The organism is Nocardia sp. NPDC051570 (genome assembly GCF_044454005.1).
GTDB lineage: Bacteria > Actinomycetota > Actinomycetes > Mycobacteriales > Mycobacteriaceae > Nocardia.
The window spans coordinates 730,151-787,821 of record NZ_JBITDI010000001.1 but is presented as its reverse complement, the minus strand read 5'-3'; the positions used below and the strand labels follow the sequence as shown (position 1 = coordinate 787,821).

At 67.3% G+C, this 57,671-nt stretch carries 18 protein-coding genes (2 of these 18 running past the window's edge); 15 read left to right on the top strand and 3 right to left on the bottom strand.

The features are described from left to right. From ACIA76_RS03370 to ACIA76_RS03320, 11 genes are all read left to right on the top strand, one after another. A protein-coding gene (locus tag ACIA76_RS03370; RefSeq protein ID WP_397147861.1) for a hypothetical protein crosses the window boundary here: on the top strand, positions 1-317 show its 3' portion. Its footprint begins 1,051 nt before the window's first position; 317 of the gene's 1,368 nt are visible here — the last part of the coding sequence; its start codon lies beyond the left edge, outside the window; the stop codon is at positions 315-317. A gap of 33 nt (positions 318-350) precedes the next feature. Then, positions 351-1,625, top strand: a complete 1,275-nt coding sequence (gene lysA / locus ACIA76_RS03365) for a diaminopimelate decarboxylase (RefSeq protein ID WP_397147859.1) — start codon at positions 351-353, stop codon at positions 1,623-1,625. A gap of 55 nt (positions 1,626-1,680) precedes the next feature. Next, positions 1,681-1,953, top strand: a complete 273-nt coding sequence (locus ACIA76_RS03360; protein ID WP_397147857.1) for an acyl carrier protein — start codon at positions 1,681-1,683, stop codon at positions 1,951-1,953. Next, positions 1,950-2,783, top strand: a complete 834-nt coding sequence (locus tag ACIA76_RS03355; RefSeq protein ID WP_397147855.1) for a hypothetical protein — start codon at positions 1,950-1,952, stop codon at positions 2,781-2,783. The genes ACIA76_RS03360 and ACIA76_RS03355 overlap by 4 nt, the downstream gene beginning before the upstream one ends. After that, positions 2,780-3,376, top strand: a complete 597-nt coding sequence (locus ACIA76_RS03350; protein ID WP_397147853.1) for a hypothetical protein — start codon at positions 2,780-2,782, stop codon at positions 3,374-3,376. Before ACIA76_RS03355 ends, ACIA76_RS03350 begins: the two co-directional genes overlap by 4 nt. Continuing rightward, a complete protein-coding gene (locus tag ACIA76_RS03345; protein ID WP_397147851.1) occupies positions 3,373-4,509 on the top strand; it encodes an acyl-CoA dehydrogenase family protein in 1,137 nt (378 codons plus the stop codon). The genes ACIA76_RS03350 and ACIA76_RS03345 overlap by 4 nt, the downstream gene beginning before the upstream one ends. A 51-nt stretch (positions 4,510-4,560) precedes the next feature. Further along, on the top strand, positions 4,561-5,547 hold the full coding sequence (sbnA, locus tag ACIA76_RS03340; RefSeq protein ID WP_397147849.1) for a 2,3-diaminopropionate biosynthesis protein SbnA: 987 nt from the start codon (positions 4,561-4,563) through the stop codon (positions 5,545-5,547). 53 nt (positions 5,548-5,600) lie between these two features. Continuing rightward, complete coding sequence (locus ACIA76_RS03335) at positions 5,601-11,969, top strand: amino acid adenylation domain-containing protein (protein ID WP_397147847.1); 6,369 nt, start codon at positions 5,601-5,603, stop codon at positions 11,967-11,969. Beyond that, positions 11,969-19,186 carry an amino acid adenylation domain-containing protein gene (locus ACIA76_RS03330; protein WP_397147845.1) on the top strand — a complete coding sequence of 2,406 codons (7,218 nt, stop codon included), beginning with the start codon at positions 11,969-11,971 and terminating at the stop codon, positions 19,184-19,186. The genes ACIA76_RS03335 and ACIA76_RS03330 overlap by 1 nt, the downstream gene beginning before the upstream one ends. Continuing rightward, positions 19,183-20,007 (top strand): ABC transporter permease, encoded by an 825-nt coding sequence (locus ACIA76_RS03325; protein WP_397147843.1) that lies wholly within the window; start codon positions 19,183-19,185, stop codon positions 20,005-20,007. The genes ACIA76_RS03330 and ACIA76_RS03325 overlap by 4 nt, the downstream gene beginning before the upstream one ends. Before the next feature lie 89 nt (positions 20,008-20,096). Continuing rightward, positions 20,097-21,404, top strand: a complete 1,308-nt coding sequence (locus ACIA76_RS03320; RefSeq protein WP_397147841.1) for a sensor histidine kinase — start codon at positions 20,097-20,099, stop codon at positions 21,402-21,404. Between the two features lie 8 nt (positions 21,405-21,412). Here the strand turns inward: ACIA76_RS03320 and ACIA76_RS03315 are convergent, their stop codons facing one another. Beyond that, positions 21,413-22,114 (bottom strand): BTAD domain-containing putative transcriptional regulator, encoded by a 702-nt coding sequence (locus tag ACIA76_RS03315; protein ID WP_397147839.1) that lies wholly within the window; start codon positions 22,112-22,114, stop codon positions 21,413-21,415. 307 nt (positions 22,115-22,421) lie between these two features. On the opposite strand from ACIA76_RS03315, the gene ACIA76_RS03310 reads away from it, so the two are divergent. Both ACIA76_RS03310 and ACIA76_RS03305 read left to right on the top strand, forming a co-directional pair. Further along, positions 22,422-23,378: an ATP-binding cassette domain-containing protein gene (locus ACIA76_RS03310; protein WP_397147837.1), complete on the top strand. Its 957-nt coding sequence runs from the start codon at positions 22,422-22,424 to the stop codon at positions 23,376-23,378. Continuing rightward, entirely contained in the window at positions 23,375-24,124 is a 750-nt protein-coding gene (locus ACIA76_RS03305; RefSeq protein WP_397147835.1) for a 4'-phosphopantetheinyl transferase family protein, read from the top strand. Before ACIA76_RS03310 ends, ACIA76_RS03305 begins: the two co-directional genes overlap by 4 nt. A gap of 7 nt (positions 24,125-24,131) precedes the next feature. Here the strand turns inward: ACIA76_RS03305 and ACIA76_RS03300 are convergent, their stop codons facing one another. Together ACIA76_RS03300 and ACIA76_RS03295 are read right to left on the bottom strand one after the other, a co-directional pair. After that, a complete protein-coding gene (locus ACIA76_RS03300) occupies positions 24,132-24,761 on the bottom strand; it encodes a hypothetical protein (RefSeq protein ID WP_397147833.1) in 630 nt (209 codons plus the stop codon). 335 nt (positions 24,762-25,096) lie between these two features. Further along, a complete protein-coding gene (locus ACIA76_RS03295; protein WP_397147831.1) occupies positions 25,097-27,088 on the bottom strand; it encodes an AfsR/SARP family transcriptional regulator in 1,992 nt (663 codons plus the stop codon). A gap of 534 nt (positions 27,089-27,622) precedes the next feature. Here ACIA76_RS03295 and ACIA76_RS03290 point away from each other — a divergent pair. Both ACIA76_RS03290 and ACIA76_RS03285 read left to right on the top strand, forming a co-directional pair. After that, on the top strand, positions 27,623-42,754 hold the full coding sequence (locus ACIA76_RS03290) for an amino acid adenylation domain-containing protein (RefSeq protein WP_397147829.1): 15,132 nt from the start codon (positions 27,623-27,625) through the stop codon (positions 42,752-42,754). Continuing rightward, on the top strand, positions 42,751-57,671 hold the 5' portion of the coding sequence (locus ACIA76_RS03285; RefSeq protein WP_397147827.1) for a non-ribosomal peptide synthase/polyketide synthase. It continues 5,611 nt past the right edge of the window; the window shows 14,921 of its 20,532 coding nt (coding positions 1-14,921); it begins with the start codon at positions 42,751-42,753; its stop codon lies beyond the right edge, outside the window. The genes ACIA76_RS03290 and ACIA76_RS03285 overlap by 4 nt, the downstream gene beginning before the upstream one ends.

The window sequence follows — 57,671 nt, the reverse complement described above, 5'->3', positions numbered from 1 at the left end:
CGACCTATCAGATTCCGTTGCAGGAGAGGCTGATCGGCGACGGCCGGCTCGCGCTGGCCCGGCACTACCCGCTGACCCTGGACCGGCCGCTGTCGTTCGATACGGTGCGGCGGCTGCTGGACGGTCTGCTGATGCGCCGCCCCGGCGACACCGGATTCGTCGTCAACAACTTCGCCACGGTCAATGCCGCCGCCAGGGCGGATCGGCAACCGTTCAACGGCAGGCTGTACGGCCTGATCGTCGGCGATACGCAGGATCGGCTCGTCGCGGTGGACACGGCGATCACCGAGCGGCTCGGTTCCTCGGCGCACAACTGAACCGGCGTCGCTGGTCGGAGGAAAGGATTCATCATGACCGGAGGGTTTCGTGTCCAGGGACTCGACGTCTCGGATCTCGCCGCCGAGTTCGGCACACCGCTCTACCTCTACGACGGCCGGATGCTCGCGGGCCGGATCACCGAGTTGCGGGAGGCGCTGCACCCGCGACTGGAGGTGTTCTACTCGCTCAAGGCCAATCCGAATGTCTCCGTGTGCGCGCTACTGCACGCGCACGGCGCACGGGCGGAGGTGTCTTCGATGGCGGAGCTGCTGACCGCCCGGGAGGCCGGAGTGAGCCCGGGGGACATCATCTTTCTGGGCCCCGGCAAGAGCCGCGCCGAACTGGCGGAATGCCTGCGGCAGGGTATCTACGCGATCATCTGCGAGTCGCTGCACGAGCTGGAGCTGATCGATGAGCTGGCGGGCGAGCTCGGCGTGGTCGCCCCCGTCGCGCTGCGGGTCAATCCGAGCTTCGCGGTCAAGGGTTCCGGTCTGACCATGGGCGGTAAGCCGCGTCAGTTCGGCATCGATGACGATCAGCTCCTGGCCGGCGATCCGCTCGGCGCCCGGTATCCCCGGGTCCGGCTGATGGGGGTGCATGTGTACATGGGCACCCGAATCCTCGCGGCGGAGGCCGTTATCGAGAACACCTCCCGCATTCTCGAACTCGCCGAGCGGATTTCGGCGCGGCACGGGTTCGATCTCGAGATGGTCGATATCGGCGGCGGCCTCGGCGTGGCCTACTTCGAGGGCGAACAGGATCTGGACCTGCGCCGACTGGCCGACGGGATGAATCCGGTGCTCGACGCGTTCGCGCGCACACACCCGCACACCCGGATGATCATGGAGCTGGGCCGATATCTGGTCGCGGACAGCGGCACCTACGTGACCCGGGTGCGCTATACGAAGACCTCGCACGGGGAGAACTTCGCGGTGACCGACGGCGGCACCAACCATCATATGGCGGCCGTCGGCATCGGGTCGTTCGTCAAGCGGAACTTCCCGATCCGGCTGTTGAACCGATATGCGGAACCGGCCACCGAACGATGGAACGTCACCGGTCCGCTGTGCACGCCGAACGATACGGTGGGCAAGAACGTCGATCTGCCGCCGGTGCGGGTCGGCGATCTGCTCGGCGTCTTGCGTTCGGGCGCATACGGACCCAGCGCCTCGCCCGTGCTGTTTCTGAGCCACGGCCACCCCGCGGAGGTGCTCGTCCACGAGGGGCGCGCACATCTGGTGCGCGAGGCCGACAGCGCCCGGGACCTGCTGCACAAGCAGCGCCTCTTCGAGCCCGCGGCACCGTGATCCCCGATTGCCGCACCGCACACCACTTTTCGACCGTTGAAAGGCCGCACCTGTCATGACAGATTCGATCGTCACCGCCGAACAGACCCGGGTCGTCGAGGCCATCACCGAGGCGCTCGGGGTCGTCCTCAATCGCGACCTGGGCGAATTGGATATGGACACCAGGCTTTTCGACACCCTGGGGCTGGACTCCACGGGTGTTCTCGATCTGCTCCTGCGGCTCGAGGAGACCATCGGTCTCGAATTCGACTCCGAGCGGCTGGAAATGCGTCACTTCCTCACGGTCGAATCGCTGGCGGATTTCGTGGTCTCCGAGCTGCGGGCATGACGATGCCAGCCTCGATCCCCGCGGGGCTCACCGTGACCACGGTGGCGCATCGGACCTTCGGCGCCGGGCCGACACGGTTCGATCCGTCGATCGACCGGGTGTTCTTCTCCGACCAAACCCGTTCCGGGGGTATCGCTCTGCGCCACGATGTGCTCGATACCGCGCGGGGCAACCGGTTCGAGGATATGGGCGCCGAACTGCTCGCCGAACTCGGTGAACTGCCCGAGATCGACCTGCTGCTGCTGGCCTATTCGACACCGGACCTGCTGGGGATGACGGCGGCAGGTCCGATGCTGGGCGCCCGCCTGTCCGGACACACGCGGATCCTGGCCGTGACCGACCAGGGCCGGTCGGCGCCGTTCAGTGTGCTGGCGCTCGCGCAGAGTTATCAACGGCGCCACGGCTTTCGGCATGTGCTGGTGATGGCCTTCGATCAGTCCGTGCTGCCGTATGAGAGCCCGCGGTCGGGTTCGTGGTCGGCGGCCGGTGACGCGGCGACAGCGCTACTGCTGGAACAGGATTCGTCGGGTGACGGCTACCGGGTCCGGCAGCGCTGCGGACTCGAACCGGGCGAGGTCGCGGACCGGCTCGCGGAGCTGATCGCCGAACTGGATCCCGCCGGGACCGCACTGCTCGCGATCGGATCCGAGGTCGATCCGGCGTGGGTACCGGCCGCCAGCCGGCGCGCGCCCGCCGGCTATCCCTGCACGGCACTGCTCGGCTGCCTCGCCGAGGGCACACCGATGCGCGATCGGCCCGTCCTGCTCGTCGAATACGAACCCGCCCAGGGTGATGTGTCGGCCTGCCGTATCGAGCCGGTGGCCGCATGACCGCGCCGACCACACCCTCGATCGACCGCATCGCCCGGACGGAGGGCCTGGCACCCGCCCTGCGGCTGCTGCTGGCCCCCGAGGGCGGCCGCGTGCGGACGCCGAGCGGCTATGCGGTGCTGCCCGAGGACGGCGTCGGGGACGGGGCAACGGTCCGGCGGCGCTACGAATTGCCCGGTGGCGCGGTGCTACTCGTGCACGACAGCCACGTCGCGGGCGATGACGCGGGTATCGATCAGCTCGCCCTGGTGCGGCTGCGCCTGGGGCTCGCCGAAGGGCTGCGTGACGCCTGCCTTACCTACCTGTCCACCCGGCCGAGCGGCGACGGCACCGTTCTGGCGCATCAGATGGTCAAAGGCCAACTGGCCGAGCTCTTCTCGCATCAGCTGGAAGTCGGTGCGCTGCTCGACTCCGGCCCCGCCTGCCCGGGCCCCGCGGTGCTGTCCCATCTGCATGCCGAGGTGACCGCGACGAGCCGGGCGCTGCTGCGGCTCTTCGGCGCCTACAGCTTTCTCGACTCGGGCCCGGGCGCCACCGCGCATGTCTCGGAACTCGTGGCGGACGTCTATCTCTGTGCTGGGGGACCACGGTGAACGAACTGGATGCCCTGCGCGGCGTTGCGCGGGAATGGGCCGACGACTTCCGTGCGTCCGCCCTGGAGCTCGACCGCAGTCCGGCGCGGATCGGGGAACTGCTCGACCTTCCGGGCGTCCGCTACCTGAGCACCTACGGTGTGCCGCGTGAATTCGGCGGTGCGCCACTGGAAATCGGGGCGCACCGATTCGACGGCACGACCGCGGTGGAACGCGTGGTGGTCTTCGAGGAGCTGGCTCGCGGTGACACCGGAATGCTGCTGGCCGCACCGGGACCGTCGATGTCGGGTGTGCTGGTCGACCGGCTCGGGGATCCGGCGCAGCGGGAGTGGTTCTTCGGCCGGATGATGTCGGCGCCGACGTGGACCTGCTTCGCGCTGACCGAGCCGGAGCGCGGATCCGACGCATCCCTGCTGGCCACCTCGCTCCGGGAAGAGGGCGGAGCGTTGGTGCTGCGGGGTGCGAAACGGTTCGTGGGCAATGCCGCCCGGGCGCAGTGCGCGGCGGTCTTCGCCCGGACCGGGCCGGGTCTGGGCGGGGTGACCGCCGTGCTGCTGGATACGGATTCGGCGGGCTATCACGCGACACCGCTGGACACCTTGGGGTTGCGCGGGGCACAGCTTGCCGCCATCACCCTGGCGGATGTCGAGGTCGCCCCGGAACAGGTGCTCGGCCGCCATCTGCCCCGATCCCGGCGCGGCATCTGGGCCGCCATCGGGGTGTTCAACCGGCTGCGGCCGGCGGTGGCGGCGCTGGGGCTCGGGATCGCCGCCGCGGCACACCGGTATGTGCTCGACAATCGCCCTGCGGCACAGGGCAACGATCGCGATCGCATCGAGACACTCGGCTGGAAGATCGATGCCACCAGGGCATTGGTGCTCCAGGCGGCGGCAGCGGTGGACGCCACCGGCGAGGGGTATCTGGCCTCGGCGGCCAAGGCCCGGGCGTGCGCGCTGGCCGAGGAGGTCACCCTGGCGGCCTGTGAGCTGCTGGCGCCCGCGGCCCGCGCGGCACATCCATTGCTGGACAAGCTGATTCGGGATGCGCGCGGTGTCGAATTCATGGAGGGAACCCGGAATATCCAGCAGCTCAACCTGTTTCAGGGTCTGCGATCGGGCAGAGCCGTCGGGTGAGCAGAACCGCTCCACGTACAGCAGATATCCAACCCAGGCTCGAGGTGCACCTTGTCGATACAAATCATTTCCGCCCCCGATGAGTTCAATACCGAGAGCCTGTTCGTCGATCTGGCGCCGATCATCGGAAACCGCCTGCTGCTCAAATGCGAGGGATTCAACTTCGCCGGATCGATCAAACTCAAGGCCGCCCGGGCCATGGTCGACGATGCCGAGCGAGCCGGTGCGCTGCGGCCGGGCTCGACCCTGGTGGAGAGCTCCTCGGGCAATCTGGGTGTGGCACTGAGCCTGGTCGCCGCCAGCCGGGGTTATCGCTTCATCTGCGTCACCGATGCGCGCTGCACCCTGGGCGCGCGGCAGACCATCCAGGCATTGGGCGGTGAGGTGCATGTCATCACCGAACCGCATCCGGTGACGGGACTGCTCGGCGCGCGGATCGACTACGTCCGCGAACTGTGCGAGGGGCGCGATGATTACCTCTGGCTCAATCAGTATGCCAATCCCAACAATTGGCGGGCGCACTACCGGCTGACCGGGCCGGAGATCCTGTCGGCGTTTCCCGATCTGACGGTGCTGTTCGTCGGGGCCGGTACGACCGGAACGCTGATGGGCTGCGCCCGCTACGTGCGCGATCACAAACCCTCCGTGCGCATCATCGCGGTGGATGCCGTCGGCTCGGTCACCTTCGGCGGCGCGTCGACCCAGCGCCTGATTCCCGGCCTCGGCACGAGCGTCCGTCCCGCGCTGCTGGACGAATCCTTCGTGGATGAGGTCGTCATGGTGCCCGAGGTGGATACCGTCCGCACCTGCCGGCAGCTGGCCCGGGCCGGATACCTGTTCGGCGGCTCGACCGGCACGGTCGTCAGCGGCGCGATCGGATGGCTGGCCGACCATCCCCTTCCACCGGCCGCCTCCGCCGTCGCCGTCGCCCCCGACCTCGGCGAACGGTATCTGGACACCGTCTATCAGGACCAGTGGGTCTCGGGTGTCTACGGACTCGATGCCCTGGAGCAGGCGGCGGGGATGGAAGCCGGATAACCCGGTTCGACATCGAGTGCCCCGCCCGTTCGTCTCTCGACTTGGAGAACTTCATGCTTTCGCCCGCACGTGCGGACCTGCCCCTGACCGGTGCGCAGACCAAGATCTGGTTCGACGAGCAGATCGCGAGTGACCGGCTCGGGTACAACATGGCCGACTATCTGGACATCTCCGGACAGCTCGACGAGCAGGTGCTCGGTACGGCCCTGCGCCTGATCTTCGATGAGGCCGAATGCACCCGGGCGCGGTTCTTCGAGGTGGACGGTCTGCCCCGGCAGCGCATCGAGTCGCTGTCCGAACTGCCGTTGACGGTGCTCGACATGTCCGGAGAATCCGACTCGCTCGCGGCGGCGCTGGCGGCGATGCATCGGGATCTGGACCGGCCGTTCGAGGTGGACGGCGGCCTGCTGTTCCGTCTCGTCCTGATCCGCATCGGCGAGCAGCGGTCGCTGCTCTACGTCGCCATGCATCACCTGCTGATGGACGGGTACAGCCGAAATGCCTTCTACCACAGGCTGAGTCATATCTACGGAGCGCTGGCCGCGGGCGCGCCGACCGCCGAGGGCGCGCTGCCTGGGCTGAGTCTGCTCTTGCGTGAGGAGGCGGACTATCTGACCTCGCCCGCGTTCGAGCGGGATCGGCAGTTCTGGGATCGGCATCTGGCGGGGGACCGGCAGCCGGTCAGCCTGGCCGCGGGGGATCCGGTGCCCGGCACGGCCTTTCTGCGCCGCAGCACCCGGATCGGCCCCGACACCGCCCGCGCGCTGCGCACGGTCGCGACCACGGCCGGTACCACCTGGCCCGCGCTCGCCATCGCGGCCTCGGCGGCCTACCTCGCGAAGGCGAGCGGCAATCCCGATGTGCTGCTGACCCTTCCGACCACCGCGCGCCTGACCGCGGTGGCTCGCAAGACGCCCGGCATGGTGGCGACCTATCTGCCGTTTCCGGTCACGGCCCGGCCGGAGGTGACGGTATCCGAGCTGCTCGCGGCGACCTCGAAGACGCTCGCGGGTTCGCTGCGCCATCAGCGCTACCCCTCGACCCGCCGGTCGCTCGGCCTGCGCAGCGATGATCGTCGCCCGTTCGGGCCGTTCGTGAACGTCCTGCCGCAGACCCCGGTGCTGGCACTCGGGTCCTGTGAGGCGCGGCTGCACAATCTGTCCACCGGGATCGTCGACGATATGATGATCACCGTTCTGGATGCCGCCGACGGCGGTGTGGAGCTGCACCTGAACGGCAATCCCGAGCTCTACCGTGAGGCAGAGGTCCTCGATCATCTGCACCGCCTCGCCGAGTTCCTGCCCCGCCTGGCTTTCGCCGCGCCCGAAACCCCGCTGGGCCGACTGGATTTCGTGACCGTGCGAGAGCGCGAGCTGCTGCTGGCGGCCGGTGCCGGGGTGACCGGTGCGACGGAGGGCACGGTAGTGGGGCGGGTGCGGGCGCTCGCCGCGGCGACGCCTGCCGCGCTCGCTGTGACCGATGGGAGGGACGTGGCCTCCTATTCCTCGCTCGTCGGCTGGGCGGATGCCTTGGCCCTGCGGTTGATCATGTCCGGGGTGGGCCCTGGTTCGCTGGTCGGCATCCTCGTCGAGCCGAGTACCGCATTCGTCGGCGCCGCACTGGCCGTCCTCACCGCGGGCGCGGCCTGGGTGCCGCTGGATGTGCACGCGCCCGAGGCGCGGACCACCGCGCTCATCGCGGAGGCGGGCATCGGCCATCTCGTCGTCGGCCCGGCGGACAGCGGCGTGCACGACGGGGTCCAATCACATTCTCTCAGTGGCGATTTCACCGATCGGGCCGTCCCGCTCGACAACCTGATCCCCGCCTCGGATGCCTCGGCGGATCTGGCGTATGTGATCTTCACTTCGGGTTCCACCGGTAAACCCAAGGGCGCCATGGTGCATCGCGGCGGCATGCTCAATCATCTGCTCGCCAAGATCGAGGATCTCGGCCTCACCGCCGCCGACCGGCTCGTCCAGAACGCCCCCGTCACCTTCGATGTCTCGGTGTGGCAGATGCTGGCGCCGCTGCTGGTGGGCGGCACGGTCCGCGTCGTCTCCCGCGAGCTCGCCGCGGACCCCGAAGCGCTGTTCGAAGTGGTTGCCGCCGAACACCTTACGGTCCTCGAGGTCGTGCCGACCCTGCTGCGCGCCGCGCTCGACAGCTGGGAGGTCGAGCGGTTCACCCCGAGCGTCCCCACCCTGCGGGAGCTCGTGGTGACCGGCGAGGCGCTGCCCGCGGAACTGTGCCATCGCTGGTGGTCGCTGTACCCCGGGATTCCGCTCGTCAACGCCTATGGCCCCACCGAATGCTCCGACGATGTCACCCATGCCGTCCTGCGCGCCGGCGAGCCGATCGGCGCACGGGTCCCGATCGGCGGCCCGGTGCGCAACACCCGGCTGTACGTGCTCGACAACGCGTTGCTCCCGGTGGCCTTCGGTATGGTCGGCGAACTCTACGTCGCCGGAGACGGAGTCGGCCGCGGGTATCTGAACGATCCGGTCAAGACCGCGAGCACCTTCATGGCCGATCCCTACGGTGCGGTCCCGGGCGCCCGGATGTATCGGACCGGAGATCATGTGGTGCGACGGCCGGACGGGCAGCTCGAATTCCTCGAGCGTCGGGATCATCAGGTGAAGATCCGGGGTCACCGCATCGAGCTCGGCGAGGTCGAAGCCGCCCTCCGACGGCTCTCGGGCGTCACCGATGCCGCCGTCACCGCGGTCGAGGATCGGAGTGGAACGACTCGGCTGGTGGCCTATGTGGTCGCACCCGGCACCGAGACCGAAGCCCTCCGCATCGCCGTGGCGGAGACGTTGCCGCACTATATGATTCCCGCCACCTGGATACCGCTGGCCGCACTGCCGCTGACCGCGCACGGCAAGGTCGACCGGAAGGCGCTGCCGGATCCGGCCGCCGCGGGCATGATCCGGGCCGACGGCGTCACCACCGGCCGCGGGCCCGCGCGCGACGGCGTCGAGGTCGTGCTGTGCGAGATCTTCGCCGAGGTCCTCAATCGGGACACCGTCGGCCCCGGCGACAGCTTCTTCGCCCTCGGGGGCGACTCGATCAGCGCCATCCAGGTAGTCAGCCGGGCCCGGACCCGGAATATCGTGCTCACCTCGCGAGATATCTTCCGGCACAAGACATCTGCCGCCCTCGCGGGCTGTGCCAGGACCCTCGCGGACGGCTCGCCGCGGCTCGCTTCGGCGCCCGAGGCCGGTGACTTCCCGCCGCCGCCGATCACCGCCCAGGTCATCGAGGACTTCGGCACCTTCGACGGCCCGGGGCGGGAGTACAGCCAGTACGTGCTGATCCGCGTACCGGCAGAGCTGACCGCCGACACGCTCGCACCGGTGGTGCAGGCGCTGCTCGATCGCCACGATGCCCTGCGGATGGAGATGACCGAGCCCGCCCCCGGGGTCTGGGCGCCGCGGATCAGGCCGGTCGGCGCCGTCCGCGCGGAGACGCTGATCACCGAGGCGGACGCCGCCTCCGTCATCGACGATCCCGCGGAGCTGAGCGCCCTGGTCGCCGCTCGAATCGAGGTCGCGCGTAGGGGATTGGCGCCCCATCGGGGCGTCGTGCTGCGGGCGGTCCTGTTGCACGGCGGATCCGAGCGTGCCGGGCGCCTGCTCGTGCTCGCCCATCACACGGTGATCGATGGGGTCTCGTGGCGCATTCTGGTCTCGGATATGCGGGCGGCCTGGTCCGCGGTGGCGGCGGGCGAAACCCCTGTGCTGGAACCGGTTCCGACCTCCTATCGACGCTGGGCCGCGACGATGACCGAGCATGCGCACACCGGTGCGCGCATGGCCGAACTGCCCTATTGGCGGGCACAGACCGCGGCGGAATCGCCCACGCCGGGGCGAGGTCCGCTCGATCCGGTGCGCGATACCCACGCCACGGCCGGTCGATTGCGTCTGCGCCTGCCGACCGAGCAGACCCTGGCACTGCTGACCGCCGTGCCCGCCGCCTTCCACAGCGAGATCAACGACATTCTGCTCGGCGCCCTCGCTCTGGCGGTCACGGACTGGCGTCGGCGCGCCGCGGGCGATACCGGGCAGCCGATCCTTCTCGAACTCGAGGGACACGGCCGCGAGCAGATCGTCGACGACGTGGATCTGTCGCGGACGGTGGGCTGGTTCACGACCGTATTCCCGGTGCGTCTGGCGCTCGGCGCGGTCGATCCGGACGAGGCCCTCTCGGGCGGTCCGGCCCTGGGCGTCGTGATCAAGCGGGTGAAGGAACAACTGCGGGCCGTCCCCGACCGCGGCATCGGTTACGGATTGCTCCGCTACCTCAATCCGCAGACCGCGCGGGCGCTGGCGTCGGATCCCACCCCCGCGATCGGCTTCAACTACCTCGGCCGATTCCGGGTCGACGACTCCGCCGGCCTCTGGTCCCTCGACGGCGGGGACACCGTGATCGGCACGAGCGTGAATCCCGCTATGCCGCTGCGTCATTCGGTGGCGGTCACCCCGGTCACCGAGGATCACGCCGAGGGCCCGCAGCTGGTCGCCGACTGGCTGTGGGCGGACGCAGTGATCACCGAGGCGTCCGTCCGCGACCTCGCCGACACCTGGTTCCGCGTCCTGGGCGCGCTGACCGACCATGTGCGGCTGCCGAATGCGGGCGGGCTGACCCCGTCGGATCTCCCGCTGGTGTCGCTGCGCCAGAACGAGATCGAGGAGATCGAACGGGACTGCGCGGCGCGCGGCCTCGGCCCGCTGACCGACGTTCTCCCGCTGACCGCGCTGCAGCGCGGCCTGCTGTTCCAGTCCGCCGGGGACTCCGATCACGATCTCTACACGTTGCAGATCACCGCGGAACTCGCCGGAGCGGTGGAGGCGGACGCCCTGGAGGAGGCGCTCGCGGTGCTGCTGGCGCGTCATCCCGGCCTGGGCGCGGCATTCCTGCACCGCGAGTCGGGGGATCCGGTTTCGGTGCTGCACACCGGGATTCGGGTACCCCTCGCCCGGACCGACCTGTCCGGGCTCCCCTCGGCGGCGCGGAACGCCGAGCTGGAACGGCTCGTCGGCGCCGAGCGCGCGCGTCGATTCGATCTCACCCGTCCACCGCTGATGCGCTGGACGCTGGTGCGGCTCGGTGCCGAGCGCTTCGCATTGATCTGGACTCTGCACCACATTCTGGTGGACGGCTGGTCGATGCAGCTGCTCGTGCGTGAACTGCTGACCTGCTACCGGGACCGAGGCGGTCGTGGCAGCCTCGATGCCGCCACCCCGTTCCGCGACTACCTTGTCTGGCTGGCCGATCGGGATCACGCGTCGGCGGCGGCGATGTGGCGGACCGCGCTCGCGGGCATGTCCCTGCCCACCCACCTGTTCCCGTCCGATCCCGCGCGGCGGCCCGCCGAACGCACCCGGATGCCGCTGCGCCTGTCGGTCGCGGAGACGGCGACGCTCACCGATTTCGCTGCGGCCCAGGGGATTACGATCGGCACGATCTGTCAGGGCGGATGGGCGTATCTGCTGGGCAGGCTCGTCGATCGCCCGGATGTCCTGTTCGGCGCCACGGTCGCCACCCGGCCCGCCGCAGTGGCCGGGGTGGAGACGATCGTGGGCCCGCTGCTGAATACGCTGCCGGTCCGGGTGACACTCGATCGGGCCGAACCCGTGGGCGCATTCCTGGGCCGCCTTCAGGACGAGCAGTCCGCACTGCGCGAGGTGGACTTCCCCCGGCTCGCCGAGATGCTCGGCGGCAATCCCGAACTGGCCGGTACGGGAGAGCCTTTCGATACCGCGCTGGTCTTCGAGAACTTCCCGAGAACCGCGGGGGATCTGGTGGCCGACGAGACGTTGCGGATCGTCGCGGCCGATGCGCGCGACGCCCGGCACTATCCGCTCAGTCTGGTCATCGCGCCCGGCGCCCGGCTCGAGGTGCGCTTCGACTACGCGCCGGATCTGGTGACCGAGGCGGCGGTGACCGGCCTCGCGCGGCGATTCCGCCGGATCCTGCTGGCCATGGTCGCGGGGCCGGATCGCCCGGTAGGCGACCTGGAGACCCGCCCCGGGGACGAGCCCGCGTGGAATCATCGTGCGCCCCAGGCTGATACGGGTCCGGACCGGACCGACCGGATCCGTGACGAGGCGCTCGAGCACGCGCTGTGCGAGGTGTTCGCCGAGGTTCTCGGCCTCGCCGCGGTGGACGCGCACGACAACTTCTTCGCACTCGGCGGCGACTCCATCAGCGCCATCCGGATCGCCACCCGGGCCCGGCTGCGCGGCCTGGCACTCGACCCCCGAGACGTCGTCGGGCATCGCACGCCCGCGGCCCTGGCCACCGCCGCCACCGCGCTGCCGACCCCGGGCACCCTCGCACAACCCTCGTCCGCCGCGCCGCCGCTGCTGGAGTTGAGCGCGGCCGAAATGGCTGAACTCGAACTGGAACTGGAGCCATGATGAGCAACACCGTCGCACCGGCACGGGGACGGACCAGTGAGTTTCTGCCGCTGACGCCGTTGCAGCGGGGCTTGGTGTTCTATTCCAGCCTGGTGGAGGACGGCACCGATGTGCACGTGCTGCAGCTGGTCGCCGATCTCGAGGGCCCACTGGACGTGCCCCGCCTGCGCGCCGCGGCGAGTGCACTGCCGGCGCGCCACGCGAGCCTGCGGGCCTGCTTCCGGACGCGCAAATCCGGTGAGCCGGTGCAGGTTGTCCCGGAGGTTGTCGAATTGCCCTGGGCGGAGGTGGATCTCGCCGATCTGCCGGACGCCGTGCGCCGCGGCGAGTTGGAGCGAATCACCGACGACGACCGCGTGCGGGCCTTCGACATGGCCCGGCCGCCGCTGCTGCGCGGCACCGTGATCCGTCTGGGGGACAACAGATTCCGCTTCCTGCTGACCGCGCATCACATCGTTGTCGACGGCTGGTCCATGCCGATTCTGGTGGACGAGCTCTTCACCGCGTACGGCGGGCGATCCGAGCTCGCCTCGGAGGCTTCCGTGCCGCATCACCGGGACTATCTGGCCTGGTTGGGACGGCAGGACCGGGAAGCGGCCCGGGCCGCGTGGTCGCGCGCGCTGGCCGGGGTCGACGAACCCACCAATGTCGTTGTGCCGGACCGATCCCCGGTGGCGGATCTGCCCCGGACGACGGTGGTCACCGTGCCCGCGACCGCCACACGGGAATTGGCGGGCTGGGCCAGGAATCGGAACCTGACCCTCGCCACGGTGGTCCAGGGGTGCTGGGGGCTGCTGATCGGGCAATTGACCGGCCGCACCGATGTGGTATTCGGGGTATCGGATGCCGGTCGGCCCGCCGAATTGACCGGCGTGGAAGCCATGGTGGGCGTCTTCGCCAATGTGCTGCCCGCCCGGCTGCGTCTGGATCCGGCGCAGACCGTGGCCGATCTGCTCGACTCGTTTCAGCGGGAGCAATTCGCGCTGATGCCGCATCGGCATCTCGGGCTCACCGAGATACAGGAGCTGATCGACGTCACCGGGGTATTCGACACGGTGGTCGCATTCCAGAACTACCCGATACCGGATGCGAACGACTTCACCGCCCGTACCGGTCTGGCGTTGCGGGAGGCGGAGATTCGTGCCGCCACCGCATTCTCCGTGACCCTGACCGCCCTGCCCGGCCCGGAGCTCGAGCTGCGGGTGCAATACCGCGCCGACCGCTTCCCCGAGCGGGACGCGGCGCGGCTGGCCCGGCGGCTCGCCGACCTGCTGGCGGCGCTCACCACCGTGTCCGACACCCCGCTCGCCCGACTAGACCTGCTCGCCCCCGAGGAGCGGGAGTCGGTGCTGGACAAGGGGTTCGATGATGCGGCACTGCCGGGAGATCCGGTGACGCCGGTATCGCTGTTCGAGCGGTCGGCGGCCCTCGCGCCGACCGCGATCGCCCTGACGTTCGGGGACGAGTCGCTGACCTACGGGGAGCTGGCCCGGCGCGCACATCGGCTGGCGCGTTGGCTGGTGGCGCAGGGGGTGGGGCCGGGGACGCTGGTGGCGGTGGGAATGCCGCGGTCGATCGAGTTGGTCGTGGCGTTGCTGGCGGTGACCGTCGCCGGTGGCGGGTATGTGCCGGTGGATCAGGATCATCCGGCCGATCGCGTCGGCTACATCCTCGACACCGCCGCGCCGGTCTGCGTGCTGACCACCGGGGCGGGGCTGCCGGTCGATGTCGCGCAGGTGCGGATCGAGGATCTGGATCTGTCGGGGTATTCGGATGCGCCGCTGACGGATTCGGATCGGAGCGCGCCACTGCGCGCGGACGATCTCGCCTACGTGATCTTCACCTCGGGGTCCACCGGCCGCCCCAAGGGTGTCGCCGTCACGCATCGCAGCGTGGTGTCGCTGCTGGCCGGTGCGCGCCGGAGGTTCAGCTTCGAGGCGTCCGATGTGTGGACACTGTTCCATTCCTGCGCCTTCGACTTCTCGGTGTGGGAGATCTGGGGTGCGCTGTCCCACGGCGCGCGGTTGGTCGTGGTCGACTACTACACCTCCCGCTCCCCGGAACAGTTCCGCACTCTGCTGAGTCGCGAACGAGTGACCGTCCTGAGCCAGACCCCGTCGGCCTTCCATCAGCTGGCCGAGGCCGACCGGATCGCCGGACCCGCCGCGGGCGAACTCGCTTTGCGCTATGTGGTATTCGGCGGCGAGGCATTGAATATCGAGCAGCTCGCCGACTGGTTCGATCGGCACGGGGAATACACGCCGCGCCTGGTGAACATGTACGGGATCACCGAAACCACCGTGCATACCACCTACCTCGAGATCGGACGGCCGACGGCGCGCGCCGGTGCGGCGAGCGTGATCGGCCGCGGCCTGCCGGGACTGCGGGTTGTCGTGCTGGACGGGTGGCTGCGTCCGGTGCCGGTGGGAGTGGTCGGTGAGCTGTATGTGGCCGGCGCGCAGGTGGCTCGGGGATATCTGGGCCGGGCGGAGTTGACCGCGTCGCGGTTCGTCGCGAATCCGTTCGGCGGGGGCGACCGGTTGTATCGCAGCGGGGATCTGGTGCGCTGGAACCGGGACGGGGATCTGGAGTACGTGGGCCGGTCGGACTTCCAGGTGAAGGTTCGGGGTTTCCGCATCGAGCTCGGGGAGATCGAATCGGCGCTGGCCGCGCATCCCTCGGTGGCAGGGGTGGTGGTCGTCGCGCGCGACGGCGCCACCGGGAAGCAGCTGGTCGGCTATGTGACGGCGGCCGAGGGCGCAACCGTGGATCCGGCGGAGCTGCGCTCGTTCGCATCGTCGCGGCTGCCGGAGTACATGGTGCCGCCCGCGATGGTGGTGGTCGAGGAGTTCCCGCTGACGGTGAACGGGAAACTGGATCACCGGGCGCTGCCGGTGCCGGAATTCGTTGCGGGAGTGCGGTATCGGGCACCCAGAACCGACCGTGAGCGGACTCTTGCCGAGTTGTTCGCCCAGGTGCTCGGTGTCGAACGGGCCGGTGTCGACGACAGCTTCTTCGACCTGGGCGGGAATTCGCTGCTGGCGACCCAGCTGTCGGCCCGGATCCGCGGCGCACTGGGCCTGGAGGTATCGGTCCGGACGCTGTTCGAACGGCCGACGGTCGCCGACCTGGCCGCCGTGTCCAGCGCGGAATCCCCGGATCTTCCACCGCTGCATGCCCAATCGCGCCCCGCCGCCCTTCCGCTGTCGCCCATGCAGCGGCAGCTGTGGTTCCTGAACCGGCTGGCCCCGGAGAGCAGGGGGAACCATCACATCACGATGGCGACCCGGCTGCGGGGGACACTCGATATCGCGGCACTGCGGGCCGCGGTGGCCGATGTGACGGACAGGCACGAGATCCTGCGCACGGTGTTCCCGGCCGTCGCCGAGAAACCCGAGCAGGTGGTGCTCCCCGCGGCGGGGTACCGACCGGTGATCGAACCGATCCGCGTCGGCGGCGAGGAGGAACTGGATCGGCTGCTGACCGCGCAGGCAGCCGCCGGCTTCGACCTCACCGCCGAACCCGGCTTCCGGGCAAGGCTTTTCGCGTGCGGCGCGCAGGATCACGTGCTGCTGCTTGTGCTTCATCACATCGCCTTCGACGGATGGTCGATCGGAGTGCTCGCCGAGGATCTGGCCGAGGCCTACCGCGCCCGCGGCGCGGGCAGCGCTCCCGCCTGGTCGCCCCTGCCGGTGCAGTACGCCGACTACGTCCTGTGGCGTCAGCGGGTACTGGGCGACGAGGAGGATCCCGACAGCCTCCAGCACCGTCAGCTGGCCTACTGGACGGACGCATTGCGTGGTAGCCCCGAGGAACTCGCGCTGCCGACCGACCGTCCGCGGCCACCGATGCCCAGTATGGCGGGCGATGTGGTGACGTTCTCGGTGCCCGCGGCCGTCCACTCCCGCGTGGTCGAGCTCGCGCGTTCGGCGGGGGCCACCCCGTTCATGGTCGTGCAGGCTGCGCTCGCCGCCACGCTGACCAAACTGGGGGCAGGCACCGATATCCTGCTGGGCGTCCCGATCGCGGGCCGCGATGACGAGGCGCTGCACCGGCTGGTGGGATGTTTCATCAACACCCTGGCGCTGCGGACGGACACCGGCGGTGACCCCACCTTCGGGCAGTTACTGCGCCGGGTTCAGGACACCGATCTGAATGCCTTTGCCCACCAGGCTGTTCCGCTCGAACGACTGGTCGACGCGCTGGAACTCGGGCGTTCGGTCGCCCGGCCGCCACTGGTCCAGGTGATGCTGGCCTACCAGAATATCGCCCGGCCGGAGTTCGGGCTCGCGGGGCTGCACTGCGTCGATCTCGAAATCGACCCGACGGCGGTCACATTCGACCTGGTCTTCGAACTCATCGAGATGTCCTCCGGCCTCGACGGCCGACTGGAGTTCGCCACCGACCTGTTCGATCGCGAGACCGCCGAGCGTCTGGTCGTCTACTTCCTGAGGCTGCTGGAAACATCGGTGGCCCAACCGGATCGGCGGTTGAGCGGAATCGATATCCTCACCCCCGGCGAACGCGGCCGGCTGCTCGACCGGTGGGGAGCGAATCCGCACGCGCGGACCCCGCGGTCCACCGTGCCCGAACTCTTCGGGACCTGGGTGGCGCGCCGGGGCGAGCAGCCTGCGCTCGTGGCGGCGCAGGCCGAACTCTCCTATGTCGAACTCGCGGGCCGGGCCGATCGGCTCGCCAGGGAGTTGATCGATCGAGGCGTGGGCGTCGGGGATATCGTCGCGCTCGCCCTGCCTCGCTCCGTCGACCTGGTGATCGCGGTATTGGCCGTAATCGGTTCGGGTGCGGCATATCTGCCGATCGATCCGGCCTATCCCGCCGCGCGAATCGCCTACCTGCTCGACGATGCCGCACCGGCACTGGTGGTGACCGCGACCGCGGTGATCGATGCCGCGATACTGCCGGATCCGGCGTCGAGCGCCGAATCGGTACTGGTGCTGGACGATCCCGGCACGATGGACCGGCTGGCGCGGCACTCGGCGGAGCCGGTCCGCGACACCGAGCGCAGCCGTCCGCTGCGCCCCGCGGACCCCGCCTACGTCATCTACACCTCCGGCACCACCGGCCGCCCCAAGGGGGTGGTGGTGTCCCATGCCACCGTGGTCGCGCTCGCCGCCGATCATCGGGAACGCTTCGGAATCTCCTCGCGGACAAGGGCTTTGCAATTCGCCTCGTTCAGCTTCGATGCGGCGGTATGGGAGCTGTGCGTATCCCTGCTGAGCGGCGGCACCCTGGTTCAGGTCGGCGACGACCAGCGTGCCGGGCGGCCACTCGCCGAATTCCTGGCCCGGTTCCGGGTGAATCTGGCCGTGCTGCCGCCCAAGGTGGTGACCGCCTTCTCCGACGAGGTCGAACTGCCCGCCGACCTCGACCTGGTACTCGCCGGTGAGGCCTGTCCGCCGGAGCTCATCGCGCGCTGGTCGCCGGCACACCGGGTGTACAACGCCTACGGCCCGACCGAGACGACCGTCTGCGCCACCGTGAGTGACCCGCTCTCCGGCGGCAAACCGCCGATCGGGCGGCCGATCGGCGATCACCGGGTCTATGTCCTCGACGCGGAGCTGAACCCGGTGCCGCAGGGCGTGATCGGCGAACTCCATATCGGCGGAACCGGTTCGGCCGTCGGATATCTCAACCGGCCGGGACTGACCGCCCAGTGCTTCCTCGCCGACCGATTCGGCGACCCGGGTGCGCGGATGTACCGCACCGGCGACCTCGTCCGCTGGCTGGCGGACGGACAACTGGAATACGTGGGACGGTCCGATCACCAGGTCAAGGTCCGGGGTTTCCGCATCGAACTCGGTGAGATCGAGAGCGTGCTGCTCGACCATCCGCAGATCACTCAGGCCGCGGTGATCGCCCGGGAGGACCGGCCCGGCGCGCACGTCCTCGTCGGCTATCTGGTGGCTCGCGAGGGGGCCGATATCGACGAGGCCGGCATCCGCCACCATGTGGCACAACGGCTTCCGGACTATCTGGTGCCGTCGGCACTGATGATCGTGCCCGCTGTGCCGATGACGATGAACGGCAAGCTCGATCGGGACGCGCTCCCCGCTCCCGACTATCGCCCGACGGCGGGCCGGTCACCGAGTACCCACACCGAACGCGCACTGGCCGGTGCATATGCGGCCGTGCTGGGACTCGACACCGTCGGCGCCGAGGCGGACTTCTTCGCCTTGGGCGGCAACAGCATCGGGAGTATCCAACTCGTCGCCGAGGCGGCTCGATACGGCCTGCGGATGACCATCGCGGAGGTGTTCACCCACCGGACGGCCGCCGCATTGGGCGCGCTGATCGACAGTCGCGCAGGGGAATCGGACCGCACGACCGTCGAACATCTGGGAGATCAGTTGCGCGCCGGTGCTTTCGAGTACGGCGCCCTCGACACCCTGGACCTCCTGGGCCCGGTGCTCGCGATCCGGCCGGACGGAACGCTGCCGCCGCTGTTCTGCGTACACGGCGGAATGGGTACCAGCCTGCCGTATCTCGGGCTCACCGCCCATATCGACCCGCGCCGGCCGATCATCGGTCTCCAGGCCCCGCAGGTGAGCGGCCAGGGCGACCCGGCGCCCAGCATCGAGGCCCAGGCGAAGTCCTATCTGGACCGGATCCGGGCCGTGCAGCCGGAGGGTCCGTACCATCTGCTCGGCTGGTCCTTCGGCGGACTGATCGCGCACGAACTCGCGGTGCGGCTGCGGGCCGACGGTCAGGAGGTCGCCTATCTGGCGAACCTCGACGCCTACCCCTATGACCCGGCGCTCGACGGGCCGCTGCCCGATCGCCGGGATCTGATCATGCAGTTCTTGGAATACGTTGGTCTGGAACGTGATTCGACCGCGGACGGGGCCGCCGCCGTCGCGGAGACCTTCCGGCGCCACGGCGGAATGCTGGCCGCCCTGACCGCCGACGATGTCGAGCGACTGATCACGGTGATGCTCCATCACGCCGCGCTCGCCGAGCGCTTCGTGCCCGGTCGCTTCGAGGGCGAGATGAGCCTGTTCGTGGCGACCGCCGAGCGGTCGGCCGAGCACAGCGCCGCGGACCGGTGGGGTCCCCACACCGGCGCCATCCGGGTGCATCGGGTCCGCGACAGCCACGAACGCATGATGCATCCGGAGCCACAGCAACAGATCGGCCGGATCGTCGATTCGGAGATGCGGGCGATCGAATCTCGAGCCAAGGGACGACAGCTGTCATGAATTCGGTTGATACCAAGCCCGTCTCGGCCGCCTCCGCCGGATGGTTCCTCGTCGAGATCCTCGCCCTGGCGGGGCGGCGGCTGCATCATCTCCGGCGCGCCCCGGGGCGGCTGCTGGGATTGCTGCTCAATCCGCTGGTGACGCTGCTCGCGCTGGGGTATCTGTTCAAGAATGCGATCGCGGCGCCCGCGGGCGGCGACTACCAGGACTATCTGATGGCGGGCATCGTCGCCCAGGCGGCGTTGGCGAGTATCGGGCCGACCGCCATCGGTGTCGCCATGGACCTGCGGGTGGGCCTGATGGACCGCTTCCGGTCCCTGCCCATCTCGCGGTCCGCGGTGCTGATCGCGCATTCGATCGGTGATTTCCTCGCGGGCCTGGGCGTTTTGGTGGTGGTGACGGGGGTGGGCCTGCTCATCGGCTGGCGCCCGCACGGCAGCCCGCTGTCCATCGCGGCCGGATTCGGCGTGGCCGTCGCCTTCCTGATGATCATGATCTGGGTGGGAATCACCTTGGGCGTCATGGTGAAGAACATCGAGTCGATCGACTCCATCGGTGCCCTGGTCGTGGTGCTCTGTACCTTCCTGTCTAGCTCGGTCTTTCCGGTGACGACCCTGCCGGGCTGGCTGCAGCCGCTGATCCGATGGAATCCCGTCAGCTCGGTCGCCGACTCCTGCCGCCACTTCTGGGGCAATCCGACGCTGCCGGATCCGGGCTTCCTCGGCCAGCATCGTGAGCTGGTGATGGTGCTGTGGCTCGCGGTGCTGGCGGTCGGCACCGTCGTGCTGAGCCTGCGTCGTTTCCGCACGGCAGCCGCATGAGGGGTGTTAGTACCCCTTCCGTTCCCGGCACGATACGAGATAGTAGTTGTGGCACAGAAGAATCCAGATGGAAAGAAGAAGGGTGCCGGATGGTCACGCACGACGGTGCGATGCGGCGGAAGCGTCGCGGATTTCTGGAAGGGCCGGCCCTGCTGGTGCGGGGTTTCGGACTGGCCGGGCTCGGCATCGTCGAGGCGTTGCTGTCCGCATGGGTGATCGCCGTGGTGTCGCTGTGCTGCTGCCTCGGGCTCGGGATTCCCTTGGTGCCCAGTATGTTGGACGCGACGCGCCGAGAGGCGCAGGTGCAGCGCCGGCTGGCGCGCTCCTGGTGCGGGGTCCCGGTCGAGGCCGCCTACCTTCCGGAGTCGCAGACCCCGCAGCGGCCCCTGCGCCGGGCGGCCCGGATGCTGACCGACAGCGCGACCTGGCGCGATGTGCTGTGGGTGTTGATCAATCCGTATATCGGACCGATCATGGCGCTGTTGCCCGTCGTCTTTGTCGTGCACGGCATGTGGGGACTCCTGATGCCCTTCCTGTGGCGCACGATCACCGAGGACTGGGGCTGGAGTAATTCCTGGTACGAGTTCATCCCGCTCAACAGTCAGTTCGCCGCGAACCTGGCGGCGGGACTCGGCGCGGTCGAACTTCTGCTGGGACTGTTCGTCCTGCCCCGCCTGCTGCTGCGGGTGCACGGCGAATGGGTACGGCTCATCCTGGGCGCCACGCGGTCGGCGCTGGCCACTCGAGTCGATCAGCTCACCGATTCCCGGGCCGACGCGATGCGGATGCAGGCCAACGAATTACGCAGGATCGAACGCGATCTCCACGACGGCGCCCAGGCCAGGCTGGTCGCTCTGGGCATGACACTGTCGACCGCGCAGTCGCTGATCGATCAGCATCCCGATGCCGCGCGCGGCCTGCTCGCCGAGGCCAAGGACTCCTCGATCAAGGCCCTCAACGAGCTGCGCGATCTCGTGCACGGGGTGCATCCGCCCGTACTCGCCGATCGCGGCCTGTTCGATGCCGTGCGCACGCTCGCCCTGGAACTGCCGACGCCGGTTCAGGTCATCGGCTTCCTCCCGGAGCGGCTCCCCGCCCCGATCGAGTCCGCCGCCTACTTCGCGATCGCCGAATTGCTCACCAATGCGACCAAACATGCCGGCGCCACCACCGTGGAGGTCGTCATCTGGATGAGTGAGCAGACGCTGCACGCGGTGGTGCACGACAACGGGACCGGCGGCGCCGATGCCGCCAAGGGCAGTGGCCTGCAGGGCATTCGCCGTCGGCTGGCCGCCTTCGACGGGCGGCTGACCCTCACCAGCCCGATCGGCGGCCCTACCACGGCCGCGATCGAGATCACCCTCGATCCGGCCGACGTCGGTAGGACGACAGGCTAGTGGCCGGATCACGCCGGGCGTAGGAGCAGCAGACTGTGGCTCTGGGTGAGGATTTCGGAGTAGAGCTTCTTGAGCCGTTCGGCGGGAGCGAGCCCGAGTTCCTCGTCCAGCTTGGTACGCAACTGGTGGAACTGATCGAGCGCATCGCTCTGCCGGCCGACGCGATACAGCGCGAGCATCAGTTGTTCGTGGAACTGCTCGTTGAGCGGATGGTGTGTCACGAGTCTGCGCAGCTCGGCAACCGCCTGATGCTCCTCGCCGGTGGCGAGCAAGGCGTTGATGACGTTCGCCCAGACACCGAGTCGCCGCTCGTCGAGCAGGGCCGTGGCACTCTGACATCGTAGTCCGCCGTGGGTGTCGAGCAATGCCGGTCCGTGCCATAGTTGCAGCGCTTCCTGGAGCACGGCCAGCGCTCGCAGCGGATCGGTGTGGAGCAGGGCGGCGCCGCGCGCGGCGAGAGTAAGAAACCTGTTGCAGTCGATGGAGTCGCGCGGCACCTCGAGGAGGTAACCATTGTCGACCGAGCGCAATACGATGGCGTCGGAGGGTTCCCCGGCTTCCGCGAACACGCGCCGCAGTCTGCTGACATTCGCCTGGAGCGCGTTGCGGGCATTCCCCGGAGCCCCGCCGGCCCACAATTCCTCGATGAGGTCGTCTCTCGAAATCGCATGCCCCGCCTCGAGAGCCAGTACCGCAAGGAGGGTGCGCACCTTGCTTGCCTGAATCCGACGCCTGATACCGGTACTCGCACTGAGTGTGACAGTTCCGAGTAACTCGATATACACGATACTTCTCCCCTCTGTGGGTGCTCTCTATCGCCTGTCACGCAAGGCCATCGCAGGATCTTCTGCATCGGCTTCGTCTCGGCAAGGCAACCCCACAGGCATCATTCCATATGATAACGACCTCGGTATGTGAAGAACCACAACGGATTTCAGAAACGGACATGCTGCGGCGGTCAGTCGTTCGTCAGCCCGATATCAGTGCCCGGGCAGCGCGGCGGTCGAGGATGGATCAATGAGCAGTCCGTCGAGGTCCGAGCCAGTGGCGGCGGCGATCGAGGCATACGGTATCCGCAAGACTTACCAGGGCCGAGAGGTGCTGCACGGCATCGACTTACACGTCCGTCCGGGCACGGTTCTCGGCCTTCTCGGCCCCAATGGCGCGGGCAAGACCACCATGGTGCGCATCCTGAGCACCCTGCTCCGGGCCGACGGCGGCCGGGCGACCGTGGCCGGTTTCGATGTCGGCGCCCAGCCCGGCGAGGTGCGGCGGCGGATCGGGCTGTCGGGCCAGTACGCCGCGGTCGACGAGGAGCTGACCGGCCGGGAGAATCTGACTCTCATCGGCCGGCTGCACCATCTGGGTCGGCGGGCAGCTCGGGCCAGGGCCGACGAGCTACTGGAGCGTTTCGATCTGACCGATGCCGCGGCACGACCGCTGCGGACCTATTCCGGTGGTATGCGGCGGCGTCTGGATCTGGCCAGCACCCTGGTGGGCGATCCGGAGGTCATCTTCCTCGACGAGCCGACGACCGGTCTCGATCCGGCCAGCCGGCTTCGCCTCTGGGACATGGTCACAGAGCTGGTGGCCGACGGTGTCACGGTCCTGCTGACGACGCAGTATCTGGAGGAGGCGGATATGCTGGCCGACCGGATCTGCGTGATCGCCTCCGGCCGGATGGTCGCCGAGGGCACCGCGGACGAGCTCAAGCGCGGAGTGGGCTGGGAGCGCCTGCAGATCGCGGTCGCCGATCCGGCCGCCGTGCCCGTCGCGCTGTCCGTCTTGAGCGCGCTGTCGGTCGGCGAAGTGACCACCGACGATCGTAAGGGAGTGCTCAGCATCCAGCTGGACGACGGGCTGGCGGGCACCGCGGCGGCCGCGGCGGCCCTGCACGAGGCGGGTGTCGAGGTCGTCGACTTCGCCCATCGCATCCCGTCGCTCGACGACGCGTTCCTGCGGTTGACCACATGAGCCGGCGCCGAACCGATCTCGAATATCGCGGCGCCGAGGACGCGGAGATCGACTGTCTGGTGCTGTGGTCCCGGCCGGTCGACGACGAGCGCCTTCGCGCACTGCTGGACGAGGATGAACGCGCGCGGTACGCGCGACTCGTCCATCCCGAGGATCGGGCGAGATTCGTGACCGGCCGCGCGCTCGCCAAGACGACGATCGGCCGGCACCTCGGAATCCCACCGCGGGAGCTGCGCTTCGAGTCGCGGTGCCGGCACTGCGGTGGACCGCACGGAAAGCCTTGTGCACCGGGAATTCCCGTGAACTTCTCGCTGTCGCATTCGGGGGACCGCGTCGTCTTCTGCATGGCCGAGGGCGTGGAGACGGGTGTGGACGTCGAGCGAATCGTCGTCCGGGATTTCGAGCGGCTCGCACCGCGCGTGCTCTCCTCCGCGGAGATCTCGGAGTTCGAAACGATCGCCCCGGAAGAACGGATGCACGCCTACTACCGGTACTGGACTCGGAAAGAGGCGTTGCTCAAGGCTGTCGGCCGCGGGCTCGATTCGCCTATGCCGCAGATCACGGTAACCGGACCCGAGCAGTCGGCCGGATTGGTCGAGTGGAATGGGGAATTCGCGGAATCGGCATTCACTCTGGCGACTCTGTATCCGGGGCCGGGATATGCGGCCGCCCTCGCCATCGGGGGCGGCGGGAGAATCGCCGTGACGGAGCGTGTCGTCGGCGACCCCTGTTCGCTCGTCGCGTGATCATCGTTCAGTGGAACCAGGTGCCTGACGCGTCGTCCGGGTAGTGGGCCGCGTCCAGGTGGTAGGCCCCGTGTGCGTTTCGGATCAGGTAGCCGGTCCAGCCCGCGTTGATATTGCAGATGACGTCGTCACGGTTGCAGACCGAAAGGACCGGGAAGGCACCGAAGTTCGCGTCGGTGCCCACCAATGGCTCGCCGACGAGGAATGTGATCATGGTGGCGGCCAGGCCGGGGCCGCCGGGGCCGGGGGAGCGCTTCGGATCGGCCACCAGAACGGCGTCGGCATTGCGGACTCGCTGGTGCGCGCTCACCCAGGCATGGACCAATCCGGCGCCTTCGGAGTGGCCGATCAGTTTGATGTGGTCGTCGGGGCAGGCGCGCCTGTGCAGCCAGAACTGGCGGTTGATCTCACCCACCCCGGACATCGGCCGAAACGTGTTGTATTCGATGTGCTGATCGGCCACCATGTATCGCGAATCCTGGCGGCCGCCCCCGAACGATCCGAAGGTGAAGCCGCCGACGCCGAGCGACCATGAGCCCGCGCAGGTGACCGGCCCGGCCGCCGCCGGTTCGGCGGTGGCGGCCAGGGACCAGATGACGGCGGTGGCCGTGATGAGCGCGGCGATTCGCTTGAGCATGTGGTTGACGATCCTTCGGGAGCTGCGACTGTCTCGATGTGCCGATACGACAGTCGGGATCAGGCTATATCCAGCCCGTGATTTGCCAACTGTCCCAGCTGTTTTGATCTGGTTGGCTTCGCCGAGCGTCCCAGACGATCGGCGGCAGTCGGCATAGGGCAGAAACCTCCGTGTGCACTCCGGATGAACCTTCTGCCGAACTCTGAATGTCGGCTGATATCAAGCCCACACGCAGGGATCGGCACGCTCGACTGTACTGGGTACATGATGTGCGCGTACGACATGTAAGTCGGGCCTTAACTGCGTAAAGCGCGTGCTGGATATCGAATAACCGCTCATATCCCCCACAACGGACACGGCCCCGTACTGTCGCACCGAGCGGCATACCGGTAGTAGTCGAACAGCCGGGTCAATGCCGCGCCGCAGTCGGCGTCGCGGGGCTGGATCAGCATGGCGGCGTAATCCCTGACCAGGTTGTGGAACCGATAACGCTCGGGCACAACCTGTTCCAGCAGATGGACGTCGACGAGGGCCTCGAGGATCCGCTCGGCGGTGTCGACCGAGATATCGGCCAGCGCGGCGGTGGCGTAGGTGTCGAAGTCGCGGCCCGGATGCAATCCGAGCAGCCGGAATACGCGTTGCTGATCGGCTGGCAGGTCTTGAAAGCTGGCGGTGAGCGCGGCGGAGACGCTGCGCGATCCCGCGGACAGATGCTCGAGCCGGTGGCCGGGGTGGCGCAGCCGCTTGGTCAATCGATCGATGGGCCAGACCGGCCGCGCACGCAGTCGCCCGGCCGCGATGCGGATCGCCAGCGGCAGATAGCCACACAGCCGAACCGTCTCCTCGACCGCGCGGGGCTGCGCGAGCACGCGATTGTCGTTGACGATGGTGGTGAACAGCGCCGTGGCCTCCTCGCGGGAGAGCACGTCCAGGGACAGGGTCCGGGAGACTTCCAGTTCGACGAGCCGGCGCCGGCTGGTGATCAGGACCAGACAGTCGGAGGTGCCGGGGAGCAGCGGCCGGACCTGATCGGCGTCGGCCGCGTTGTCCAGGACGAGCAGCACCGAACGGGACGCGATCCTGGTGCGCCACAGCGCCGCCCGGGCGTCCAGATCCGGCGGTATCGACTCACCCGGCACTCCGACGGCGCGTAACAGCTTGTCCAGCGCCGTCATCGGGTCCAGCGGCCCGCCGTGGGCGGCGTATCCGTGCAGATCGATGTAGAGCTGGGCGTCGGGATAGCGGCCGCCGAGCCGATGGGCCGCATGAATCGCCAACGTTGTCTTACCGACTCCGGCCATACCGTCGATGGCCGCGATCGAGACGGTCAAATGCGCCGTCTTCGGCGGTATATCGGCGAGCAGACGGCGCAATTCGGCTGCGCGACCGGTGAAGTCCGCGATATCGCCGGGCAGCTGGTTGCGGCTCGGCAACACCTCCGCCCGTATCTCGGCCGCCTGGACGGGCGGGTCGGACGACTCGTGGTCGATGAAATCGTCTCCGCCAGGGGCGGATTCATGGCGACCGGTAGGTACCATCGAGGCCGCGTCGAACGGCGGTTCGATCTCATCGCGCAGGATCCGCCGATGCAGTTCGCGCAGTTCACGTCCCGGCTCGATACCCACTTCGTCGGCCAGGCGGCGCTGGGCGTCCTGGAAGACCATCAATGCCTCGGCCTGGCGGCCGCCGTGGTAGAGACCGAGCATCAGCAGCGTCCGGAATCGTTCCTGCAGTGGGTAGGACGCGACCAGGGGAGCGAGTTCGGCGATTGCCTCGGCGTATCGGCCGCGGGCGAGTGTGATTGCGGCGCGGTGCTCGAGCGCCGTCAGATATCGCTCCTGCAGTCTACGGCGTTCGGCCTCGACGATGGGTCCGGCCAGGCCGCTGAATGGTTCACCCCGCCACAGTGCCAAGGCGGCATCGATATGTGCGGCCGCTGCGGCGAGATCGCTGTCGTGCCGGCACTGTTCGGCATCCGCGACACGCCGATTGAAGGCGACATAATCCAATAATGATGGGTCACCGTGTAGCACATATCCCGTCTCCGACCACACCAGAGCGGATTCCGAGACATTACACACGCGGCGCAGCGCCAGGGCCCGGCGAAGACGGCTGACGTAGGTCTGTACGCCATTGCGCGCGTCACCCGGTGGGTGTTCGCCCCAGACCCCGTCGATGATGGCATTCACTGTTACCGGCCGGTTCATCTCCAGCAGCAGCGCTACGAGTACCGCTTGTTGTTTCGCTGGGCCCAACTCGATTTCGCGGTCATCGCGCCATGCCGTGAACGAACCGAGCACGCCGTATCTGATCTGTGGTTGCGCCATGGACAAAGCCCTCCTGAACCATGTGCTGCCCAGTAATGAGCATAGGCCGCACGAGTCTCGTCCCACCCGGGAACGCCCGGTCTCCTTGCGTGACCAGCCATTTGCGCGCAAGTACAGCCGGAGTTATGCAGGCTGGGACATCCTGATCAAGTGTGCTGTGACATGATTCGGGGGCCGCGATTTCTGGTTCAATCGAAAACGCCTCTGGTTCAGAACAGTTCATCCGATTGTGGTCAGCCGTTCAAATGTAGGCTCGATCGTGCTGTGCACCAGCGTAATCGACACTTCGCCGTGTTGCCGGGGGCTGCGGACGGGGCTGTCGCCCAGAGGATTTCGGGGCGCGCGGCAGCGATCGACCAGGGGCGCCGCGGATCCCCGCCGGCGCAAGCACATTCGCAAGTGCACCGGGGAGTGGAGCCCACGGAGCTGCTGTCCCGCGATGCGCGTGCCGGGGCCGCCATCGCCGAGTACGTCGAGATCTACGGGCGGGTCAATGCCGAGGCCTCCGTGGATTCCGCCTGGCAAAGGTGATAGATGAGGAAGTTTGCCATGCAATCCGGTAACACACCGCTGCGCACTTTGACTTCGATTCAGAAAGAGCTGTGGATAGCCCATGAGCTGTCCGATATCCCCAACAATTGTATTGCGTACATCGATGTACACGCCGAACTGCATCCAGGCGATGTCGACGCCGCTCTGAAACGGGTGTTCGCGGAGTCGGAAGCGTTGCGGGTCAACTTCCTTCGCGGCGCCGACGGGCCGATGATGGTCGAGCGTGACGCCGGGGATTGGACGCCGGTGCATGTGGATCTCACCGCGAATGTGGATCCGGTATCGGCCGCTTTCGATTATATGTCCCGAGAACATGATTCGGCCTTCGATCTGGCACTGGATCCGCTGTTGCGAGTCGCGCTGCTCGAGGTCGGTGACAATCACTACTTCCTGTCGATGTGTTTCCACCACATCATCATGGACGGTGTGGGCGTCGCCGCCTGGGCTCAGCGAGTTCTCGATGTCTATTGTGCGCTGGTGGCCGGAAGTCCCATCGAGCCTTCCGGATTCGTCTCTGTCGACGACATCATCGACGATGATCGATCGTATCGGCTTGACCGGCAGGCGGTCGATCGCGAATTCTGGAGTCGGCACATTCCGGCCGGAATCGAGCCGCTGCGACTGCCCGGTAGCGCCGATGATGCCGAGCCGCCGGGTCGAATCGGGTGCACGCGCGGCTTTTCGAGCGCGGAGTTGGCCGCACTGATGGATTCGGCGCGATCGATCGGCGTCCGGCTGCCTTACCTTGTGATGTCCGCTGTGGCGGCCGCGATCCAGCGCTATGCGTTACGAGACGAATTCTGCGTACAGCTGCCGGTATCGAATCGTGGCGGCATCGCGGGCAGCACGCCGTGTCAACTCTCGGATACCGTTCCCCTGCCGATCAATTCGGGCCGAGGCCTGTCGCTGGCGGAGTTGGCCCATCGAATCGGCGAGAACGTCTCGAACGCCAAGGGGCACTTCCGATACGGGATGTCGGAGATTCGGCGAGACCGGAAGATGCCGAACTCCCACGGTAGCCCGTTCGGGCCGGTGATCAACGTGATGTCGTTCTTCGGCGCCTTGCGGATGACGGGCGGCAGGGCCGACCTCCAGCTCTATTCGGCGGGCAACAGCGGGGATCTGTCGATCGTCTTCCACTACGAGAGGCAGTCGATCCGTGGCGGATATCTGCGGATAGAGGGGGATTCGCAGCTCTATACCGACGACGATCTTCGCGGCTATCTCGCCTCGATCGCGCGGTATCTGCGACAGGCGACAGCCGACCCCGAGGTGCCTGTCGGGACCGTCGATATCCTCGGCGCCGACCGTCGACTGGTGACCCGGACATGGAACGAGACGGCGGTGCCCACCGATCCGGAGGCGACCCTGGTGGGGTTGTTCACCGACCAGGTGCGCCACCGGCCGGACTCGGTCGCGGTGGTGTGCGAGGGCGTCGCGCTCTCGTATCGGCAGCTGGATCTGCGGGCGGAACGTGTTGCGCGGGCGCTGATTTCGCGCGGGGTGGGTCCGGATGCCGTGGTCGCGGTGGCGCTGCCGAGATCGGTCGAGCTGATCGTCTCGATCCTGGCGGTGCTGAAGGCTGGTGGCGCGTATCTGCCGATCGATCCGGCCTATCCCCTCGACCGGCTGGCGTTCATCCTCGCCGATGCCGCACCGCTGGCTGTCCTCACCGGCGCCGCCACCGCGGCAACGCTGCCGAATATCGGAATTCCCCTGGTATTCGTCGAGGAGGCGGAGGCGGAGCCGTCCGGTATCGCGCCGCCCGCCTCGCCGCGGCCCGGCAATCTCGCGTATCTGATCTACACCTCCGGTTCCACCGGTACACCGAAGGGCGTCGCCGTCACCCACCGCAATGTGGTGTCGCTGTTTCAAAGCACCGCTCGCTGGTGCGAATTCGGCTCCGGTGATGTCTGGGCCTGGTGTCATTCCCAGGCATTCGACTTCTCCGTCTGGGAGATCTGGGGTGCGCTGCTGCACGGCGGCCGGGTCGTGGTCGTGCCGTGGGATGTGGTGCGTACGCCCGCGCGGCTCTGGGATCTGGTGGTCGGTGCGGGAGTGACGGTGCTGAATCAAACTCCGTCCGCCTTCCGGGAATTGGCGCAGGCGCGGTCGGCGAGCGGCGATACCGATTCGGCCCTGCGCATGGTGATATTCGGCGGGGAGGCGCTGACACCGACGCACCTGCGGCCGTGGTATTCGTCCGGCCGTGACGGCGGTCCGGTTCTGGTGAACATGTACGGGATCACCGAAACCACGGTGCATGTCACGAAGCTGGATCTGCCGGTGGCGCGGCACACCCGCGGTGGCAGTCCGATCGGGTCTCCGCTGGGGAATGTCCGGGTGTTCGTCCTGGATTCGTGGTTGGCGCCGGTTCCGGTGGGCGTGGCGGGTGAGTTGTATGTCGCCGGTGCGCAATTGGCGCGAGGTTATCGGGGGCGGGCGGGGTTGACCGCGGCGCGGTTTGTGGCCGATCCGTTCGATCCGGCGGGCGGTCGGTTGTATCGCACCGGTGATGTGGTGCGGTGGAACACGGCGGGCCAGTTGGAGTTCGTGGGCCGCGCCGATGATCAGGTGAAGATCCGTGGCTTCCGGGTCGAACTCGGCGAGGTGGAAAGCGCACTGGCTCAACATCCTTCGGTAACGCAGGCCGTGGTGGTGGCGCGCGATTCCGGCGCCGAGGGTGATAAGCAGTTGATCGGATACATCGTCGCGGATCGAGGCGAACCGGTCGATGGCGGACAGGTGCGCCGGTTCGTTTCCGAGCGGTTGCCGGAGTTCATGATCCCGGCGCTGGTGATGGTGATCGAATCGGTGCCGTTGACCGCGAACGGGAAAGTGGATCGCCGGGCGCTGCCGGCTCCGGAGTTCGGATCATCGGTGGCATATCGGGCGCCACGGACGGCCCCGGAACAGTTGCTGGCCGAGTTGTTCGGCGAGGTTCTCGGACGGGACCGGGTGGGGGTGGCGGACAGTTTCTTCGAGTTGGGTGGTCATTCGCTGTCGGCTACTCGCCTGATCGGCCGAATTCGGGGAGTGCTGGGGATCGAGGTGCCGATCCGGGCGGTATTCGACGCTCCGACGGTGGCGCAGTTGGTGACTCGGCTCGACATCGAGGTCCGGATGCGTCCGCGGCTGTCGGCGCGGGAGCGGCCGGAGCCGGTGCCGCTGTCGTTCGGGCAGCGGCGGCTGTGGTTCATCCATCGCCTGGAGGGACCGTCCGCCACCTACAACATCCCGATGGTCGCGCGGTTGACGGGTGCGTTCGATACGTCGGCGTTCGCTGGCGCGGTCGGCGATGTGGTTGCGCGGCATGAGACTCTGCGCACGATCTTCGTCGAGGTCGACGGTGTTCCGGCGCAGCGGGTGCTCGCGGCCGGGCAGGTCGAGGCGCCGGTGACGGTGATCGACGTCGATCCCGCGCGGATGGATGCGGCGGTCGCCGGGGCGACGCGGTACCGATTCGACCTGTCGTCGGAGATTCCGATCCGGGCCGAGGTGTTCCGGCCCGGTCCCGATGACTGCGTGCTGGTGTTGCTGATTCATCACATCGCCGGTGACGGCCTGGCGGCCGCGGCATTGCTGCGGGATCTGTCGGTGGCCTATGTGGCTCGCCGCGAGGGTCGAGCGCCGGGGTGGGGACCGCTGCCGGTGCAGTACGTGGATTACACGCTGTGGCAGCGGGAGCTGCTGGGCTCGTCCACCGATCCGGGAAGCGTGCTGGCGAGGCAGTTCGAGTACTGGCGGGGTGCGCTGGACGGGTTGCCGGAGCGGCTGAGGCTACCGACCGATCGGCCGCGGCCGCGGGTGGCCGGCTATCGCGGGGACATGGTGTTGTTCGGCATCGATCCCGAGACGCGAATCGCGGTGGAGCGGTTGGCGGTCCGGGAGGGCGCGACGGTGTCGATGGTGTTGCAGTCGGCCTTGGCGGTGCTGCTGTTCAAACTCGGTGCGGGGGCCGATATTCCGATCGGATCGCCGATCGCGGGGCGTACCGATGAGGCGTTGACCGAATTGGTCGGATTCTTCGTCAATACCTGGGTGTTGCGCGCGACCGTCGCTCCGGCGGCGTCTTTCGTCGAGATGCTGGGGCAGGTCCGGGCGAAGGCCTTGGCGGCGTACGAGAATCAGGACGCGCCGTTCGAGTTGCTGGTGGAGCTGCTCAATCCGCCCCGTTCCGCGGCACATCACCCGCTGTTCCAGGTCCTGCTGAGCTTCCAGGACAACACCCTGGCCACGCTGGAACTGCCGGGAGTCGAGGTCGAGCCCCGCGCGCCGACCAGCATCACCTCGCGATTCGACCTGACCTTCAATATCGGAGATGCCCCGGCCACCGCCGGATGGGAGGGATTCGTCGAATACGCCACCGATCTGTTCGATCGGTCCACGGTCGAGGCCATGGCCGGGCGGTTGACGCGGATTCTGCGGAAGGTCGTATCCGATCCGGATATTCCGGTGGGGTCGATCGATATCCTCGGCGCCGACGAACGCGACCTGGTGTTGCGTCGGTGGAACCCCCCGGCCGTCGAAGTCCCCGATGCCACCGTCATCGGACTGTTCGAGCAGCAGGTCGCCCGGACCCCGGATGCGGTCGCCGTGTTCTGCGGGACCGCGGCGGTGTCGTATCGGGAGCTCGATCGCCGGGCCGAGCGGCTGGCGCGGGTGTTGATATCGCGTGGTGTGGGTCCGGACACCCTCGTGGCGGTGGCGTTGACACGGTCGGTGGAGTTGATCGTGGCGTTGCTGGCGGTGTGGAAGGCCGCGGGTGCGTATCTGCCGATCGATCCGGCCTATCCCTCGGATCGACTGGCATTCATCCTCGCCGACGCCGCGCCGGTGGTTGTCGTGACCGACGCTGTCGTCGCGAAGATCCTGCCCCACAGCGCGATACCGCACCTCTACCACGACGCGGGCGACAGCGGTCGCGACCGGGCCGTCGCCGCGCGACCGCAGAATCTGGCGTACGCGATGTACACCTCGGGCTCCACCGGTGTGCCGAAAGGCGTGGGTATCACCCACCGCAACGTGCTGGGCCTGATCTCTCAGTCCTGGTCGACCGGCCCCGGCGAGCGGGTACTGGTGCACTCCTCGATCGCCTTCGATGCCTCGACCTACGAGATCTGGCCCGCGCTGACCGGCGGCGGCGCGGTGGTTGTGGCCACCGAGCAGCGGTCGGATCCGGCCGAGATCACCCGGCTGGTCGCGGCCCGCTCGGTGACCACGATGTTTTCGACACCGGCATTGCTGTCGGTTCTGCTCGATCTGGTGGAGACGTTGCCCGGCAACCCCTTCCAGAGCCTGACCCAGGTGATCGCCGGTGGCGCCGAACTCACCTCGGCGATGGTGCGCCGGGTGCGGACCTTCGCGGAGGTGGTCAACGGGTACGGGCCGACGGAGACCACGGTATTCGCCACGATGTTCGCGGCCGATGCCGGATCCGACGGCGATGCCCCGGTACCCATCGGGTGTGCGTTGGCCGATGTTCGTGTGTTCGTGCTGGATTCGGGGTTGGCGCCGGTGCCGGTCGGGGCGGCCGGTGAGTTGTATATCGGCGGTGCGCAGGTGGCGCGGGGGTATCACGGCCGGGCGGGGCTGACCGCGATGCGGTTCGTGGCCGACCCGTTCGATCCCGCTGACCGGTTGTATCGCACGGGTGATGTGGTGCGCTGGAATGCGCACGGGCAGTTGGAGTTCGTGGGTCGTGTCGATGATCAGGTGAAGATCCGTGGCTTCCGGGTCGAGCCGGGCGAGGTGGAAAGCGTTCTGGCTCGGCATCCGTCGGTCTCGCGGGCGATCGTGGTGGCACGTGACGCCGAGAGTGGTGGCAAGCAGCTGATCGGTTATGTGATCCCCGACCGAACCACCGCCGAACTCGACGGTGCCCAGGTGCGCGGGTTCGCCGCCGAGCGATTGCCCGAGTTCATGGTGCCGTCGGCGGTGATGGTGATCGAGTCGATGCCGTTGAACGCCAACGGGAAACTCGATCGTGGGGCATTGCCGGATCCGGAGTTCATCTCGCCGGCCGCCTACCGCGCACCGGAGACCATCCAGGAACAGCGGGTGGCCGAACTGTTCGCCGAGATCCTCGGACTCGATCGGGTCGGCATCGACGACAGTTTCTTCGCCCTCGGCGGGCATTCGTTGCTGGCCACCCGGCTGGCCAGCCGGATTCGGGCGACGCTGGGCGTCGAGGTGCCGATCCGGACGGTATTCGACGCTCCGACGGTGGCGCAGTTGGTGACTCGGCTGGATACGGGTGTTCGGATGCGTCCGCCGCTGCGGGTCCGGCCACGGCCGCGGATCGTTCCGCTGTCGTACGCACAGCGCCGACTGTGGTTCATCCATCGGCTGGAGGGGCCCGCCGCCACGTACAACATGGCGTTGGCGGTGCGGCTGCGCGGGGCGGATGTGCGGGCTTTGGGGGCCGCGATCGGTGATGTCGTCGCGCGGCACGAGAGTCTGCGCACGATCTTCGTCGACGCCGAGGGTGTGCCCGCCCAGCGGGTGCTCGATGCCGAGGGTATCGAGATGCCCGTCGTCGCGGTGGATTCCGCCGGGCTGGATGCGGCGGTGACCGCGGCCGTTCGGTACGGATTCGATCTGTCGTCGCAGATTCCCCTGCGCGCCACCGTCTTTCGCCACGGCACCGATGAGTGTGTGCTCGTATTGTTGATCCATCACATCGCCGGTGACGGCTGGTCGTTGACGCCGCTGCTGGGGGATCTGTCGGTGGCGTACGCGGCGCGAGTCGAGGGCCGGGCGCCGGGGTGGACGCCGTTGCCGGTGCAGTATGTGGATTACACGCTGTGGCAGCGGGAGTTCCTGGGGTCGCCGACCGATCCGGACAGCGTGTTGTCTCGGCAGTTCGAGTACTGGCGTGCGGAGCTCGAGGGGCTGCCGGAGCAGTTGCGGTTGCCTACCGATCGGCCGCGGCCGCGGGTGGCCAGTTATCGGGGCGATATGGCGGTGTTCGAGATCGATCGCCGGACGCGGGTCGCGGTGGAGCGGTTGGCCGCTCGTGAGGGTGCGACGGTGTCGATGGTGTTGCAGTCGGCGTTGGCGGTGTTGTTGTTCAAACTTGGTGCCGGAGAGGATATTCCGATCGGTTCGCCGATCGCGGGTCGCACGGATGAGGCGTTGGCCGATCTGGTGGGGTTCTTCGTCAACACCTGGGTGTTGCGGACCGGAGTCGTTGCGGGTGCGTCGTTCGCCGAGATTCTGGGGCAGGTCAGGGCGAAAGCGTTGGCGGCGTACGAGAATCAGGATGTTCCGTTCGAGTTGTTGGTGGAGTTGCTGAATCCGGTGCGTTCGGCGGCGCATCATCCGTTGTTCCAGGTGTCGTTGGCGTTTCAGAACAACACGCTGCCGACGCTGGAGTTGTCGGGGGTGCGGATCGAGCCGCATCCGGCGTCCACCGCGACCGCGCGGTTCGACCTGTTCTTCAATATCGCCGATGCTCCTGCCGGTCAGGGGTGGAGTGGGTTCGTGGAGTTCGCGACCGAGCTGTTCGATCGGTCGACGGTCGAGGTGATGGCGGGTCGGTTGGTGCGATTGCTGGAGCTGGTGGTGTCGGAACCCGGCGCCCCGGTCGGGTCGATCGATATCCTCGGCGCCGCCGAACGCGAACTGGTGCTGCATCGGTGGAACGACACCGCCTCCGACGTCCCGGACATCACCCTGATCGGGTTGTTCGAGGCACAGGTCGCACGGACGCCGGATGCGGTCGCGGCGATATGCGGCGACGACGAGATCTCGTATGCGGAGCTCGATACGCGCGCCGAAGTGCTTGCGCGGGTCCTGATTTCGGGCGGAGTCGGTCCCGACGCCGTCGTGGCGGTGGCATTGCCGCGCTCGGTGGAGCTGGTGGTGGCTCTGGTATCGGTATTGAAGGCGGGCGCTGGATATCTGCCGATCGATCCGGCGTATCCCTCGGATCGGCTGACATTCGTCCTCGATGATGCCGCCCCGGTCGTCGTCATGACCGACGCCGCGACCGCGAAGGTATTGCCCCACACCGTCATACCGCATTTCGACATCGCCGATGCGGAGGGCCGGAGTGGCTCGGATCGAGTCGTGACGGTGCGGCCGCAGAGTCTGGCCTATGTGATCTACACCTCCGGCTCGACCGGTGTGCCGAAAGGTGTTGGTATCACGCACCGTAACGTGGTGAACCTCATCTCCCAGGCGTGGTCGGCGGGTCCGGGGGATCGGGTGCTGATGCATTCGTCGGTGGCATTCGATGCCTCGACCTATGAGATCTGGCCCGCCCTGTGCGGAGGCGCGACATTGATCGTCGCGGGTGAACAGCGTTCGGACCCGATCGAGATCACGCGGTTGATCGCGACTCGGTCGGTGACGATGCTGTTCGCGACACCGCCGTTGTTATCGGCATTGGTCGACCATGCGGAGACGGTGTCCGACAACTGTTTCCAGGGTCTGACGCGGATCAATACGGGCGCCGATACGCTGTCCGCCGGGCTGGTCGAGGCGGTGCGGGCCAGGTGCGCCGGTGTTCGGATCGATAACCTGTACGGCCCCACCGAGGCGACGGTCAACGCGACGGCGCTACCGGTGCCGGAGTCTCTGGTGGATGGGGTGGCGCCGATCGGTGTTCCGGTGGCCAATACCCGGGTGTTCGTGCTGGATTCGTGGCTGATGCCGGTCCCGGTCGGGGTGGCCGGTGAGTTGTATATCGCCGGTGCGCAATTGGCGCGCGGCTACCGCGGCCGGGCGGCGTTGACCGCGGCGCGGTTCGTGGCCGATCCGTTCGATCCGCGGGGCGGCCGGCTGTATCGCTCCGGCGATGTGGTCCGCTGGAACACCGGTGGGCAGTTGGAGTTCGTGGGTCGCGCCGATGATCAGGTCAAGATCCGGGGCTTCCGGGTGGAACCCGGTGAGGTGGAAACGGTTCTGGCTCAACATCCCTCGGTCTCCCGAGCGGTAGTGGTAGCGCGGGAGACCGATACCGGTGACAAGCAGCTGGTCGGCTATGTGGTCGCCGACCGATCCGGCCCGGTCGTCGGTGAGGACGAGCTGGTCGGGCAGTGGCGTCGGGTATACGACGACCTGTACTCCGGTACCGAGCACGCCCCGGCCGGGAGCCGATCGACGGCCGAATTCGGCGCGGATTTCGGCGGCTGGAACAGCAGCTACACCGGCGAGCCGATTCCGGTCGAGCAGATGCGTGAGTGGCAGACCGCGACCGTCGACCGCATCCGGGAACTGGCTCCGCGGCGCGTGCTCGAGATCGGTGTCGGATCGGGATTGTTGTTGTCGCAGTTGGTCGCCCACTGCGAGGAGTACTGGGCGACGGACTTCTCCGCCGCCACGATCGCCGCGCTCGCACACCAGGTGGGTGAGCTCGACGCGGGATGGGCCGACCGGGTCACGCTCTCGGTGCGCACCGCCGACGATATCGACGGATTACCGCAGAACCATTTCGACACCGTGGTGTTGAATTCGGTGATCCAGTACTTCCCCGGCGAGGCGTACCTTCGCCGAGTTCTCGAACAGGTGCGGCGGGTGCTGGCCCCCGGTGGTGCGGTATTCGTCGGCGATGTTCGCAACCTGACCCTGCTGGAGGAATTCGCCACCGCGGTGCAGATCGCGCGGCACGGCACCGAGGATCCGGTCGCGGTCGGTGATCGCGTGCGCCGGGATATCTCCGCCGAACAGGAACTGTTGCTGGCGCCGGAGTACTTCCTGGGTCTGCGTGGTGCGGCAGGGGGTTTCGATGCCGTCGATATCCAGCTCAAGCGCGGCTATTCGGTCAACGAGTTGACCAGGTACCGCTACGACGTGGTGCTGCGGAAGTCGCCGGTGCGTCCGGTCTCGGTGGCCGATGTGCCGAAAGTCGCGTTCCGCGACCGTGATTGGCTGCGTGCACTGCTGCACGATCGACATCCCAGCGGCATTCGCATCACCGGCATCCCGCACGCCGGACTGATCGGTGAGATCGAGGCCACCCACCGCATCCAGACGGGCCATTCCGACGGCACCACCGACACCCTCGGCGTCGGCTTCGAGGGAATGCTGCACACCATTACCGAGCGGTCCGGTGCGGCCGTACTGCCCGAGGATCTGCACGCGCTCGGGCAGCGACTCGGATACACCACCGCGGTCACCTGGTCCGCGCAGCCGGATCGGATGGATGCGGTCTTCATCGACACCGCGACCACCCAGGGCCGCCCGCTGACCGACGTCTACGCCGCCCGCACGCCCGTGGATGATCCCACCGCCTACGCCAACAACCCCCAGTCGGGCCTGCTGGCGGCCGATGTGCGCCGCTGGGTGAGCGATCGGCTGCCGGAGTTCATGGTGCCCGCGGTGGTGATGGTGATCGAGTCGGTGCCATTGACCGCGAGCGGGAAGTTGGATCGTCAGGCCTTGCCGGATCCGGAATTCGGCTCATCGATGGCCTATCGCGCACCGGAGACCATTCAGGAACAGATGCTGGCCGAGTTGTTCGCCGAGGTTCTCGGGCTCGACCGGGTCGGGGTCGACGACAGCTTCTTCGCCCTCGGCGGACATTCGCTGTCGGCCACCCGATTGGCCAGCCGGATTCGGGCGGTGCTGGGGGTCGAGGTGCCGATCCGGACGGTATTCGACGCTCCGACGGTGGCGCAGTTGGTGACTCGGCTCGATGCCGGGATCCGGGTGCGGCCGACGCTGTCGGCTCGGGTGCGGCCCGAGGTGGTGCCGTTATCGTTCGCGCAGCGGCGACTGTGGTTCATCCATCGGCTCGAAGGGCCCTCCGCCACCTACAACATCGCCCTGGCGGTGCGGTTGACCGGCGCGTTCGATGCGTCGGCATTCGCGGCCGCGGTCGGCGATGTCGTCATCCGGCACGAAAGCCTGCGAACGATATTCGCCGATGCCATCGGTGTGCCCGCCCAGCGGGTGCTCGACGTCGAGGACGTCGAGGTGCCGGTGACCGTGATCGACGTCGATCCCGCCGAGACGGATGCGGCGGTGACCGCGGCGGTGCGCTACGAATTCGACCTGTCGGCGGAGATTCCCGTGCGTGCCGAGGTCTTTCGCTGTGGCGACGATGAGTGTGTGCTGGTCGTGTTGATCCATCACATCGCCGGTGACGGATGGTCGATGACGCCGCTGTTGCGGGATCTGGCCACGGCCTACACGGCGCGCTCGACGCATCGCGCGCCGGAGTGGACGCCGCTGCCGGTGCAGTATGTGGATTACACACTGTGGCAGGAGGAGTTGCTGGGCTCGCCCGTCGATCCGGACAGTGTGTTGTTCCGGCAGTTCGAGTATTGGCGGCGGGCGCTCGACGGTCTACCGGAACAGCTGCGGCTGCCGACCGATCGGCCGCGGCCGCGGGTGGCCGGCTATCGCGGGGATATGGTGCTGTTCGGCATCGATCCCGAGACGCGAAACGCGGTGGAGCGCTTGGCGGCTCGCTCGGGTGCGACGGCCTCGATGGTGCTGCAGTCGGCATTGGCCGTCCTGCTGTTCAAACTCGGTGCCGGAGAGGATATTCCGATCGGGTCGCCGATCGCGGGCCGCACCGATGAGGCGCTGGCCGATCTGGTCGGATTCTTCGTCAACACCTGGGTGCTCCGCACCCGGGTCCGCGCGGCGGAGTCGTTCACCGAGATCCTGGACCAGGTCAGGGCGAAGGCGTTGGCCGCGTACGAGAATCAGGATGTTCCGTTCGAGTTGCTGGTCGAGCTGCTCAACCCGACCCGCTCCGCGGCGCACCATCCGCTGTTCCAGGTATCGCTGGCGTTCCAGAACAACGCCCTGCCCGCGTTGGAGTTGCCGGGCGTTCGGATCGAGCCCTATCCGGCGTACACCGCGACCGCGCGATTCGACCTGTTCTTCAATATCGCGAACTCCGCGGCCGGCCGCGCGTGGGACGGGCTCGTCGAATACGCGACCGAGTTGTTCGATCGGCCCACGGTCGAGGCGATGGCGGCCCGATTCCTCCGGATACTGCGACGGATCGGATCGGATCCGGGTACGCCGGTGGGATCGATCGATATCCTCGACACCGCCGAACGCGAACTGGTGCTGCGCCGGTGGAACGATACGACCGCCGATATCGCCGACACCACCCTCATCGGACTGTTCCGGGCGCAGGTCGCTCGGACCCCGGCGGCGATCGCCGTGGCGTGCGGCGACGTCGAGCTGACGTATCGCGATCTCGATGTCCGGGCGGCTCGGTTGGCGCGCGTGCTGATATCGCGCGGGGTGGGTCCGGATGCGGTGGTCGCGGTGGCGTTGCCGAGATCCGCCGAGTTGGTCGTGGCATTGCTGGCGGTGTTGCGGGCCGGTGGCGGGTATCTGCCGATCGATCCGGCGTATCGCTCGGATCGGCTGGCATTCGTCCTCGCCGATGCCGCGCCGGTGGCCGTCGTCACCGATTCGGTGACCGCACAGGCATTGCCCGACACCGTGATACCGCGTATCCACCTCGACGCGCTTGCCGCCGAGGGTGCGGGAGGTCGCGACTCGGCTGTCGTGGTGCGGCCGCAGAATCTGGCGTATGTGATCTACACGTCGGGGTCGACCGGTGTGCCGAAAGGTGTTGGTATCACACATCGTAACGTGGTGAATCTGGTTGCTCGGGCGTGGTCGGTGAGTCCTGAGGATCGGGTGCTGGTGCATTCGTCGGTGGCGTTCGATGCCTCGACGTACGAGATCTGGCCCGCACTGTGTCGTGGCGCCACGTTGGTCGTGGCGAGTGAGCGGCGTTCTGATCTGGTGCAGATCACAGGTCTGATCGAATCCTGGTCGGTGACGCGGATGTTCGCGACTCCGCCGTTGCTGTCGGCGTTGCTCGATCACGTCGAATCGTTGCCCGGCAAGCCGTTACGGACGCTGGAGCGGATCATCGTCGGCGGTGCCGAACTGACGGTGGACGTGGTTCGGAGGCTGACTGCGACCTATGCCGGTGCTCAGGTCATGAACGGTTACGGGCCGACCGAGACGACGGCGTGTGTGACCGACTACGACGCGGTGGCCGATATCGACGGCGCTGTTCCGATCGGGCGTCCGTTGGGGAATGTGCGGGTGTTCGTGCTGGATTCGTGGTTGGTGCCGGTGCCTGTCGGGGTGGCGGGGGAGTTGTATGTCGCCGGTGCGCAATTGGCGCGCGGCTATCGCGGCCGGGCGGGGTTGACCGCGGCACGGTTCGTGGCCGATCCCTTCGACCCCGGTGGCCGGATGTATCGCACGGGTGATGTGGTGCGCTGGAATACCAACGGCCAGTTGGAGTTCGTGGGCCGAGCCGATGATCAGGTCAAGATCCGTGGCTTCCGGGTCGAACCCGGTGAGGTGGAAAGCGCACTGGCTCAACACCCTTCGGTCTCCCGGGCGGTGGTCGTGGCGCGCGATACCGACACCGGCGACAAGCAGCTGATCGGCTATGTGGTCGCCGACCGCTCCGGACCGGTCGTCGGAGAGGGCGAATTGGTGGGGCAGTGGCGTCGGGTCTATGAGGACCTGTACACCGGTGCCGGGAACGGCACACGCAACGGTAAGCCCGGATTCGGTGCGGATTTCAGCGGCTGGAACAGCAGCTATACCGGGGCGCCGATTCCGGTGGAGCAGATGCGTGAGTGGCGGACGGCCACGGTCGAGCGCATCCGGGCGTTGCGCCCGCGGCGGGTGCTCGAGATCGGCGTCGGTTCGGGACTGCTGCTGTCGGAAGTGGCCCCCGATTGCGAGGAGTATTGGGCGACTGACTTTTCCGCCGCCACTATCGCCACGCTTCGAGAACGGTTGGACGGACTCGATGCGCCCTGGGCCGATCATGTGTTCACCAGTGTCCGGGCGGCGGACGATTCGGATGGCTTGCCCGAGGGCCACTTCGACACCGTGGTGTTGAATTCCATCGTTCAGTACTTCCCCGGCGAGGCGTACCTGCACAAGGTTCTCGACCAGGTGCTGCGGGTGCTGGCCCCCGGTGGCGCGGTATTCATCGGCGATATCCGCAATCTGGCCCTGCTGGAGGAATTCGTCACCGCGGTTCAGATCACTCGCCACGGTGGCGACGATCCCGTGGCCGTGCGGGATCGGGTGCGCCGCACCGTCTCCGCCGAACGGGAACTCCTGGTCGCGCCGGAGTACTTCCTGGATCTGTGCGCTACGGCAACCGGATTCGATGCCGTCGATATTCAGCTCGAGCGCGGGTATTCGGTCAACGAGCTGAGCCGGTACCGATACGACGTCGTGCTGCACAAGGCTCCGGTGTCGCCGCTGTCGGTCGCCGAGGTTCCGACAGTCGAATTCCACGACCCTGATTGGCTGGGGGCGCTGCTGCATGGCCGACACCCCGGCGGGATCCGGGTCACTGGAATCCCGCACGCCGGGCTGATCGGTGAGGTCGAAGCCACCTACCGCATCCGGATAGGTCACCCCGTGCGGGGAGATCGGCAGACCGATTGGCTCGCAGCGGGTTTCGAAGGGGTGCTCGACGACGACAGCGCCGGGCGGGTGGATGCGGGTCTGCTGCCCGAGGATCTGCATGCGCTGGGACAGCGGCTCGGATATGTCACCGCGGTCACCTGGTCCGCGCGGCGGGATCGAATGGACGCGGTCTTCCTCGACGCCGCGACGGTGCGGGACCGGCCGCTCACCGACGTGTACCTGCCGTCGGTCGCGGCGGGCGGCCGGGCCGCGCACACCAACAATCCCCAGGACACCCTGCTGCCCGCCGATGTACGCCGATTCGCCGGGGAGCGATTGCCGGAGTTCATGGTGCCGACGGTGGTGATGGTGATCGACTCGGTGCCGTTGACGGCGAACGGGAAGCTCGATCGCCCGGCATTGCCGGATCCGGAATTCGCCTCCTCGGCGGAGTATCGGGCGCCGGGCAGCGACCGGGAGCGCGAACTCGCCGCACTGTTCGCCGAAATCCTCGGCCGCGACCGGATCGGCGTGGACGACAGTTTCTTCGCCCTCGGCGGGCATTCGCTGCTGGCCACCCGGCTGGCCAGCCGGATCCGGGCGGTGCTGGGAATCGAGGTCCCGGTCCGCGTGATATTCGACGCGCCCACCGTGGCCGAACTAGCCCGAAGATGGGAACAATTGGCTCCCTCTCGCCGACCGGCCCTGCGCAAGATGAATCGAGAGGCGGGTCTGTCATGATTCCGTTGTCCTTCGCGCAGCGCCGGTTGTGGTTCCTGCACCGGCTCGAGGGCCCGTCGGCCACCTACAACATGCCCGTGGCGGTCAGGTTGACCGGTGTGTTCGATGACGCGGCCTTCGTGGCCGCCGTCGGCGATGTCGTGGCGCGGCATGAGAGCCTGCGCACGATCTTCGTCGAGGACGACGGTGTCCCGGCTCAGCGGGTGCTCGAGGCCGAGGGCGTCGAGGTACCCGTGACGATCGCCGATGTGCGGCCCGCCGAGGTCGATGCGGCGATCGCCGAGGCGGCACGATACCGGTTCGATCTGTCGACCCAGATCCCGATCCGGGTCACCGTCATGCGGTGCGGCACAGACGAATGCGTCGTGGTACTGCTGATCCATCACATTGCCGGGGACGGCTGGTCGATGACGCCGCTGCTGCGGGATCTGTCGGTCGCCTATGCGGCGCGCAGACGAGATCGGGTTCCGGAATGGGAGCCGTTGCCGGTGCAGTATGTGGACTACACGCTGTGGCAGCGGGAGTTGCTGGGGTCGTCGACCGATCCGGACAGTGTGCTGTCCCAGCAGTTCGAGTATTGGCGGCGGGAACTCGCGGGGTTGCCCGAGCAGCTGCTGCTGCCCACCGATCGGCCGCGGCCGCGGCTGGCCAGCTATCGCGGCGATGTGGTGGTCGTCGGCATCGATCCGGATATCCGCACCGCGGTGGAACGATCGGCCGCCGATGCGGGGGCGTCGGTGTCGATGGTGTTGCAGTCGGCATTGGCTGTTCTGCTGTTCAAACTCGGTGCGGGGGAGGATATTCCGATCGGATCGCCGATCGCGGGCCGCACCGATGAGGCGTTGACCGATCTGGTCGGATTCTTCGTCAATACGTGGGTGCTGCGCGCGGGCGTGGTTCCCGGGATGTCGTTCGCGGAGATCGTGGGGCAGGTCCGGGCGAAAGCGCTGGCGGCGTACGAGAATCAGGATGTTCCCTTCGAGTTGCTGGTGGAGCTGCTCAATCCGGCCCGCTCGGCGGCCCATCATCCGCTGTTCCAGGTGCTGCTCAGTTTTCAGAACAACACCGCGCCCACCCTGGAATTGCCGGGGGTCGTATTCCATCCCTATGCCCTGACCGCGATGACATCGCGATTCGATATGTCGTTCAATATCGGCGATGCGGCCGCGTCGGCGGGCTGGGATATGCACGTCGAATACGCCACGGACCTGTTCGATCGGTCCACGGTCGAGACGATGGCGGGGCGATTGGTGCGATTGTTGCGGTCGGTGGTGTCGGATCCCGATGTTCCGGTCGGGTCGATCGATGTACTCGGCAGTGGCGAACGTGAATTGGTGCTGGGCCGGTGGAACGACACCGCTGCCGAGGTCTCGGACGCCACCATGGCCGGGCTGTTCGAGGCGCAGGTCGCGCGGACGCCGGATGCGGTCGCTGTGCTGTCCGGCGATGTCGTGGTCTCGTACGCGGAACTCGATGCGCGCGCCGAAATGCTTGCCCGGGTCTTGATTTCGCGTGGAGTGGGCTCCGATGTGGTGGTGGCGGTGGCGCTGCCCCGGACGGTGGATCTGATCGTGGCGTTGCTGGCGGTGGTGAAGGCCGGTGGTGCCTATCTGCCGATCGATCCGGGTTATCCTTCGGATCGGTTGACCTTCGTCCTCGCGGACGCCGCGCCCGTCATTGTCGTGACCGACTCGGTGACGGCGCGGGCTATGCCGCGGACGGCAGCGCCCTGTCTGTATCTCGACACGCTCGACACCGCTGAGGTGCCGGACCGGGCCGACCTCCCCGCGGTACGGCCGCAGAACTTGGCGTACGTGATCTACACGTCGGGTTCGACCGGTGTGCCGAAAGGTGTTGGTATCACCCATCACAACGTGGTGAACCTGGTCGCTCAGTCCTGGTCGGTAAGTACCGAAGATCGGGTGCTGGTGCATTCGTCGGTGGCGTTCGATGCGTCGACGTATGAGATCTGGCCCGCGTTGTGTGGTGGTGCTGCCTTGGTTGTCGCGGGTGAGCAGCGTTCGGATCCGGCGGAGATCACGCGGCTGGTCGCGTCACGGTCGGTGACGAGGATGTTCGCGACCCCAGCGTTGTTGTCGGCGTTGGTGGATCACCTGGAGTCGTTGCCGGGCACTCCTTTCCGGAGTGTGACGCAGGTGAATACCGGCGCCGACTCGCTGTCCGCGGAGCTGGTCGATGCGGTGAAAGCCGCGTGCGCGGGCGCTCGGATCGACAATCTGTACGGTCCCACCGAGGCGACGGTCAATGCGACCGCGCTGGTCGTGCCCGACAGTCCGGTCGGCACTGTGGTGCCGATCGGTGTTCCGGTCACCAATACACGGGTGTACGTGCTGGATTCATGGTTGGTGCCGGTGCCGGTGGGAGTCGCCGGTGAGTTGTATATCGCCGGTGCGCAGTTGGCGCGGGGGTATCGCGGTCGGGTGGGGTTGACCGCGGCACGGTTCGTGGCCGATCCGTTCGATCCGAATGGTGGTCGGTTGTATCGCACGGGTGACGTGGTGCGTTGGAACACTGAGGGCCGGTTGGAGTTCGTGGGCCGAGCCGATGATCAGGTCAAGATCCGTGGCTTCCGGGTCGAACCCGGTGAGGTGGAAAGCGCACTGGCGCAACACCCTTCGGTATCGCGAGCGGTGGTGATCGCCCGTGATACGCATATCGGTGGTAAACAGCTGATCGGCTATGTGGTCCCCGACCGTGCGAACGAACTCGACGGTCATGATGTGCGTCGATTCGCGGGCGAGCGGCTGCCGGATTACATGGTGCCGACGGCGGTGATGGTGATCGACTCGGTGCCGCTGACCGCGAACGGGAAGGTGGACCGCCGGGCGTTGCCGGTTCCGGAGCTCGGGTCCTCGATGCCGTATCGCGCCCCGGGCTCCCTCCGGGAACAGGTGTTGACCGAGTTGTTCGCGGAGATCCTCGGACTCGACCGGGTCGGCATCGACGACAGTTTCTTCGCATTGGGTGGGCATTCGTTGCTGGCCACCCGGCTGGCCAGCCGGATTCGGGTGGTCCTGGGCGTCGAGGTGCCGATTCGGACGGTATTCGACGCTCCGACGGTGGCGCAGTTGGTGATCCGGCTCGCGGACCGGACTCGACCGCGTCCGGCGTTGGCGGCTCGGCCGCGGCCCGAGGTGGTTCCGCTGTCGTTCGCGCAGCGCCGGCTGTGGTTCGTCGGATGGTTGGAGGGGCCCTCCGCCACCTACAACATTCCGGTGACGGCCCGGGTGCGGGGTGCGTTCGATATCTCGGCGTTCGAGGCCGCGGTCGGTGATGTCGTGGCGCGGCACGAGAGTCTGCGCACGATTTTCGCCGAGACCGAGGGCGTGCCCGCCCAGCGGGTGCTCGCCGCCGACAGCGTCGAGGTGCCGATCACCGTCGCCGAGGCGGCTGCCGTGGATCTGGATGCCGCGGTGACCGCGGCGGTGCGGTACGGATTCGATCTGTCGTCGGAGATTCCGCTCCGGGCCACCGTCTTTCGCCGCGGCGCCGATGAGTGGGTGCTGGTGCTGCTGATCCACCACATCGCCGGTGACGGCTGGTCGGCCGCGACGCTGTTGCGGGACATATCGACGGCTTACTCGGCGCGCGCGGAGCATCGAGCGCCGGAGTGGCTGCCATTGCCGGTGCAGTACGTGGATTACACGCTCTGGCAACAGGAATTGCTGGGCGCGCGCACCGATCCGGACAGCGTGATCTCTCAGCAGTTCGAGTACTGGCGGCGTGAGTTGGACGGGCTGCCGGAGCAGCTGCGGCTACCGACCGATCGGCCGCGGCCGCGAGCGGCCGGATATCGCGGGGATGTCGTGAGTTTCGATATCGATCCCGAGATCCGCATCGCTGTGGAGCGGTTGGCCGCTCGTGAGGGTGCGACGGTGTCGATGGTGTTGCAGTCGGCGTTGGCGGTGCTGTTGTTCAAACTCGGTGCCGGAGACGATATTCCGATCGGGTCGCCGATCGCGGGTCGCACGGATGAGGCGTTGGCCGATCTGGTGGGGTTCTTCGTCAACACCTGGGTGTTGCGGACCGGAGTCGTCGCGGGTGCGTCGTTCGCCGAGATTCTGGGGCAGGTCAGGGCGAAAGCGTTGGCGGCGTACGAGAATCAGGATGTTCCGTTCGAGTTGTTGGTGGAGTTGCTCAATCCGGTGCGTTCGGCCGCGCATCATCCGTTGTTCCAGGTGTCGTTGGCGTTTCAGAACAACACGCTGCCGACGCTGGAGTTGTCGGGGGTGCGGATCGAGCCGTATCCGGCATCGACTGCGACCGCACGGTTCGATCTGTTGTTCAATATCGCGGACGCTCCCGCCGGGCATCCATGGAATGGACTGGTCGAGTTCGCGACCGAGTTGTTCGATCGGGCCACGGTCGAGGCGATGGTGGCGCGGTTGATCCTGTTGCTGCATCTGGTGCTGTCGGATCCCGATGCCCCGGTGGGATCGGTCGACGTTCTCGGCAACGACGAACGCGAACTGGTGTTGTCCCGGTGGAACGACACCACGAGGGACGTTCCCGACACCACCCTGGCCGGGTTGTTCTCCGAGCGGGTCGCGGCGACACCGGATGCCGTCGCCATCGTCTGCGCGGAGACCGAGCTGACCTACCGGGCTCTGGATATTCGGGCGGATCGGCTTGCGCAGGTGTTGATTTCGCGCGGAGTCGGACCCGATGCGGTGGTGGCGGTGGCATTGCCGCGCTCGGTGGAGTTGTTCGTGGCATTGCTGGCGGTAGTGAAAGCGGGGGGTGGGTATCTGCCGATCGATCCGGCGTATCCGTCGGATCGGCTGGCCTACATTCTCGACGACGCGGCCCCGGTTGTGGTCATCACCGAGACTGCTACCGCAAACATTTTGCCGCACAATGCAATACCGTTCCTGTATCTCGACGAGCCCGACATCATCGATGTGCGATACCAGCCGGGACGGTATCGGGACGCGATGGTGCGGCCGCAGAACCTGGCGTATGTGATCTACACATCCGGCTCCACCGGTGTGCCGAAAGGCGTTGGTATCAGTCACCGTAACGTCGTGAACCTGGTTGCCCAGGCGTGGTCGGTGGGTCTCGGGGATCGGGTGCTGGTGCATTCGTCGGTGGCATTCGATGCGTCGACGTATGAGATCTGGCCCGCACTGTGTCGTGGCGCGACGCTGATTGTCGCGCGTGAGCAACGCTCGGACCCGGTGGAGATCACCCGGCTGATCGCCTCGCGGTCGGTGACGCGGATGTTCGCGACTCCGCCGTTGCTGTCGGCGTTGCTCGATCACGTCGAATCGTTGCCCGGCAAGCCGTTACGGACGCTGGGACGGATCATCGTCGGCGGTGCCGAACTGACGGTGGACGTGGTTCGGAGGCTGACTGCGACCTATGCCGGTGCTCAGGTCATGAACGGTTACGGGCCGACCGAGACGACGGCGTGTGTGACCGACTACGACGCGGTGGTCGATATCGACGGCGCTGTTCCGGTCGGGCGTCCGTTGGGGAATGTGCGGGTGTTCGTGCTGGATTCGTGGTTGGTGCCGGTGCCTGTCGGGGTGGCGGGGGAGTTGTATGTCGCCGGTGCGCAATTGGCGCGCGGCTATCGCGGCCGGGCTGGGTTGACGGCCCTGCGATTTGTGGCCGATCCGTTCGATCCGAATGGTGGCCGGTTGTATCGCACGGGTGATGTGGTGCGCTGGAATGCCAACGGGCAGTTGGAGTTCGTGGGCCGGGCCGATGATCAGGTGAAGATCCGTGGCTTCCGGGTCGAGCCGGGTGAGGTGGAAGCCGCACTGGCGCAGCATCCTGCGGTGTCCCAGGCGGTGGTGGTGGCGCGTGCGACCGACACCGGCGACAAGCAGCTGATCGGCTACGTGGTCGCCGACGGTTCCGGGCCGGATGTGCGGGGATTCGTCTCCGAGCGGTTGCCGGAGTTCATGGTGCCCGCGGTGGTGATGGTGATCGAGTCGATGCCGTTGACCGCGAACGGCAAACTCGACCACGCCGCGCTACCGGATCCGCAGTTCACCTCGTCGATGCGCTATCGGGCGCCGCGCACCAGTGCGGAACAGATCCTGGCCACGGTGTTCGCCGAGGTATTGGGATTGGCGCGGGTGGGTGTGGATGACAGTTTCTTCGAGTTGGGCGGGGACAGTATTCGGTCGATTCAGGTGGTGTCGCGGGCGCGGACGTTGGGTGTGGAGGTCAGTCCGCGGGAGGTGTTCGAGCGCCGGACGGTCGCGGGGCTGGCCGCGGTGGCGGTGGAGCGTGCGGTGGCCGGGTCCGTGGTGGGGGAGTTGCCGGGCGGTGGGGTGGGGTGGATGCCGTTGTTGCCGGTGGCTCGGTTCGTGCGGGAGTTGGGTGCGGGTTTCGATGGTTTCAGTCAGTCGATGGTGCTGGATCTGCCGGTGGGTATCGATCGGGCGGGTTTGATAGCTGTGCTGGCCGCGGTGATCGATCGTCATGATGTGTTGCGGTCGCGGTTGGTCGATGATGAGCGTGGTGCGGGGCTGGAGGTCGCGCCGGTGGGTGCGGTGGATGTGGACCGGCTGCTGCATCGCGTCGACATCGACGACCCTGCACAGCAGTTCGCGGAGATGCGAGCCGCGCTCGCTCGGTTGGCTCCGGCGGCGGGGGTGATGGTGCAGTTCGTGTGGTTCGATGCCGGACCAGCGCGGGCGGGCCGGTTGGCGATCGTGGCGCATCATCTGGCGATCGATGGTGTGTCGTGGCGGATTCTGTTGCCGGACTTGGTATCCGCGTGGCAGGCGGTGTCCGCCGGATCCGCGCCGGTGTTGGCGAGGACCGGGACGTCGATGCGGCGCTGGGCGCACGGTGTCCTCGACGAGGCGACCCGATCGGAGCGGGTGGCCGAGTTGGCTTGGTGGCGTGCGGTTCTCGACCAGCCCGATCCGATGATCGGCTCTCGGCCGCTGGACCCGGACGTCGATGTCATGCGGACCGTCGACCATATCGTCGTCGAGATTCCGGTGGCGGTGACCGAGACGCTGTCCACCACAGTGCCGACAGTGTTCCGTGGTGGGGTCGAGGACGGATTGCTGGCGGCATTGGCGTTGGCGGTGACTCGCTGGCGGCATGCTCATGGCGTGCGTGCGGAATCGGTGTTGATCCAGTTGGAAGGCCATGGGCGCGAGGAGGACACCGTTCCCGGTGCCGACCTGTCGAATACCGTCGGGTGGTTCACGAGCGTATACCCGGTGCGGCTGCATGCTTCCGGAGTGCCGTGGGACGAGGTCTGCGCGGGCGGTGCGGCCGCGGGCGCCCTGATCAAGTCGGTCAAGGAGCAGTTGCGTGCGGTACCCGGCAAGGGCATCGGCTACGGGTTGTTGCGATACCTCAATTCCGATACCGCCGCTGCCCTGCACCAGTTTTCGGCCGGGCAGATCGGATTCAACCACCTGGGCAGGCTCACCTCGACGGATCTGCTGCCGCCACGACTGCGGGGCGCCGGATGGACTCCGGCCCGCGAGGGTGCGGGATCCGTGGGCCCGGACCCGGCCATGCCCGCTCTGGCGGTGCTCGATATCACCACGATGGTCGTCGACACCAGCGCGGGCCCGGTATTGCGGGCGGTATTCGCGGCACCGACGAGTGTGCTGGCGACGACCGAGGTGGGAGATCTGGCCGAGCTGTGGCGCAACGCGGTCGTGGGGTTGGCCCGCCACGCCACGGCTTCGGGTGCGGGCGGTCTGACGCCGTCGGATCTGGCGCTGGTGAGGCTGGGGCAGAACGAGATCGAGGATCTGGAGGAGCGGCATCCGGGGCTCGCGGATGTGTGGCCCCTGACTCCGATGCAGTCGGGGTTGCTGTTTCATCAGGAATTCGCGGGTCCGGGCTTCGACGCCTATCACATGCAGGTCGTCTTCGGATTGGCCGGGCGGGTGGATCCCGCTCGGATGCGGGCGGCCGAGCAGGGATTGGTGGAGCGGTATGCGAATCTGCGGGTGGGTTTCGCCGCCGATTCTCGCGGTGTCCCGATCCAGATGGTTATCGATGGTGTCGAGTTGCCTTGGCGGGTAGTCGATGTACGTGATGCCGAGGATCGGGACGCGGTATTGGAGCGGTTGCTGGTCGAGGATCGGGATGCGCATTTCGATGTGGCGGTGCCGCCGTTGTTGCGGTTGACGTTGGTGCTGATGTCCGAGCGGCGGTCGGAGTTGGTGTTCACTGCTCATCACGTGCTGCTGGACGGTTGGTCGTTGCCGTTGCTGATCCGGGATCTGTTGGGTCTCTATGGTTCCGGCGGTGACGGCACGGCATTGCCGGTCGCGCCCGACTACAAGGACTTCCTGAAGTGGTTGGGCCGCCAAGACTTTCAGGTCGCGGTCAAGGCGTGGGCCGAGGAACTCGAGGGCGTGCGAGAACCCACCTTGCTCGCCGGGAAGTCCGGCGGCCTCGATGATGCCGCCTCGGCGGGGGTCGAGCGGGTCGAGGTGCCGCTGACCGTGGAGACCGCGGTGGCGCTGCACAGGCGGACCGGTGAACTCGGGGTCACGGTGAACACCGCCGTGCAGGCGGCATGGGGAATTCTCTTGGGCGCGTCGACCGATCGTCATGATGTGGTCGCCGGTGCGACGGTATCGGGTCGGCCTCCAGTGATCGCGGGCGTGGATTCGATGGTGGGGTTGTTCATCAATACCGTGCCCGTGCGGGTGCGATTGCATCCTCGCGACACCATCACCGATCTGTTGACCACCCTGCAGGCGCGCCAAGCCGCGTTGCTGGACTATCACCATATCGGGTTGAGCGATATCCACCGGGGTGCCGGGGTGGATATCTTGTTCGACACGCTGATCGGGTTCGAGTCCTATCCGGTCGATCAGGCCGGAATCGGTGCGGCCGCCACCACCAGCGGCATCGCCATCGCCGATCTGCGTCCCGAAGCGCCCACGCATTACCCCCTGACAGTCGTGGCCGGCGCCAGTCCGCATCTACAACTCCGACTCGAATACCGCACCGATGCGTTCGACCGGTCGGCGGTCGAGGCGATGGCGGGGCGATTGGTGCGAATACTGCGGCAGGTGGCGGCGGATCCGACTGTGCCGGTGGGATCGATCGATATCCTCGGAGGCGACGAACGCGAACTGGTGCTGCGTCGGTGGAACGACACCGCCGTCGTGGTCCCGGACACCACGGTGGTCGGGTTGTTCGAGGCGCAGGTCGCCGCGACTCCGGATGGTGTCGCGGTGATCTGCGGGGACACCGAATCGGCGTATCGAGAGCTCGATTCTCGGGCCGATGCGCTGGCGCGAGTGTTGGTTTCGCGCGGCGTGGGTCCGGATTGCGTTGTGGCGGTGGCATTGCCGCGCTCGGTGGAGCTGATCGTGGCGTTGCTGGCGGTGTTGAAGGCCGGTGGTGGGTACCTGCCGATCGATCCGGCGTATCCCTCGGATCGGTTGGCGTTCATTCTGGCCGATGCCGCGCCGGTGGTCGTCGTGACCGACTCCGCTACAGCAGAGCTGTTGCCCCACACCACGACACCGCACCTGTTCCTCGACACCACCGACATGCGGGGTCAGGCCGATCTCCCCGCGGTGCGGCCGCAGAACGTGGCATATGTGATCTACACGTCGGGTTCGACCGGTGTGCCGAAAGGTGTTGGTATCACTCATCGTAACGTGGTGAATCTGGTTGCTCAGGCGTGGTCGGCGGGCCCGGGGGATCGGGTGTTGGTGCATTCGTCGGTGGCGTTCGATGCGTCGACGTATGAGATCTGGCCCGCGTTGTGTGGTGGTGCTGCCTTGGTTGTCGCGGGTGAGCAGCGTTCGGATCCGGCGGAGATCACGCGGCTGATCGAGACCAGGTCGGTGACGAAGATGTTCGCGACGCCGCCGCTGTTGTCGGCATTCGTGGACTCGGTGCCGGACACCACCTTCCAGAGTCTGACCCAGGTGAATACCGGGGCCGACACGCTGACGGCGGGGCTGGTCGAGGCACTGCGGGCCCGATGGGCCGATGTGCGGATCGATAACCTCTACGGTCCCACCGAGGCGACGGTCAATGCGACGGCACAGATCGTGCCCGACCGGCTGGTCGGCCCGGTGGCGCCGATCGGTGTTCCGGTGGCCAATACGCGGGTGTTCGTGCTGGATTCGTGGCTGGCACCGGTGCCGGTCGGGATCGCGGGGGAGTTGTATGTCGCCGGTGCGCAGTTGGCGCGGGGCTATCGGGGGCGGGCAGGGCTGACCGCGGCACGGTTCGTGGCCGATCCGTTCGATTCGGCCGGTGGTCGGTTGTATCGCACGGGTGATGTGGTGCGCTGGAATGCGCACGGGCGGTTGGAGTTCGTGGGCCGCGCCGATGATCAGGTGAAGATCCGTGGCTTCCGGGTCGAGCCGGGCGAGGTGGAAGCCGTTCTGGCGCAACACCCGTCGGTGTCGCGCGCGGTGGTGATAGCACGCGAGACGGAATTCGGTGGTAAGCAGCTGATCGGCTATGTGGTCCCCGATCGAGCGAACGAACTCGACGGTCATGATGTGCGTCGATTCGCTCGCGAGCGGTTGCCGGAGTTCATGGTGCCCGCGGTGGTGATGGTGATCGAGTCGGTGCCGTTGACCGCGAACGGGAAAGTGGATCGTCAGGCATTGCCCGCTGCGGAGTTCGGCTCGTCGAGGCGCTATCGGGCGCCGGGTTCGGATGCGGAGCGAGTGTTGGCGGGGGTGTTCGCCGAGGTGCTGGGGTTGGCGCGGGTGGGTGTGGACGACAGTTTCTTCGAGTTGGGTGGGGACAGTATTCGGTCGATTCAGGTGGTGTCGCGGGCGCGGGTGCTGGGTGTGGAGGTCAGTCCGCGGGAGGTGTTCGAATACCGGACCGTGGCCGCGCTGGTGGGGATCGCCGCCGGGCGTGGGGTGAGTGTGGTGCTGGGGGAGATGGCCGGTGGTGGAATCGGCTGGATGCCGCTGTTACCGGTGGCTCGGTTCGTGCGGGAGTTGGGTTCGGGTTTCGATGGTTTCAGTCAGTCGATGGTGCTGGATCTGCCGGTGGGTATCGATCGGGCCGGTTTGGTGGTCGTTCTGGCTGCGGTGATCGATCGTCATGATGTGTTGCGGTCGCGGTTGGTCGATGACGAGCGTGGTGCGGGGCTCGAGGTCGCGCCGGTGGGCTCGGTGGATGCGGACCGGCTGCTGCATCGCGTAGGGCTGACACAGCAGGCCGATGACATCGTTGCGCAGCTGGGGGCCGCGGTGGGCCGGTTGGCTCCAGCGGCAGGGGTGATGATGCGGTTCATATGGTTCGATGCCGGACCAGCGCGGGCGGGGCGCTTGGCGATCGTGGCGCATCATCTGGCGGTCGATGGTGTGTCGTGGCGGATTCTGTTGCCGGACTTGGTATCCGCGTGGCAGGCGGTATCCGCCGGATCCGTTCCGGTACTGGCGAGGACCGGAACGTCGATGCGGCGCTGGGCGCACGGGCTGGCCGAACAGGCCTCCGCACCGGAGCTTGTGGAGCAATTGCCCTGGTGGCGTGCGGTTCTCGACGGACCCGATTCGATGCTGGGCTCTCGTCCGCTGGACCCCGCGGTCGATGTCATGGCCACCGCCCAGCATGTGCGGGTGCGCATTCCGGTGGCGGCGACCGAGGCGCTGTTGACCACGCTGCCGGCGGCATTCCATGGCGGGGTCGACGACGGGTTGCTGGCGGCATTGGCGGTAGCGGTCGCGCGCTGGCGCGAGATACGCGGTGTCGATGAGGATTCGGTCCTGGTCCGACTGGAAGGCCATGGGCGCGAAGAGGACACCGTTTCCGGTGCCGACCTGTCGAATACCATCGGCTGGTTCACCAGCATGTTCCCGGTGCGGTTGCAGGCGGCCGCAACGGAATGGGACCACCTGTGCGCGGGTGGTCCGGCCGCGGGCGTCGTGGTCAAATCGGTCAAGGAGCAGTTGCGCGCGGTACCGGACAAGGGCATCGGATACGGGCTACTGCGGTATCTCAATCCCGAGGCCGCTGGTGTGCTGCAACGGCTTTCGACCGGGCAGATCGGATACAACTACCTGGGCAGGATCACCTCCACGGATCTACTGCCGCAACGCCTTCGAGGAGCGGGCTGGGCTCCGTCGGTCGATGCCGAACAGCTGGTCACACCGTTGGATCCGACGTTGTCGGCGATGCCCGCGATGTCGGTGCTGGATGTGAGCGCGATGGTCGTCGATGCGGACGAGGGACCAGTATTGCAGGCGGTCTTCGCCGCGCCCGCGGGTGTGCTGGCGAGGACCGAAGTCGAGGATCTGGCCGAGCTGTGGCGAAACGCCGTGGAGGGGTTGGCCCGCCACGCCGCGACGTCGGGCGCGGGCGGTTTCACGCCGTCGGATCTGCCGCTGGTGACGTTGGGACAGAACGAGATCGAGGCATTGGAGCAGCGGTATCCAGGGTTGGCGGATGTGTGGCCGCTGACGTCGATGCAGTCGGGGTTGCTGTTTCATCAGGAATTCGCGGGCGAGGGCTTTGACGCCTATCACATGCAGGTCGTATTCGGCCTGGTCGGCCGGGTGGATCCGGCTCGGATGCGTGCGGCCGGGCAGGGATTGCTCGACCGGTATCCGATTCTGCGGGTGGGTTTCGCCGCCGATTCTCGCGGCGTCCCGATCCAAGTGGTCGTCGATAGTGTCGAGTTGCCCTGGCGCGTAGTCGATTTGCGCGACATCGGGGATCGGGATGCGGCGTTGGAGCGGTTGCTGGTCGAGGATCGGGATGCGCATTTCGATGTGGCGGTGCCGCCGTTGTTGCGGTTGACGTTGGTGCTGATGTCCGAGCAGCGGTCGGAGTTGGTGCTCACGGCCCATCACGTGCTGTTGGATGGTTGGTCGTTGCCGTTGCTGATCCGGGATCTGTTGGGTCTCTACGGTTCCGGCGGTGACGGCACGGCATTGCCGCCCGCGCCCGACTACCGAGACTTCCTCGCGTGGCTGACCCGGCAAGACTCTCGGGCGGGCGTGGAAGCCTGGACCCGGGAACTTCAGGGCGTGGACGAACCCACACTGCTCGCCGGAAGGACCGGCGGTGCGGACGATTCCGCGCTGGGCGGGGTCGATCGGGTCGAGGTGCCGCTGGCGGCGGAGACGGCCTTGGGAGTGAGTCGGCAGGCCACGGCGCTCGAGGTCACGGTGAACACCGTTGTACAGGCCGGGTGGGGGATTGCGCTGGCGGCGTCGACGGGACGTCATGATGTGGTCGCCGGTGCGACGGTATCGGGTCGGCCTCCGGTGATTGCCGGCGTGGATTCGATGGTGGGGTTGTTCATCAATACCGTGCCCGTGCGGGTGCGGTTGAATTCCCGCGACACCCTGGCCGAGGTGCTGGTCGATCTGCAGGCGCGTCAGGCCGCGTTGCTGGACTATCACCATATCGGGTTGAGCGATATCCATCGGGGTGTCGGGGTGGATGTCTTGTTCGACACGCTGATCGGGTTCGAGTCCTATCCGGTCGATCAGGCCGGAATCGGTGCGGCGGCTACTACCAGCGGTATCGGCCTCACCGATCTGCGTCCCAACACACCCTCGCACTATCCGGTGACACTCGTGGCGAATTCCGCCGCCACCTTGACGCTGCACCTCGAATATCGCACCGATGTCTTCGACCGGTCGGCGGTCGAGGCGATGGCGGGGCGGTTGGTGCGAATACTGCGGCAGGTGGTGGCGGATCCGACTGTGCCGGTGGGGTCGATCGATATCCTCGGTGACGAACGCGAATTGGTGGTGCGTCGGTGGAACGACACTGTCGTGGAGGTCCCCGATGACACCATCGTCGACCTGTTCCACGCACGGGCCGCCGCGACTCCGGACGCGGTCGCGGTCGTCTGCGGGGACGCGGAGCTGACCTACCGCGACCTCGATCTCCGCGCGGCCCGGCTGGCGCGAGCGTTGATCTCACGCGGCGTGGGTCCGGATTGCGTTGTGGCAGTGGCGTTGCCGCGCTCGGTGGAGTTGTTCGTGGCGTTGCTGGCGGTGTTGAAGGCCGGTGGTGGGTACCTGCCGATCGATCCGGCGTATCCGTCGGATCGGTTGGCGTTCATTCTGACCGATGCCGCGCCGGTGGTCGTCGTGACCGACTCCGTCACCGCGAAGCTGTTGCCGCATACCGCGATACCGCACCTGTTCCTCGACACCACGGATATGCGGGGCCAGGCCGATCTCCCCGCGGTGCGGCCGCAGAATCTGGCGTATCTGATCTACACCTCCGGTTCCACGGGCGTGCCGAAAGGCGTTGCCGTCACTCACCGCAATGTCGTGGCCTTCGCGACCAAGCCGGTATGGCGAGACGGTGCGCACGCCACGGTGTTGATGCACTCCTCGGTGGCCTTCGACGCCTCCACCTACGAGATCTGGGTTCCACTGCTGGGCGGTGGCCGGATAGTCGTCGCGTCGCAGGATCGCCCCGATATCGCTGAGCTGGGCCGATTGCTGGCCGCGCACAGCGTCACGGCGGCATTTCTCACCACTCGGTTGTTCGAGTTGTTCATCGATCAGTGTCCCGATGCCCTCGCCGGACTTCGTCAGGTGTGGACCGGCGGTGAGGAGATGCCGCCCGAGGTATTCCGTCGTGCCGTGCGGATATGTCCCGCGATGCGGATCGTGCACGTGTACGGGCCGACCGAGACGACGACCTTCGCGACCTCTCGCCCCTTCGAGGCGGTGGCGGATTTCGAAGGTGCGGTAGTGCCGATCGGGTCTCCGCTGGGGAATGTGCGGGTGTTCGTCTTGGATTCGTGGTTGCGGCCTGCGCCGGTGGGGACGCCCGGTGAGTTGTATATCGCCGGTGCGCAGTTGGCGCGGGGGTATCGGGGGCAGGTGGGGTTGACCGCGGCACGGTTTGTGGCGGATCCGTTCGATCCGAATGGTGGTCGGTTGTATCGCACGGGTGATGTGGTGCGCTGGAATGCGCACGGGCGGTTGGAGTTCGTGGG

Coding starts and splice junctions, on each gene's coding strand:
- ACIA76_RS03300 (WP_397147833.1), bottom strand. CDS start 24,761: ATGCTCAAGCGAATCGCCGCGCTCATCACGGCCACCGCCGTCATCTGG.
- ACIA76_RS03325 (WP_397147843.1), top strand. CDS start 19,183: ATGAATTCGGTTGATACCAAGCCCGTCTCGGCCGCCTCCGCCGGATGG.
- ACIA76_RS03360 (WP_397147857.1), top strand. CDS start 1,681: ATGACAGATTCGATCGTCACCGCCGAACAGACCCGGGTCGTCGAGGCC.
- ACIA76_RS03305 (WP_397147835.1), top strand. CDS start 23,375: ATGAGCCGGCGCCGAACCGATCTCGAATATCGCGGCGCCGAGGACGCG.
- lysA (WP_397147859.1), top strand. CDS start 351: ATGACCGGAGGGTTTCGTGTCCAGGGACTCGACGTCTCGGATCTCGCC.
- ACIA76_RS03355 (WP_397147855.1), top strand. CDS start 1,950: ATGACGATGCCAGCCTCGATCCCCGCGGGGCTCACCGTGACCACGGTG.
- ACIA76_RS03310 (WP_397147837.1), top strand. CDS start 22,422: ATGAGCAGTCCGTCGAGGTCCGAGCCAGTGGCGGCGGCGATCGAGGCA.
- ACIA76_RS03295 (WP_397147831.1), bottom strand. CDS start 27,088: ATGGCGCAACCACAGATCAGATACGGCGTGCTCGGTTCGTTCACGGCA.
- ACIA76_RS03350 (WP_397147853.1), top strand. CDS start 2,780: ATGACCGCGCCGACCACACCCTCGATCGACCGCATCGCCCGGACGGAG.
- ACIA76_RS03320 (WP_397147841.1), top strand. CDS start 20,097: ATGGTCACGCACGACGGTGCGATGCGGCGGAAGCGTCGCGGATTTCTG.
- ACIA76_RS03290 (WP_397147829.1), top strand. CDS start 27,623: ATGAGGAAGTTTGCCATGCAATCCGGTAACACACCGCTGCGCACTTTG.
- ACIA76_RS03335 (WP_397147847.1), top strand. CDS start 5,601: ATGCTTTCGCCCGCACGTGCGGACCTGCCCCTGACCGGTGCGCAGACC.
- ACIA76_RS03330 (WP_397147845.1), top strand. CDS start 11,969: ATGAGCAACACCGTCGCACCGGCACGGGGACGGACCAGTGAGTTTCTG.